Source organism: Kushneria marisflavi (assembly GCF_002157205.1).
In the GTDB taxonomy this organism is placed as follows: domain Bacteria; phylum Pseudomonadota; class Gammaproteobacteria; order Pseudomonadales; family Halomonadaceae; genus Kushneria; species Kushneria marisflavi.
The window spans coordinates 344,596-401,296 of record NZ_CP021358.1 but is presented as its reverse complement, the minus strand read 5'-3'; the positions used below and the strand labels follow the sequence as shown (position 1 = coordinate 401,296).

The 56,701-nt window shown below is 58.1% G+C and carries 55 protein-coding genes (2 of these 55 running past the window's edge); 34 read left to right on the top strand and 21 right to left on the bottom strand.

The features are described 5' to 3' along the window. Together B9H00_RS01935 and B9H00_RS01930 are read right to left on the bottom strand one after the other, a co-directional pair. Window positions 1–370: the 5' end (the start) of a glutathione peroxidase gene (locus B9H00_RS01935; RefSeq protein ID WP_086899239.1), read on the bottom strand. The gene continues 377 nt to the left of window position 1, outside the view; only the first 370 of its 747 coding nucleotides appear in the window; its start codon is at window positions 368–370; its stop codon lies beyond the left edge, outside the window. A gap of 176 nt (window positions 371–546) precedes the next feature. After that, window positions 547–879: a DUF6314 family protein gene (locus B9H00_RS01930; RefSeq protein ID WP_086899238.1), complete on the bottom strand. Its 333-nt coding sequence runs from the start codon at window positions 877–879 to the stop codon at window positions 547–549. Between the two features lie 147 nt (window positions 880–1,026). Here B9H00_RS01930 and B9H00_RS01925 point away from each other — a divergent pair, with 147 nt between their 5' ends. The 6 genes from B9H00_RS01925 to B9H00_RS01900 all read left to right on the top strand — a co-directional run bounded on the left by B9H00_RS01925 (window position 1,027) and on the right by B9H00_RS01900 (window position 6,085). Then, a complete protein-coding gene (locus B9H00_RS01925; protein WP_086899237.1) occupies window positions 1,027–1,914 on the top strand; it encodes an EamA family transporter in 888 nt (295 codons plus the stop codon). A gap of 68 nt (window positions 1,915–1,982) precedes the next feature. Next, window positions 1,983–2,864 carry an NAD(+) kinase gene (locus B9H00_RS01920; protein ID WP_086899236.1) on the top strand — a complete coding sequence of 294 codons (882 nt, stop codon included), beginning with the start codon at window positions 1,983–1,985 and terminating at the stop codon, window positions 2,862–2,864. After that, a complete protein-coding gene (locus B9H00_RS01915) occupies window positions 2,854–3,828 on the top strand; it encodes a metallophosphoesterase (RefSeq protein WP_236944334.1) in 975 nt (324 codons plus the stop codon). Before B9H00_RS01920 ends, B9H00_RS01915 begins: the two co-directional genes overlap by 11 nt. Before the next feature lie 212 nt (window positions 3,829–4,040). Continuing rightward, the gene (locus B9H00_RS01910; protein ID WP_086899235.1) at window positions 4,041–4,931 is read left to right on the top strand and encodes a rhomboid family intramembrane serine protease; all 891 of its coding nucleotides are present in this window, start codon (window positions 4,041–4,043) and stop codon (window positions 4,929–4,931) included. Between the two features lie 3 nt (window positions 4,932–4,934). After that, window positions 4,935–5,201: a YeaC family protein gene (locus tag B9H00_RS01905; protein ID WP_086899234.1), complete on the top strand. Its 267-nt coding sequence runs from the start codon at window positions 4,935–4,937 to the stop codon at window positions 5,199–5,201. Then, entirely contained in the window at window positions 5,189–6,085 is an 897-nt protein-coding gene (locus B9H00_RS01900) for a DUF2797 domain-containing protein (protein WP_236944333.1), read from the top strand. Before B9H00_RS01905 ends, B9H00_RS01900 begins: the two co-directional genes overlap by 13 nt. Here the strand turns inward: B9H00_RS01900 and B9H00_RS01895 are convergent. Continuing rightward, window positions 6,080–7,591 (bottom strand): RimK family protein, encoded by a 1,512-nt coding sequence (locus B9H00_RS01895; protein ID WP_086899232.1) that lies wholly within the window; start codon window positions 7,589–7,591, stop codon window positions 6,080–6,082. The genes B9H00_RS01900 and B9H00_RS01895 overlap by 6 nt on opposite strands. Window positions 7,592–7,906: 315 nt before the next feature. On the opposite strand from B9H00_RS01895, the gene B9H00_RS01890 reads away from it, so the two are divergent. The 4 genes from B9H00_RS01890 (at window position 7,907) to pepN (ending at window position 12,102) form a co-directional block, all read left to right on the top strand. Next, window positions 7,907–8,386: a GNAT family N-acetyltransferase gene (locus tag B9H00_RS01890; protein ID WP_086899231.1), complete on the top strand. Its 480-nt coding sequence runs from the start codon at window positions 7,907–7,909 to the stop codon at window positions 8,384–8,386. Window positions 8,387–8,477: 91 nt separating this feature from the next. Then, window positions 8,478–8,915 carry a YbaN family protein gene (locus B9H00_RS01885; RefSeq protein ID WP_086899230.1) on the top strand — a complete coding sequence of 146 codons (438 nt, stop codon included), beginning with the start codon at window positions 8,478–8,480 and terminating at the stop codon, window positions 8,913–8,915. 102 nt (window positions 8,916–9,017) lie between these two features. Continuing rightward, the gene (locus B9H00_RS01880; RefSeq protein WP_086899229.1) at window positions 9,018–9,377 is read left to right on the top strand and encodes a YbaN family protein; all 360 of its coding nucleotides are present in this window, start codon (window positions 9,018–9,020) and stop codon (window positions 9,375–9,377) included. A gap of 94 nt (window positions 9,378–9,471) precedes the next feature. Continuing rightward, complete coding sequence (gene pepN / locus B9H00_RS01875; protein WP_086899228.1) at window positions 9,472–12,102, top strand: aminopeptidase N; 2,631 nt, start codon at window positions 9,472–9,474, stop codon at window positions 12,100–12,102. 98 nt (window positions 12,103–12,200) lie between these two features. On the opposite strand, the gene B9H00_RS01870 is transcribed toward pepN, so the two are convergent. Beyond that, entirely contained in the window at window positions 12,201–12,731 is a 531-nt protein-coding gene (locus tag B9H00_RS01870; RefSeq protein WP_086899227.1) for an invasion associated locus B family protein, read from the bottom strand. Between the two features lie 166 nt (window positions 12,732–12,897). Next, complete coding sequence (locus B9H00_RS01865; protein ID WP_086899226.1) at window positions 12,898–13,398, bottom strand: Lrp/AsnC family transcriptional regulator; 501 nt, start codon at window positions 13,396–13,398, stop codon at window positions 12,898–12,900. Between the two features lie 226 nt (window positions 13,399–13,624). Between B9H00_RS01865 and B9H00_RS01860 the strand changes: the two genes are divergently transcribed. Then, entirely contained in the window at window positions 13,625–15,316 is a 1,692-nt protein-coding gene (locus B9H00_RS01860; RefSeq protein ID WP_086899225.1) for a 2-isopropylmalate synthase, read from the top strand. Between the two features lie 80 nt (window positions 15,317–15,396). Here B9H00_RS01860 and B9H00_RS01855 read toward each other — a convergent pair whose 3' ends face one another. The 6 genes from B9H00_RS01855 to B9H00_RS01830 all read right to left on the bottom strand — a co-directional run bounded on the left by B9H00_RS01855 (window position 15,397) and on the right by B9H00_RS01830 (window position 19,619). Further along, window positions 15,397–15,951, bottom strand: a complete 555-nt coding sequence (locus B9H00_RS01855; RefSeq protein ID WP_086899224.1) for a FlgO family outer membrane protein — start codon at window positions 15,949–15,951, stop codon at window positions 15,397–15,399. Then, on the bottom strand, window positions 15,945–16,601 hold the full coding sequence (locus tag B9H00_RS01850; protein WP_086899223.1) for a hypothetical protein: 657 nt from the start codon (window positions 16,599–16,601) through the stop codon (window positions 15,945–15,947). The genes B9H00_RS01855 and B9H00_RS01850 overlap by 7 nt, the downstream gene beginning before the upstream one ends. Window positions 16,602–16,770: 169 nt before the next feature. Continuing rightward, window positions 16,771–17,064, bottom strand: a complete 294-nt coding sequence (locus B9H00_RS01845) for a hypothetical protein (protein WP_086899222.1) — start codon at window positions 17,062–17,064, stop codon at window positions 16,771–16,773. Between the two features lie 30 nt (window positions 17,065–17,094). Continuing rightward, a complete protein-coding gene (gene nfo / locus B9H00_RS01840) occupies window positions 17,095–17,949 on the bottom strand; it encodes a deoxyribonuclease IV (RefSeq protein ID WP_086901644.1) in 855 nt (284 codons plus the stop codon). Between the two features lie 78 nt (window positions 17,950–18,027). Further along, on the bottom strand, window positions 18,028–18,597 hold the full coding sequence (locus B9H00_RS01835) for a hypothetical protein (RefSeq protein WP_147376529.1): 570 nt from the start codon (window positions 18,595–18,597) through the stop codon (window positions 18,028–18,030). Between the two features lie 20 nt (window positions 18,598–18,617). After that, on the bottom strand, window positions 18,618–19,619 hold the full coding sequence (locus tag B9H00_RS01830) for a formate/nitrite transporter family protein (RefSeq protein ID WP_086899220.1): 1,002 nt from the start codon (window positions 19,617–19,619) through the stop codon (window positions 18,618–18,620). 136 nt (window positions 19,620–19,755) lie between these two features. Here B9H00_RS01830 and B9H00_RS01825 point away from each other — a divergent pair, with 136 nt between their 5' ends. The 3 genes from B9H00_RS01825 (at window position 19,756) to mdoH (ending at window position 25,380) form a co-directional block, all read left to right on the top strand. Continuing rightward, window positions 19,756–20,949 carry a multidrug effflux MFS transporter gene (locus tag B9H00_RS01825; RefSeq protein WP_086899219.1) on the top strand — a complete coding sequence of 398 codons (1,194 nt, stop codon included), beginning with the start codon at window positions 19,756–19,758 and terminating at the stop codon, window positions 20,947–20,949. 362 nt (window positions 20,950–21,311) lie between these two features. Then, window positions 21,312–22,892, top strand: coding sequence for a glucan biosynthesis protein G (locus tag B9H00_RS01820; RefSeq protein WP_236944332.1), 1,581 nt, complete (start codon window positions 21,312–21,314; stop codon window positions 22,890–22,892). Beyond that, complete coding sequence (gene mdoH, locus B9H00_RS01815; protein ID WP_086899217.1) at window positions 22,885–25,380, top strand: glucans biosynthesis glucosyltransferase MdoH; 2,496 nt, start codon at window positions 22,885–22,887, stop codon at window positions 25,378–25,380. The genes B9H00_RS01820 and mdoH overlap by 8 nt, the downstream gene beginning before the upstream one ends. Window positions 25,381–25,554: 174 nt before the next feature. Here the strand turns inward: mdoH and B9H00_RS01810 are convergent, their stop codons facing one another. After that, window positions 25,555–27,297 carry an NADPH-dependent assimilatory sulfite reductase hemoprotein subunit gene (locus B9H00_RS01810; RefSeq protein ID WP_086899216.1) on the bottom strand — a complete coding sequence of 581 codons (1,743 nt, stop codon included), beginning with the start codon at window positions 27,295–27,297 and terminating at the stop codon, window positions 25,555–25,557. 2 nt (window positions 27,298–27,299) lie between these two features. Next, window positions 27,300–29,108 (bottom strand): assimilatory sulfite reductase (NADPH) flavoprotein subunit, encoded by a 1,809-nt coding sequence (locus B9H00_RS01805; protein WP_086899215.1) that lies wholly within the window; start codon window positions 29,106–29,108, stop codon window positions 27,300–27,302. A 597-nt stretch (window positions 29,109–29,705) separates the two neighbouring features. Between B9H00_RS01805 and yegS the strand changes: the two genes are divergently transcribed. Continuing rightward, window positions 29,706–30,608: a lipid kinase YegS gene (yegS, locus tag B9H00_RS01800; RefSeq protein WP_086899214.1), complete on the top strand. Its 903-nt coding sequence runs from the start codon at window positions 29,706–29,708 to the stop codon at window positions 30,606–30,608. 228 nt (window positions 30,609–30,836) lie between these two features. Continuing rightward, a complete protein-coding gene (locus tag B9H00_RS01795; protein WP_086899213.1) occupies window positions 30,837–31,214 on the top strand; it encodes a hypothetical protein in 378 nt (125 codons plus the stop codon). 91 nt (window positions 31,215–31,305) lie between these two features. On the opposite strand, the gene B9H00_RS01790 is transcribed toward B9H00_RS01795, so the two are convergent. Then, window positions 31,306–31,512 (bottom strand): cold-shock protein, encoded by a 207-nt coding sequence (locus B9H00_RS01790; protein WP_086622574.1) that lies wholly within the window; start codon window positions 31,510–31,512, stop codon window positions 31,306–31,308. 223 nt (window positions 31,513–31,735) lie between these two features. Here B9H00_RS01790 and B9H00_RS01785 point away from each other — a divergent pair, with 223 nt between their 5' ends. The 5 genes from B9H00_RS01785 (at window position 31,736) to B9H00_RS01765 (ending at window position 35,126) form a co-directional block, all read left to right on the top strand. Further along, entirely contained in the window at window positions 31,736–32,575 is an 840-nt protein-coding gene (locus B9H00_RS01785; RefSeq protein ID WP_086899212.1) for an isopenicillin N synthase family dioxygenase, read from the top strand. Further along, entirely contained in the window at window positions 32,572–33,039 is a 468-nt protein-coding gene (locus tag B9H00_RS01780; protein WP_086899211.1) for a GNAT family N-acetyltransferase, read from the top strand. The genes B9H00_RS01785 and B9H00_RS01780 overlap by 4 nt, the downstream gene beginning before the upstream one ends. Window positions 33,040–33,127: 88 nt before the next feature. Then, window positions 33,128–33,559 carry an NINE protein gene (locus B9H00_RS01775; RefSeq protein WP_086899210.1) on the top strand — a complete coding sequence of 144 codons (432 nt, stop codon included), beginning with the start codon at window positions 33,128–33,130 and terminating at the stop codon, window positions 33,557–33,559. 20 nt (window positions 33,560–33,579) lie between these two features. After that, window positions 33,580–34,518, top strand: a complete 939-nt coding sequence (locus B9H00_RS01770; RefSeq protein WP_086899209.1) for a cation diffusion facilitator family transporter — start codon at window positions 33,580–33,582, stop codon at window positions 34,516–34,518. A gap of 38 nt (window positions 34,519–34,556) precedes the next feature. Next, window positions 34,557–35,126 (top strand): exopolysaccharide biosynthesis protein, encoded by a 570-nt coding sequence (locus B9H00_RS01765; protein WP_086899208.1) that lies wholly within the window; start codon window positions 34,557–34,559, stop codon window positions 35,124–35,126. Between the two features lie 46 nt (window positions 35,127–35,172). Here the strand turns inward: B9H00_RS01765 and B9H00_RS01760 are convergent, their stop codons facing one another. Then, a complete protein-coding gene (locus B9H00_RS01760; RefSeq protein ID WP_236944331.1) occupies window positions 35,173–37,107 on the bottom strand; it encodes a transglycosylase SLT domain-containing protein in 1,935 nt (644 codons plus the stop codon). Window positions 37,108–37,299: 192 nt separating this feature from the next. Between B9H00_RS01760 and B9H00_RS01755 the strand changes: the two genes are divergently transcribed. The 3 genes from B9H00_RS01755 (at window position 37,300) to B9H00_RS01745 (ending at window position 40,639) form a co-directional block, all read left to right on the top strand. Beyond that, window positions 37,300–37,626: a YkvA family protein gene (locus B9H00_RS01755; RefSeq protein WP_086901642.1), complete on the top strand. Its 327-nt coding sequence runs from the start codon at window positions 37,300–37,302 to the stop codon at window positions 37,624–37,626. 174 nt (window positions 37,627–37,800) lie between these two features. Further along, window positions 37,801–39,684 (top strand): molecular chaperone HtpG, encoded by a 1,884-nt coding sequence (gene htpG, locus B9H00_RS01750; RefSeq protein WP_086899207.1) that lies wholly within the window; start codon window positions 37,801–37,803, stop codon window positions 39,682–39,684. Between the two features lie 187 nt (window positions 39,685–39,871). Beyond that, entirely contained in the window at window positions 39,872–40,639 is a 768-nt protein-coding gene (locus tag B9H00_RS01745; protein ID WP_086899206.1) for a protein bax, read from the top strand. 78 nt (window positions 40,640–40,717) lie between these two features. On the opposite strand, the gene B9H00_RS01740 is transcribed toward B9H00_RS01745, so the two are convergent. Both B9H00_RS01740 and B9H00_RS01735 read right to left on the bottom strand, forming a co-directional pair. Continuing rightward, the gene (locus B9H00_RS01740) at window positions 40,718–42,145 is read right to left on the bottom strand and encodes an ATP-binding protein (RefSeq protein ID WP_086899205.1); all 1,428 of its coding nucleotides are present in this window, start codon (window positions 42,143–42,145) and stop codon (window positions 40,718–40,720) included. Further along, on the bottom strand, window positions 42,142–42,804 hold the full coding sequence (locus B9H00_RS01735) for a response regulator transcription factor (RefSeq protein WP_086901641.1): 663 nt from the start codon (window positions 42,802–42,804) through the stop codon (window positions 42,142–42,144). Before B9H00_RS01735 ends, B9H00_RS01740 begins: the two co-directional genes overlap by 4 nt. 304 nt (window positions 42,805–43,108) lie before the next feature. On the opposite strand from B9H00_RS01735, the gene B9H00_RS01730 reads away from it, so the two are divergent. Next, window positions 43,109–44,215, top strand: coding sequence for an NAD(P)H-dependent glycerol-3-phosphate dehydrogenase (locus tag B9H00_RS01730; protein ID WP_086899204.1), 1,107 nt, complete (start codon window positions 43,109–43,111; stop codon window positions 44,213–44,215). Beyond that, window positions 44,212–44,709 (top strand): phosphohistidine phosphatase SixA, encoded by a 498-nt coding sequence (sixA, locus tag B9H00_RS01725; RefSeq protein ID WP_086899203.1) that lies wholly within the window; start codon window positions 44,212–44,214, stop codon window positions 44,707–44,709. The genes B9H00_RS01730 and sixA overlap by 4 nt, the downstream gene beginning before the upstream one ends. Window positions 44,710–44,752: 43 nt before the next feature. Here the strand turns inward: sixA and B9H00_RS01720 are convergent, their stop codons facing one another. After that, window positions 44,753–45,703, bottom strand: a complete 951-nt coding sequence (locus tag B9H00_RS01720; protein ID WP_086899202.1) for an AEC family transporter — start codon at window positions 45,701–45,703, stop codon at window positions 44,753–44,755. A gap of 411 nt (window positions 45,704–46,114) precedes the next feature. On the opposite strand from B9H00_RS01720, the gene B9H00_RS01715 reads away from it, so the two are divergent. Beyond that, window positions 46,115–46,993, top strand: a complete 879-nt coding sequence (locus B9H00_RS01715) for an alpha/beta hydrolase (protein ID WP_086899201.1) — start codon at window positions 46,115–46,117, stop codon at window positions 46,991–46,993. A gap of 2 nt (window positions 46,994–46,995) precedes the next feature. Here B9H00_RS01715 and B9H00_RS01710 read toward each other — a convergent pair whose 3' ends face one another. Continuing rightward, window positions 46,996–47,577: a Smr/MutS family protein gene (locus B9H00_RS01710; protein WP_086899200.1), complete on the bottom strand. Its 582-nt coding sequence runs from the start codon at window positions 47,575–47,577 to the stop codon at window positions 46,996–46,998. A gap of 186 nt (window positions 47,578–47,763) precedes the next feature. Between B9H00_RS01710 and prmB the strand changes: the two genes are divergently transcribed. The 3 genes from prmB to cysE all read left to right on the top strand — a co-directional run bounded on the left by prmB (window position 47,764) and on the right by cysE (window position 51,107). Next, on the top strand, window positions 47,764–48,732 hold the full coding sequence (gene prmB / locus B9H00_RS01705) for a 50S ribosomal protein L3 N(5)-glutamine methyltransferase (RefSeq protein WP_086899199.1): 969 nt from the start codon (window positions 47,764–47,766) through the stop codon (window positions 48,730–48,732). 88 nt (window positions 48,733–48,820) lie between these two features. After that, the gene (gene aroC / locus B9H00_RS01700; protein ID WP_086899198.1) at window positions 48,821–49,912 is read left to right on the top strand and encodes a chorismate synthase; all 1,092 of its coding nucleotides are present in this window, start codon (window positions 48,821–48,823) and stop codon (window positions 49,910–49,912) included. A gap of 352 nt (window positions 49,913–50,264) precedes the next feature. Then, entirely contained in the window at window positions 50,265–51,107 is an 843-nt protein-coding gene (gene cysE / locus B9H00_RS01695) for a serine O-acetyltransferase (protein WP_236944330.1), read from the top strand. A gap of 87 nt (window positions 51,108–51,194) precedes the next feature. Here the strand turns inward: cysE and B9H00_RS01690 are convergent, their stop codons facing one another. Together B9H00_RS01690 and B9H00_RS01685 are read right to left on the bottom strand one after the other, a co-directional pair. Further along, entirely contained in the window at window positions 51,195–52,172 is a 978-nt protein-coding gene (locus B9H00_RS01690; RefSeq protein WP_236944329.1) for a nucleoside-specific channel-forming protein Tsx, read from the bottom strand. 131 nt (window positions 52,173–52,303) lie between these two features. Further along, the gene (locus B9H00_RS01685; protein ID WP_086899195.1) at window positions 52,304–53,191 is read right to left on the bottom strand and encodes a LysR family transcriptional regulator; all 888 of its coding nucleotides are present in this window, start codon (window positions 53,189–53,191) and stop codon (window positions 52,304–52,306) included. A gap of 156 nt (window positions 53,192–53,347) precedes the next feature. On the opposite strand from B9H00_RS01685, the gene leuC reads away from it, so the two are divergent. The 4 genes in view from leuC to leuB are tightly spaced (at most 33 nt apart) and all read left to right on the top strand, a layout consistent with a single transcriptional unit that may run on beyond the window. Next, a complete protein-coding gene (gene leuC, locus B9H00_RS01680; RefSeq protein WP_086899194.1) occupies window positions 53,348–54,805 on the top strand; it encodes a 3-isopropylmalate dehydratase large subunit in 1,458 nt (485 codons plus the stop codon). A 33-nt stretch (window positions 54,806–54,838) separates the two neighbouring features. Continuing rightward, window positions 54,839–55,486, top strand: coding sequence for a 3-isopropylmalate dehydratase small subunit (gene leuD / locus B9H00_RS01675; protein ID WP_086899193.1), 648 nt, complete (start codon window positions 54,839–54,841; stop codon window positions 55,484–55,486). Then, window positions 55,479–56,261 (top strand): class I SAM-dependent methyltransferase, encoded by a 783-nt coding sequence (locus tag B9H00_RS01670; protein WP_086899192.1) that lies wholly within the window; start codon window positions 55,479–55,481, stop codon window positions 56,259–56,261. The genes leuD and B9H00_RS01670 overlap by 8 nt, the downstream gene beginning before the upstream one ends. A 9-nt stretch (window positions 56,262–56,270) precedes the next feature. Continuing rightward, window positions 56,271–56,701, top strand: the beginning of a protein-coding gene (leuB, locus tag B9H00_RS01665) for a 3-isopropylmalate dehydrogenase (RefSeq protein WP_086899191.1). 655 nt of this gene lie beyond the right edge of the window; 431 of the gene's 1,086 nt are visible here — the first part of the coding sequence; its start codon is at window positions 56,271–56,273; the stop codon falls past the right edge of the window.

The following is a 56,701-nucleotide window of genomic DNA, read 5'->3' as shown; positions in this document are numbered from 1 at the left end:
TGCCAAAGCCCAGGTCGGTCTTGTCCACCAGCATACCCATGCCTTCGGCGAAGTCGCCGTTACCATCGGCCAGCAGGGTCAGATGCTCGGCTTCCTGATGTTCGCCCCAGGCTTCCATCACGAAAGCGTCGTTGACGGAAAGGCACAGGATTTCATCGACACCGCTGGCGAAAAGCTGCTCTGCCAGCTCGTTGTAGCGCGGCAGATGCGTGGAGGAGCACGTCGGCGTGTAGGCACCCGGAAGAGAGAAGACAGCGACAGTGCGATTGGCAAAGATGTCCTTGGTCTGAACATCGATCAGCTCGCCGCCCTTGCGCTGCTTGAGAGTGACTTCCGGTACAAGCTGTCCTTCACGATTTTGCAATTCCATCGTTTGCTCCATGTGTTATTGAAATACTGCGGTGACAGACACCGCTGCCAGAAAACATCCTGAGTGTATGTGTCCGGGTCTCATCATGATATTTGAATAAGACAAAGGTCGTAATAGGGAGGGGTAATTGGAAAGCTTTGGCTAATGTTATGACCCCTCCATGGCCAGCCTTGCGCCTACCGATAGCAGTAGTGAATGCGCTCCTGTTTGCGCGGCCCTTCGACCGTCCAGGTCAGGTCGAACCCGTGGTCTGTCATGATCAGTTCGCCACTGTAGAGGTCTCGAACGCATAGATGGGGCGCAAGGCTCATCAATCGATTCTCCTCGACCACCACCAGTGGAAACAGAAAGACCGCATCCTCCTGCCCGCGGCGTTCGTGATAAAGCTCGACGCGATCCTCTACGACTTCAAAGCGATAGACGTTGCTAAAGGCCATTCGGCGGCCGTTGGCATGCGTAAAATGCCCCTTCTCATGAAAGCGAAGGATCGGGGGCTCTCCACTGACCATGACGTCCCCAGTACCCTGGCCGGCCCAGTCACTCGATGATTCGGGGCCGGGAGAGGCGGTAAAGGAGAGTGTGCGGGTTGCCTCGAGGCACTCGGTCAGGCGTATAATTGTTGTTAACCTTGAAACTCTATCTGGTTGACGAAGCATATGGGCTATCTACTCGGGGTCACACTGTTGTGGTCCTTCTCGTTCAGTCTGATCGGCGTGTATCTGGCCGGTCAGGTGGACAGCTATTTTGCCGTATTAACGCGTATCTCGCTTGCCTGTCTGGTATTTTTGCCCTGGCTTCGCCCGCGCCTGCTGGATCGGCGCCGAACGTTGGGGCTGATGGGCGTGGGCGCCGTGCAGCTGGGACTGATGTATGTGTGTTATTACCAGTCCTTTGTGCTGCTCAGCGTGCCGGAAATCCTGCTGTTTACCATCTTCACGCCGATCTATATCGCACTGCTGGACAACCTGATCTGTCGCCGGCTCGACATGTTCCAGCTGGCAATGGCCGGGCTTGCTGTACTGGGGGCGGCATTGATTCGTTACCAGGCGCCCGGTGACGCGTTCTGGACCGGTTTTTTCATGGTGCAGGGGACCAACCTGTGTTTTGCCATCGGTCAGGTCGGTTACCGGCATCTTATGCGTGGCGTCGAAGGGACTTTGCCCGCCATTAATGTCTTCGGCTGGTTCTACATCGGGGCGCTGCTGGTAGCGCTGCCGGCGTGGGCGTTGCTGGGCAGCAGCGAGCACCTGCCCACCACGCCGGTGCAGTGGGGTGTACTCGCCTGGCTGGGCATGGTGGCTTCCGGTGCGGGCTATTTCTTCTGGAATCAGGGCGCTCGACGTGTCGATGCCGCAACGCTTGCGGTCATGAACAATCTGCTGATTCCCGCAGGACTTCTGGTCAATCTGTTGATCTGGAATCGTGATGCGGATCTGTCGCGAATCGCTCAGGGAGGGGCTGTCATGCTGCTGGCACTGCTTGGCAGCGAATGGTGGCGTCGCCGTGCCACGCGTGCGCCTGTCGCCTCGGCTGAATTTTCATGAAGGTGTGGTTTACCCCCGCGCAGCGCTGAACGCATAATGCCGGCTCGATGAAACAGTCTGGACAGGGCATGACACAGTTCAACCGGGTAGGGTTGGTGGGGCGGCCTGACAGTGACAAGGTCGTTGAAACACTCGAGCGTCTCATGGTGTTTCTGGAATCGCGCGGGCTCGAGGTGCATCTTGAAACGGAGACCGCCAGAGCCTGCTCGATCCGAAAGAGTGGCAGCATTTCGCTTGAAGAGATCGGCCGTCAGTGTGATCTGGCCATCGTGGTCGGCGGTGACGGCAGCCTGCTCGGGGCCGGGCGCATGCTGTGTCGTTTCAATACGCCCATCCTGGGGGTCAATCGCGGTCGATTGGGATTTTTGACCGACATCAATCCCGATGAGGTCGAACATCGCATCGATGAGGTGCTCAACGGGCAGTTTGAGGTGGAACGGCGCTTCCTGCTGGATACCGAAGTCAGGCGTGATGACGCCGTCATCGGGTCGGCCTGCAGCCTCAACGATGTGGTGCTTCATCCAGCCGCTGCGGTGCGCATGATCGAATTCGAGCTCTACATCGATCGTCAGTTTGTCTATCGCCAGCGCTCCGATGGGCTGATTGTTGCGACGCCGACCGGTTCCACAGCCTATGCGCTTTCCGGTGGCGGGCCCATTCTGCATCCCCGGCTCGAGGCCATCGTGCTGGTGCCCATGTTTCCCCATACCCTGTCGAGTCGACCGATCGTGGTCGACGCTGCCAGCGATATTCTGCTCGAGGTTGTGGACAGTCACGATGCCGAGCTGCAGGTCAGCTGTGACGGACAGATGAAGGTGGTGGTGCAGCCCGGTGACCTGATCTCCATCAGGAGAAAGCCTGAATATCTGAAGCTGCTGCATCCGCCGGGATACAGCTATTTCGAGGCCTGTCGCAGCAAACTGGGCTGGAGCAGTGGCCTTGTTGGTTGATGCAGCGCCGGGTAATCCCGCTCTGGGCATCGGTGAAGGGTTTGACCTGATCGGCGATGTTCATGGCTGTGGAGACCTGCTTGAAAATCTGCTGGAGAAGATGGGGTATCAACGCCGGGATGGCGTGTATGCGCACGACTCCCGGCGCGCCATTTTCCTGGGGGATCTGATCGATCGCGGCCCTCATGTTCAAAAGGCGCTCGAGGTTGTGCGTTCCATGGTGGAGGCGGGCACGGCACTGGTGGTCATGGGCAATCATGAAGCTCATGCCCTGAAAGAGTGTCTGGGACAGGGAGGGCGTGGTTTTACCATGCCGCGCGTTGGCGGGCGCAGTGAGCGGGTCATGTCCGAGACTCTGAGGCAGTTCGAACGAGCGCCGGGGCTTTGGGCATCGTATCTCGAATGGTTTCTCGAGATGCCGTTGTGCCTTGAGTTCGAACATTTTCGAGTGGCGCATGCCTGCTGGGATGAAACGCTGCTGCGCCCCTTTCTGAACGATCATCCGGATGGTCGAATCGATCGACATTTTCTGGCCGCGGCCAGCATTCAGGGCAGTCCCGAGCACCGAGTACTTGATCGCACGACACGCGGTACGCAGCTGCGGCTGCCCAATGGTCAGGTCATTCGTTCGATGGACGGTGCCAGACGAAGCGTTTTTCGCACTCATTTCTGGGCGCGTTCACCGCAGTCCTATGGGGACGTGGTCTTTCAGCCCGACCCGCTACCGCCCGAGTTTGAGGACCATCCGCTTCGCGACGACGAGCGGCGTCGGCTGGTACATTATGGGGCATCACAACGCCCGCTTTTTGTCGGTCACTACTGGTGTGAGGGTATCCCGAGCCTGCCGACGGCCAATATTGCCTGTCTGGATTACTCTGCCGTGAGAGGCGGCCGGCTGGTGGCCTATCGATTTGATGGTGAGTCAGCACTCGATGCCGGGCGTTTTTGCTGGGTCAGCGCCTGAGCTGCAGGCTCGGCCATGAAATAAAATTCGGATTTTTTAAATGTGTCCGGAACTTTTGAGTCACACTGTCGTCAGAGTAAGTGTTCCCTTGAATGATCCCTTGCTCTTGTCCGGCGGACCCTCTCCGCCGGACTTCTTTTTGTGTTTGTTATTCAACGTCCGAACCCATGAGCATGACCGGCTGGCAGGTCCCAGCCTCAAATGGAGTGAGCATGCCTCAGGCGCTGCGTTTTCCTCTTGATGCCGATATCGAAGGGCTGCGTCACGCACTCTGGAAACATCGCATTGGACACCATTACTCGCGCGATCAAAACGGACAGGTGCTCTGGCTGATCGAGGATGTTCAGCTCGAGAAAGCCCGTGAGCTGATCGACAAGTGGCACAAGGGCGAGGCCATGACCCTGGATGGCCAGGATGCGCCGGTCGCGCGTGCCGGTTCGATCATGGGGGCGCTTCGTCTGGCACCGGTGACGACAGTGGTCATTGTCATGTGTCTGGCGGTGTTTGCCTGGCAGAGCATCGACAATATTCAGGCGCTCACCGCGCTGGCCATTGCGCCCATCGCCATCGAGGGCAAGCAGCTCTATGCCTCCACGCTTGGGTATGCCCTGTCACAGGCAGAAGTCTGGCGATTGTTCTCGCCGGCCTTTTTGCACTTCAGTCTGATGCATCTGATCTTCAATCTGCTCTGGCTCTGGTATTTTGGCCGTCAGGTGGAGGCCCTGCAGGGGCGCTGGCGCCTGCTGGCCCTTTTGATTTCGGGCATGCTGGTGTCCAATCTGGCCCAGTACGCCACCGGCACGGTCCTTTTTGGCGGCATGTCAGGGGTGGTCTATGCCCTGGTCGGCTTCGTCTGGCTCTATTCACGACTGGTGCCCGACAGCGGCTTTCAGTTTCCGCCAATGCTGATGGTGTTCATGGTGGGTTGGCTGGTGCTTTGCATGACGCCGGCGGCCAACTGGCTCGGTTTTGGCAATGTCGCCAATGAGGCCCATCTTGGCGGGCTGTTACTGGGGCTGGCGGCCGGGCTGCTGGGATCACGCTTTCATCCGCGCCGTGCGGTGCCCGTGCCCAAAGACAGACACAAGGATATTGACGGATAAACCATGAGCGACATGAATTTTGAGCGCATGATCGAACAGCTGACGCCGCAGATGTATGAAGGACTCAAGCGCGGCGTGGAACTTGGCAAATGGCCCGATGGCCATGCTCTGAGCGCCGAGCAGCGCGAGCTATGCCTTGAGGCCATTTTGCGATTTGAAGCAAAGCATGATGTCGCACCCGAGCAGCGTACAGGGCATATCGATCATCATGGCTGCGGTAGCGACAAGCACGGCGAGGCCAAGGGCGACACCATTAAATGGGTCAACTAGACCTCGAATCGCTATGGTGTCTTCAGACACCCCCCGTTGAGAAGCTTGAGCGTGCCGGTGGTCTCTCCCGAATGATGATTACGGCAGATGCCACGGGCCGCGCTCACTATCACTTGCGCCTGGGCGAGCATGTTGAACCGCTCAATGTTTGGCTTGGGCACGACATTACACTGTGTTTTGCCGGGCGTATTGTCTGCGTTAACTGCCAGCAGCCCACCCGCAAGAGTTTTGGTCAGGGCCATTGCTACGCTTGCTTTCGGCGCCTGGCACGCTGTGATACCTGCATGATGGCCCCCGAGCGCTGTCATTATTTTCAGGGCACCTGCCGCGAACCCGAATGGGGCGAGCGACACTGCTTTGCCCCTCATGTGGTGTATCTGGCCAGCAGCTCGGGCGCCAAGGTCGGCATTACCAAACCTTCCCAGATGCCCACGCGATGGCTTGATCAGGGAGCCGTTCAGGCCCTGCCAATCCTGTCGGTCGCGTCGCGCCGTCAGTCGGGCATGGTCGAGGCGCTGTTTCGCAACGAAATCAGCGATCGCACCCACTGGCAGCGCATGCTCAAGGGGGAAACCGCTGATGTCGATCTCATCAGCCTGCGTGATGATCTGATGATGCGGCTGGCGCCAGGGATTGCCTCACTCAGGGCGCAGTTCGGAGAGGACAACATTCGGGCATACGACGAGCAGACGGTTGCCCGCTTTGACTATCCGGTGCTGGCCTGGCCCGAGCGCGTCAGCGCCTTCAACCTGGAGCGCACGCCGCAGGTCGAAGGGCGGTTGATGGGCATGAAGGGCCAGTATCTTATGCTCGATACCGGCGTGATCAATCTGCGAAAATATACCGGCTATCAGGTCAGTATGACGCTCTCGGCGCGCTCATGAGCCGTGTTGCTGACGCACAGGCGTCGCTATGGGCTGGCGCTTGCGCTCCATCTGTTCCAGAAACCACGCCATGATGCGCCGATAAAGCTCCGGCCCCAGCACGACATCTTCCACGCCAACATCCAAGTTGGGATTATCGTTGACCTCGATGACCACCACTCGATCACCGCTCTGCTTGAGATCAACCCCGTAAAGACCATTGCCGATCAGCCGGGTGGCCTTGAGCGCGGTCTTGATGACCTTTTCGGGTGCCTTTGCCGGATCCATTGTCTCGAAGCCGCCACTTCGCACCCGACCTCCGCTGTGGTCGTAGATCTGCCAGTGTCCTCGGGCCATGTAGTAGCGGCTGGCAAACAGCACCTGTCCGTCGAGAATGCCGATGCGCCAGTCGTATTCGGTCGGCATCCATTCCTGCAGCAACAGAAGGGCGGAATCCTCGAAAAGCCGCCGCGCTTCCTCAATCAACTGCTCTTTGGAACTGATCTTGACCACGCCGCGTGAAAAGGCGCCGTCGGGTATTTTCAGCACCTGCGGAAAAGTGAGGGTGTCGGCCAGGGCATCCAGACGATCAAGGTCACTGCGATTGAGCAGATGCCCCTCGGGGGCCGGGATGCCGCGAGCACGCAGCAAGGCATGGAGATAAACCTTGTTGGTGCAGCGCAGTATCGACTGGGGGTCGTCGATCACGACCAGGCCTTCGTGTTCGGCTCGGCGTGCCATGCGCCAGGTATGATGATCAAGCTGGGTGGTTTCGCGGATGAACAGGGCATCGAATTCAGCCAGTCGACCTTCGTCACGTCGGGTAATCAGGCTGACGTCGATCCCCATCGAACGCCCGGCACGAATGAACTGCTTGATGGCACTCTTGTTGCTGGGCGGCATGGCTTCTGCCGGGTCGACCAGAATGGCCAGGTCGAACCGGTAGCGTCGACGGGCAGAGGGCGTTCGCCATACCTGGCGGGAGTGGGCATTCAGCGCGCGAGCAAAGCGATCCTCTTCTTCCGGGGCAACGTCCTTGAGCGAGAGCGCCTGCAGACGTGCCAGCCGCCAGTCGCCGTGACGCTTGACGAGTCGTGCTTCCATGATCGGGCAGGGCAGGTGCGAGAAAAGCCGTCGACCCAGCCGCGCCAGCGATGCCATGCCGGTATCACCAAAGAAAAGTCGCAGGTCCAGCCGTTCACCCTGCAGCGCGCCGCGGCGGTTCAGTTCGGCCATCATGTCATTGAGCCCGTCCAGCTGCAGATCGATCAGTGCCTTGCGCTTGAGCTGGTTGAGCGTCTCCACATCGGGCTGAACGCGTTGCCCGCGTGCCTGTGCCAGAAGCGAGACGTAATAGCCGGTCTCCAGGTAGTCGAGGCCGCTGCAAAGGTTAATGACGTGAGTCGAGCGGTCCTGATCCGTACTCTCTTCCAGTGCCAGAAATTCATCGGCGCTGACCAGGTCATCACTGGGATAGTAGGGACGCCAATCGCTGGGGTGATCCACAACAATACGCAAACGTGACATGACGCACTCCGCCGCCCAAGGGGAAATATGCGCATCATAGGACGTCCCCGGCCATCGTGAAACCGTGACGAGCAACCATGATGGATGAGCATGCTCACGGTGGAGGGTGGTAGTCGCACTCGAGGCAGGATCGATGCGGTCATGACCCCAGAAGGGATTGGCTGACCCATTGAAAGGAAGGGCATCTATCCCCGGAAGTATTTGTCGCTGAAGACGTCTACAAATTTTGGCGATGAATGCGCCACACGGCAGGGTCTTGCACGCCGTGAAGTGATAGGATTGCGGCCCTTTGGATTCTGGCCTGGAGAAGAACGCATGGCTTTCACGCTGCGCGCAGCGGAGGGTAGGGATGCGGCGGCACTCAATGCCCTCGAGCGCACCTGTTTTGGTGATAACGAAGACAGCTTCAGCCCCTCACAGCTGAAGTACTTGGTCACAAAGGCCAATGCCCAGACCCGTCTGATTATCGACGAGGATGACGCGCTGGTAGGATACGGGACGCTGTTGTTTCGTCGTAACGAAAAAAAGGCGCGCCTGTATTCCTTTTGTCTGCATCCGGACGCTCGTGGCCAGGGGCTGGGGCAACGGCTGCTGTTGGCGCTGGAGGCAGTGGCCCTGACGCGCGGGTGCGACAGTATCTATCTGGAAGTGCGTGCTGATAACCGTGCGGCCATTTCGCTATATCGCCGCATGGGGTACGAGGTTCTGCACTGGATGGAAGATTACTATCACGATGGCTGTGCCGCCTGGAAAATGATCCGCTCACTGGGTGAGGGTACCGGTACAGCGCCATAACCCTGGCTCAGCCTGCAGGAGAGACGCTCAGGGTTGGTGGCGACCGCCTCGGACGCTATGATCGGCGGTTCAAGTTTTGCGGGAGTGTGGCATGTCGAGTCTTCCTCCGGATCCTGCCGCGGACCATCGCGCGCGCGCTCCGATCAAGCGTGCCCTCTGGATCACGCTGGCGGCGCTATGTTTCGGCATCGGCGTGGTCGGTATCTTTTTGCCACTGTTGCCGGCGACCGACTTCATGCTGTTGTCCGTTATCTGCGCCTCTCGAGGGTCAAAACGCTTTGAGCGCTGGATTCGGCGCAACCGTTTTGCCGGGCCGCTGATTCGGGCCTGGGAAGAAGAGCGCGCCATTCCCTTGCCTGCCAAGGTCGTGTCGATTGGCATGATGTTTTTCAGTGCCTGGGTGATCTGGATTCACACCGGTTTCAACTGGGTCTTCTGGGTACTCTTGATGGTATTGATCCTGGTGGGGACATTCGTGGCCACTCGTCCGCTGCCTTCCGGCAATGCTCGAACATCCAATGACCGATGACCTCGGCGCACGTGTTTTTGTGCACGTCGATGCCCCTGCGTTGACTGACAGGCCGCTGAAAACTCCTCTTTTGCTGTGCAGTAAACTCGCCGGGGAGGTGCCATGCGCTATCTCTGGATAGGCCTTGCGGGGCTCTGTTTTGCGTTAGGCGTTGCCGGGGTCTTTTTACCGCTGCTGCCCACCACACCCTTTATGCTGGCGGCGGTCGCGTTGGCTACGAAAGGGTCGCCGCGCTTTGCCAGCTGGATTCGACAGCATCGGCTGGCGGGGCCGCCCCTGCAGCGCTGGGAGCGCGAACGCGCCATTTCAACATGTGCCAAGGGACTGGCGGTGATGACCCTGCTTTTCAGCGCTGTGGTGATCTGGCTCACCATTCCGTCTCTGGCTGTGCGTGTCGGCGTCACTGCGCTTTTGATCGGTATCGGCAGCTGGCTGGTGACGCGGGCTACCCCTTCCCGATAGAACCCTTATGACGTTAGTGGTTTTGAGTCAACGCTTTGAGCCAACACTGGCTTGCGGCGTACACTGGAACCACGATCGATTTCAGGAGCCTTCCATGGCCGAGCCGCAAGCCATTTATCTCAGTGATTACCGCCCACCAGCCTACCGCGTCGAGAAAACAGAGCTGACCTTTGATCTGGACCCGAATGCCACGAGGGTCAGGGCGCGTCTTCACATGCATCGTCATGACGATTATGACGCTCAAGCAGCATTGACACTTTCCGGTCATGCATTGAAGACCGAACGTGTGGCCATCGATGGCCACACGCTGCTGGAAAGTGAATATCGTATCGAGGGCGACCAGTTAATCATCGATCGCGTACCGACCTCGTTCGTGCTGGATACCGAAGTGGTCATCGATCCGGAAAACAATACGGCGCTGGAAGGTCTCTACGTGTCGGGGCCGATGTTTTGTACCCAGTGCGAGCCTGAAGGGTTTCGACGTATCACCTGGTATCCCGACCGTCCGGATGTGATGGCCGTGTTTACCACAACCGTCATCGGCGATAGACAGCGTCAGCCGGTACTGCTATCCAACGGCAATCCCATCGAGCGTGGCGAGCTGCCGGGCGGTCGTCACTTCGTGACCTGGGAAGACCCGCATCCCAAGCCTTCCTATCTGTTTGCGCTGGTGGCCGGCTCGCTGGAATGCGTGCGCGATAGCTTTACTACCATGAGCGGGCGTGAAGTGGCGCTCGAATTGTGGGTCGAGGCACAGAATCTGGAAAAGACCGACTGGGCCATGGCCTCGCTCAAGCGCGCCATGGCCTGGGACGAGCAGGCCTATGGGCGTGAATACGATCTGGATCTTTTCATGATCGTTGCCGTGGACGACTTCAACATGGGCGCCATGGAAAACAAGGGGCTCAACATCTTCAACAGCGCGGCAGTGCTGGCCAACCCGCAGACCACCACGGACGCCACCTTCCAGCGCATTGAAGGGATCGTGGCACACGAGTATTTCCATAACTGGTCGGGTAATCGTGTGACCTGCCGCGACTGGTTTCAGCTGGCGCTCAAGGAAGGCTTTACGGTCTTTCGTGACCAGAGCTTTTCCTCAAGCATCAACTCGGCGCCGGTCAAGCGCATCGAGGACGCCGCGCTGCTGCGCACCCTGCAGTTTGCAGAAGATGCCGGCCCGACGGCACATCCGGTGCGTCCCGATCACTTCATCGAAATTTCGAACTTCTACACCCTGACCATCTATGAAAAGGGTGCCGAAATCGTGCGCATGCTCAGCAATCTGCTGGGAGAAGAGGCGTTTCGTCGCGGCAGCGATCTCTACTTCGAGCGCTTTGATGGTCAGGCCGTGCGGGTCGAGGACTTTGTCGAGACCATGGCCGAGGTGTCGGGTGAAGATCTGACCCAGTTCATGCGCTGGTACGCTCAGGCGGGGACACCTCAGCTCACGGCACGCAGCGATTACGATGTCGAGCAGCGCCAGCTTACCCTGACCATTTCTCAGCAAACGCCGCCCACCCCCGGGCAGAGCGACAAGCAGGCCCTGCATGTGCCGGTGCGTATGGGGCTGATCGCCGCTGATGGGCAGCCGGTCGAACTGGTCCTCAACGGTGAGTCACACGGTACCGATACCGTGTTGCATCTTCGCCAGGCCGAGCAGCAGTGGGTCTTTGACAACGTTGCTGAGGGCGCCGTGCCGTCGCTGCTACGGGGGCTGTCAGCGCCGGTTCGCCTTGAATATCCCTGGTCGCGCGATGAGCTGTCGCATCTGATGCGCTTTGATGAGGATGGTTTCAATCGCTGGGACGCCACGCAGCGGCTGGCGCTGATGGCGATTGAGGAGATGATGGTCGCGCATCAGCGTGGCGAGCTGATGGCGCTTGATGCTCGATTGATCGAGGCCTTTCGACATCTGCTGCGTGAGCCGACCGACGACAAGGCGGTACTGGCCGAAATGCTGCGCCTGCCCAGCGAGGCATGGATTGCCGAGCAGCAGGAGCGCGTGGATATCGATGCCATCCATGGTGCGCGCCGTGCTGCCATCGAACAGCTGGCGGACAACCTGTTTCCCGAGTTCGAAAGCCTCTATCACGCCAATCAACGGGTGGAGGCATACGCGCCCACGCCAGAACAGATTGCCTCACGCAGCCTGAAGAATGTGGCGCTTTCATACCTGGTCGCCAATGGTGAACCCGAGGCGCTCAACATGGCCCGCGCCCAGTATGAGGCCGATCACAACATGACAGATGTGCGTGCGGCGCTGACCCTGCTGGCGCATTCCGATCGGGCTGACCTGGGGGATCCAGCCATTCGCGCCTTCGGTGAGCGCTGGGCACATGACTCGCTGGTTATGGATCAGTGGTTTGCCACTCAGGTGACGCGGCCGCAGTTTGATGCACTGGAGCGCGTCCGCTTTCTGATGGCGCATCCGGCCTTTTCGATCAAAAACCCCAACCGGGTTCGGGCATTGATTGGGGCCTTCACCCAGCAGAACCGGGTCAATTTTCACCGCCTCGACGGGGAGGGCTATCGACTGCTGGCGGATGTGGTCATCGAGCTTAATCGTCTCAATCCGGAAATCGCGGCGCGCATGATTGTGCCGCTGACGCGTTATCATCGCCTCGACGAAAAGCGTCAGGCACTGATGCGTGGCGAGCTTGAGCGTATTCGGCAGGAAAAGCTTTCGCGTAACGTGTTTGAGGTGGTGGAAAAGGCGCTGGCCTGATCTCTGTCTGAAATACCATGCAAAACGGCGCCCGAAGGGGCGCCGTTTTTTGATGGCGGCAGGGAGGCTGCCAGACATCATGAGTGGCTTGCAGCGACTCAGGGGGCGATGGCGCGGGTAGCGTCGGTAAAGCCCAGCAGGGAAATATCGGTGTCCAGACGCTGGCCGTTGGGATCAAACAGACTGACCGTCGCCTTCGTGCCGCCACGCAGCTGGCTGAGCAGCTGACCCTGAAGGGGCAGATCGGCGCGGCAGGCGTCATCCATGCACACCTGGTACGGGAAGGGGATTTCCTTGCCGTTGTCGACCTGAAGCTGCATGCCGGGTGCCAGGCGCACGCCCAGTGGCAGCAGAAAGACCATGACCGGATCACTGCTCTGCGGCGGATAGGCCACGACGACCCGCATGACAGGGCGTTTGCTGTTAGGGCTGTTGACGAGCTGCGTCATGGTGCAGTGTGCGTCATTACCGCCGCCCTTGGGGCAGCGTACTTCCCAGTCCCGGAATTGTTTGATATCGGCATCGGGTGCGTTTTGTGGCTGCGCCTGGGCAGCGGGCACCACATAGAGGGAAAATAGCGTCGCCATCAGGGCCAGAAGCCCTGAAGCCGAAATGCGGCGTAACAGCATGTGCAGTCTCTCCTGTAAATGACGGGCACGGGTAGGACCACGCACGCAGCGCTACCCGAAGCGCTACACACTAAGCCCTGACGCCTGTTTTATAAAGTCTCTCGGCAATGAGGGGGTGTGGGCGATGTTTCTGAAAGCGAATGATCCCTGAAGTTCCCGCAGGGGTTCAGTATGGGGTGATAAGGTCAGTGGAAATGGGGCGATTGCCAAATACCGGGCGCAGCACAAAGTTGGAGTGAACGCCGGTGACCCCTTCGATCGGAGTGATGTGTTCCAGCAGCAGGCGCTGATAGTCGTCCATATCCTCCACACGAATCTTGAGCTGATAATCGACTTCCTGACCAGTGATCATCAGGCATTCGATAACTTCAGGCAGGGCGGCGACGCGCTGTTCGAAATTGGCAAAGCGCTCGGGCGTATGGCGATCCATCGAAATGTGGACCAGGGCCATCAGCCGATAGCCCAGCCTTCGAGCATCGACCTGGGCCTGATAGCCGGTGATCAGGCCACTTTCTTCAAGTGCCCGCACCCGCCTCAGGCAGGGGGACGGCGACAACCCTACCCGGTCGGCCAGGGCCTGATTGCTGATACGACCTTCCGTCTGAAGTATTTCAAGAATATGTCGATCATAGCGATCGATGGCAATGACGGGTTGTCTTTCAGACATTTATTGGTACCTTTTGCCAAAATTTTTCATGATGTTGGCATTATATTGCTTCAAAGGGGTGCTTTGCCACGATAATCGCAAGGACCTGTCATGCTGGCAGCGTTATACTGACTCTACTGTCACGAGCAGTGCCGATGCGGCTCATGGGAGTGCTTCACAAGAGCAGATCCCGATGACGTCCCTGTTCAGGCATGAAACATCCCTTCAGCGCTTATCAGAGGTAAACATGACTGCTTTCAATCATCGCAAGTACAGCCCTGCACCGCGTGTGGCCGCCTTTAATCGTCAGTGGCCCGATCGCGATCTCGAATCCGCGCCAATCTGGGTCAGTGAAGACCTGCGCGATGGCAACCAGGCGCTACTGGAGCCGATGAGCGTGAAGCAGAAAAAGCGCTTTTGGAAGCAGATCATTCGTGTCGGCATCAAGGAAGTCATGGTTGGCTTTCCCTCGGCCAGCCAGCCTGATTATGACTTCGTCCGCTGGCTGATCGAGGAGGATCAGATTCCCGAGGATGTCACCATTGCCGTACTGGTGCAGTGTCGTGAACACCTGATCGAGAAAAGTTTCGAGGCTCTGGTGGGCGTCAAGCGCGCCATTATTCACCTCTATAATTCCACGTCGACCACCCAGCGTGAGCGCGTGTTCGAAATGGACCGCGACGGTATCGTCAATATTGCAGTCAGCGGCGCGCAGTGGGTCAAGGAGCATGCCGACCGGTATCCACAGGTCGACTGGCGTTTTCAGTATTCTCCGGAAAGCTTCTCCAGTACCGAACTCGATTTCTCGCTGGCCATTTGTGAAGCTGTCATGGATGTGTGGCAGCCCACGCCCGACAACAAGTGCATTCTGAACCTTCCCAATACGGTGGAAGTGGCCGGACCGCATCATCATGCCGACCAGATCGAATATTTCTGTCAGAACATCAGTCGTCGTGACAGCGTCATTATTTCGGTACACACCCACAATGATCGCGGCGGTGCAGTGGCCGCAGCAGAACTGGCCCTGCTGGCGGGCGCCGAGCGCGTCGAAGGCACGCTTTTGGGTAACGGCGAGCGCACCGGCAACATGGATATCGTTACGCTGGCGATGAATCTCTACAGTCAGGGTATCGACCCCGGGCTTGATCTGTCGCGTCCGGACGAAATCATTCAGGTCGTGACCGAGTGCACCGGCATTGCCATGCACCCCCGTCACCCCTGGGTGGGCGAGATGGTCTATACCGCCTTTTCCGGCAGTCACCAGGATGCCATTCGCAAGTCACTCAAGAAGCAGGGCGACGACGAACCCTGGCAGGTGGCCTATCTGCCGATCGACCCACGCGATATCGGTCGTGACTACCAGGCGGTGATTCGCGTCAACAGTCAGTCCGGCAAGGGGGGCATGGCCTTTTTGCTCGAGCGCGACTACGGCATCAGCCTGCCACGCTGGATGATGCTGGCGCTGGCCCCTCATGTGCAAAAGGAGAGCGAGCGGCTGAGCGGCGAGCTTTCCAGCGAGTCCATTCGCCGTCTGCTGTTTACGACCTTCATGCGGGAAGGGCCGTTGTCGCTTGTGGATTATCGTTTGTCACGCGCCAGCGATGAAGGCCTCTTCATCACGCTTGAGCAGGACGGTGAGCATCTGACACTGGAAGGCAGCGGTAACGGCGCGATGTCGGCCTTCATGAATGCTTGGCAGCGCCACAGCGGCCAGCAGATCGGTATCCTTGATTACAACGAGCATTCACTGGGTGAAGACAGTGAAGCCAATGCCATTGCCTTTGTGCAGCTCAACGTGGATGGTCAGCGAATCTGCGCCGTCGCCGAGGACAGCGACACCGTCAGCGCCTCGCTCAAAGCAATCATTTCAGGCATTAACCTGTGTAATGAAATGACCGGAGCGCGGGATAGCCTGACAGCGATGGCCGACAGCGTCTGATCGTCGTTCACCAGTACGAAGCCCAAAAGACCTGTTGCCGATAGGGCGACAGGTCTTTTTTTGGATCCCTTTTTTCGACATCAGTAGGGTGACATCAGCAGCGTCTGAACATCGGCGTCCATGGGCACCCGAAAACTGCTGGCACCCAGAACGAGCTGGTCGGCCAGGCGAACGAGCCGGGCATTGACGAACACTTCGCCCCGCGCGACGGCATAGGTGCCCAGCAGTACGGCGCTGGCATTGTAGTTGTTGGCCAGCCGCTGCACATTGCGAGACAGGATCAGCTCGCCGGTGTACTCCTCGATATACAGGCTGTCACGCAGCTTGACCTCGATAACGTTGAGGCCCTGTTCGACCAGCTTGGACGTCATGGTTTCGGTCAACGTGCGGCCGAGCGTGGAGGAGCGGCCAAGCTGGTCCACGTCGACAAAGGTGGTCGCAATGACCGTATCGTTGGGCGACAGACGGCCATGAGCATTCTTGACCAGCTGCTCGGCAGCCGTATCGACTCGGGAAAGCAGGGTGGGGGGCTCGGGCACAGTGTTATATCCCGGCAGGGAAGAGCAGCCCGTCACCAGCATGCAGATCAGTAGTGCCACCGTCAGCGGCAGACGAGAAAATCGTTGGCTTACCATTGCGATGAAACCCTCAGCCCGCTTCGGCTTTCGTAATGATTGCTGTCACCGGCATTGATGTAATAAATGTTGGAGGACGAGTACAGCAGCGTGTCGAATTCGGTGGCCCGGGTCGTAATGATGACTTCAGTATTGCCCACCTCGGTGATATTACCGCTGAAGGCATCAAACAGTGCGGCACCCGGGATCAGTGCCAGAGCCGGCTCGGACCAGTGGTTGAGCGGCTGGAAGGCCCAGGCCACGCCTGCAGCGAGGAAGGTAAGGGCGCCCGGTGGCGGACGGATGCTGCCGCGGTCACTGTGGGTGACAACCTGAACCGATGGATTGATGATCACGGAACCTTCGGGCTGGGTACTGACCAGAGCGCCCTGCTGAACCAGCTGGCTTTCAAGCAGCGAATGATAGCCGCGCTCAAAAGGCGTCGCCGGCTGTGGCGAGAAGACATAAAGCGGCCGGCTGCGAAGGCGCTGATTGGCCATGATGCCGCGGGCTTCGTTGCGGGCCAGTACGTCCCAGTGATGCGCTGCCTGCATGCGCTGCTGGTCGCTCATCTCCCAGGTTGTCGCCATCGGGACCTGGGACGTATTGACTTTAAAACAGCCACTCAGCGTGGCGGCCAGGCAGATGGCTCCCCAGATCCTTAACGACATCGATTTCCTTCCCTTGATAGTACAGCTCTTGTCAAGCTGTGCCATGGTTGATCAGGAAGGTCTTATCGGCCACGTCAGAGCCGGCTTGAGTCCGGCAATGACGAGTGCATTGATGTCCAGGCCTCGATGTCGGTTGAGAAGAAAGAGGGTCGTGTTGTTTCCGGTCGTATCACGGAATCAACCATGAAAGGACCAGAAGCCCCAGCACCAGCCAGATCAGGCCGCCAATAATGCCACCGCGCAGCATGGCGCGAACGCCGTTGATCAGCAGCAAAAGGCCGATGACCAGAATGACCAGGCTGAACACGGAAGGGCTGATGCCCAGCGAGCCGGTCAGTCCATCGATGAAGCCGCCCATGGCGCCAAAAAGGTTGGCGAAAATGGAAGCCAGAAATTCCACGATGGCACGAATAATGTTGCCCAGCGTTTCGCCGACCCAGCTGAAAAAACCGTCTGACTGCATGGTGAAGTTTCCGCTAAAGATGAGAGGGCGTCAGTCGCCGGCAGTGCCGGCCTGCGCGCGCAGCCATGCGATTTCCTGGTCCCAGATGGCAGGCTCGATGGTTTCTAGAATCATGGGAATGCCACCAATCCGTGGGTCCTGCATGATGGTCTTGAAAGCCGCACTGCCGATATTGCCCTGGCCCAGGCTGTGATGACGATCCACGCGGCTATCCAGTGTGCTTTTGGCATCGTTGAGATGCATGCCGCGCAAGTATTCAATGCCGACCACTGTGTCCAGTTCATCCAGCACAGCTTGAGTCGAGGCTTCAGTGCGCAGGTCGTAGCCACCGGCGAAAGCGTGACAGGTATCGATACAGACGCCGACGCGTGACTTGTCATCTACCTGCTCGATGATTTCTGCAAGCTGTTCGAAACGATAGCCCAGATTACTGCCCTGGCCGGCCGTATTTTCGATGACAGCGGTCACGCCTCGGGTTTGCGCCAGCGCCTCGTTGATGGACTCGGCAATGATCTTCAGGCATTCGCTTTCACTGATCTTGCGCAGATGGCTGCCCGGGTGGAAATTGAGCAGGGTCAGACCAAGCTGCTCGCAGCGCTGCATCTCATCGAGAAAAGCCGCGCGCGATTTGGCCAGCCCTTCGGCTTCCGGGTGGCCCAGATTGATCAGATAACTGTCATGGGGAAGAATCTGCTCAGGCGTAAAGCCATGATGGTGGCATGCCTTTTTAAATGCCTCGATAACGCTGTCATCGAGTGGTTTGGCCTTCCACTGACGTTGATTCTTGGTAAACAGCGCAAAGGCATTGGCACCAATGTCTACGGCGCGTTTGACCGCCTGGTCAACGCCACCAGCGGCGCTGACATGTGCTCCAATATAATGCATGTCGCCATCGTTCCCAGAGCCATAAACGCCCATTATGACAGCCGAGGCGGCAGAGCTCCATGTCAGGCGTACCAGCCCTTACGGCGTATTGTGAAACGTTAGTACATCATTGACGTCGTCAAGTCTTGCCATGGCGGCGTCAACCGTGAACGCAGGAGTGCGCGGGGGATCGAATACTTCACCACGTACGCCCTGGACAATATGTTCGATGGATAGGCAGCTATCACCTGCAATGCCGCGCCAGGCGCTGACCTGGCGGTAGTGGCTCATGCCGGCATCGCTGGTTTCAAAATGGGTAAAGGGATGGCCATCGATTGTGGTGGGTGTGCCGTTCAGTGTTTGGCCGGCATCGTCAGGGCGAGTGCAATGGGCCGCTATAAAGGGATCCCGGCTGCGCCCCAGCAGCCACCAGCCGCTTCTGATGTCATCGGAGCTTGGCAGCTTCAAAAGCACCAGCCTCTGACCGGCGCCGGGGGCAGTGCTCAGACTGCTCCAGCCAGGGTCGCCGAACCCGGGCGCGTCAAAATGATCCGTGCTGACCAGATCGCTGCTCGCTATCGTGAGCAGGTCATCCTGATAAAACGGTGTCGGTGAGCGGGATGCCGACGGGCAGCCCGTGAGGGCTGCCCCAACTATTCCCATAGTCATGACTTGTAGCAACAGTCTTCTCATGAAGACCTGTCACGCTTGTGCAGATTCTGAGCGTCCTTTGGCTTTTTCGACATGTGATGCCGTTGAATCAGGCCCTGTTTGCATTCCTTCTGGGCTTCCAGGTCGCCACGAATCTGCGCATGACTGATCAGGGAAAAGATAAACGTGCCGCCGACCACGTTGCCGGCAAGTGTTGGCAGGGCAAAGCGTAAAAGGAAATCGCTCCAGTCGGCATTGCCTGAAAACACCATGTAAAACATTTCACTGGCCCCGACCACAATGTGCGCAAATCCGCCGATGGCCATAACGTAGGTGATAATCAGAATGATCCAGACCTTGGCCTGATCGGCAGCCGGAATCAGCCATACCAGGGTGGCAATCATCCAGCCGGCCAGAATGGCGCTTGAAAACATCTCTAATGGCGATTTGTCCATGAGATGCTCGCCCAGCGTGATAAAGGCGTCGTGGGTGGCCGGGTCAAACATCGGCATGTACAGGAATGTGGCCGCTGAAAGTGCCGCACCGACCATGTTGCCGAACAGCACGACCCCCCAAAGGCGACCCAGAGCGCCAAAGTTGGCAAGCGTTGGATGGCTCATGACCGGTAAAACGGCCGTCACGGTGTTTTCCGTAAAGAGCTGCTGGCGGGCCAGAATGACGACGATAAAGCCAATCGTATAGCCCAGGCATTCGATCATGAAACCGGCGCCCGTGTCCGGCAGCTGTGCGTGCATAAGACCGCGCGCGACCATGGAAAAACTCATGGAAATGCCGGCGGCGATGGCGGACCACAACAGTGCCATCGAGTCTCGAGCCAGTTCCTTCTGGCCATCCTTGCGAAGTCGCTGGTGAACCGCAGCAGCCTGAGAGGGTAATTCCTGGCCTTTCTCCTCTTCATCGTTAGCATGCTTGTCGGAAACGCTGCCTGATGAGGCTTCCTGTGGTTCCTGTTCCACGGCTTCTGCATCCAGTCCGCCTTCAAAATCATCTTCTGCGTGCTGTTTTTCTTCCTGGCTCATAGAGGTGCGCGCCTGTTTGTTATCGCGATGGTCAATAAGCTTAGCGTAGCCGGGCCGCTTTCAAACCGACAGGAAGTGTTGGCCGGCCCTGATGTAGTCTGTACAGTGCCTTTTCTTCTTTTAAAAGAGTTTGATAATGGGCACTTTCCCCGGCAATCGCCGCCTGATTGCCATGATGATGGCGCTGATCGTGCTTACCCCTCTGGGCGTCGATATCTTTTTACCCTCGCTGCCCATGGTCGCGCAGGACTTTGCGCTGGATACCGCCGGTATCAAGTGGTCCATCACGTTGTATCTGATCAGCATGGGAGCAGGGCAGCTGGTGGCCGGCCCGTTGGTAGATGGTCTGGGGCGACGACCCATGGCGATTGCCGGGGCGCTCTTGTATGGACTGGCTGCGGCACTGTGCCTCATGGCCGACCAGATTACGCTGTTTTATATCGGACGCCTGCTTCAGGGTCTGGGCGCTTCACTGGCTACCGTCGTGGCGTTTTCCTGTGTGCGAGACCGTTTTGATGGGAACCGACGCGCCGGCATTTACAGCTTTTTGAATGCAGCGGTTTGTGTGGTACCAGCGCTGGCTCCCCTGCTGGGGAGCCTGTTGGCCGCCTTCTGGCACTGGCGTGCCAGTTTCATTTTCATGACGGTCTTTGCGCTCGGTGTTGCGCTCTTTTGTCTCTGGGGGCTGGAGGAAACTCGACCGGCCGGCGAGCATAAAAGCCGCCTTTCTCATTATGGGCGTGATGTGGTCACCATCCTGCGCGATGGCCAGTTTGTCTTTCATGTCCTGATTGCCATGACCGGCATGACCGTCATTCTTGTCTATGTCACGACATCGCCAATACTGCTGATGGATCAGGCGGGTTTGAGCGAGCTGGCCTTTGGCGGCTGGTTTGGTGCTATCGCGGCCATCAACGTAGTGGCTTACTTTCTCGCTCCGCGTCTGATTTCGTCTCTGGGGCAGCATCGCGCCATTCAGGCAGGACTTGCCGTCATGGTCATGGGTGGCTGTTGTCATGCCTTGTTTTACAGCGTTTCTGGCTCGGATGTGGCTTCCTTCATGCTCCCCAATGCCGTCATGGTGACCGGCTTTTCACTGACACTGGGAGCTGCGTTGAGCCTGGCGCTTGAACCCTATGCAGACAGGGCAGGGCTTGCCTCATCGCTGGCAGGGTGTTGCCAGATGGGGGGCGGTGCGCTGATGGCCTCATTGTTGACATGGTTGCCGCTATCACCTCAGTGGATACTGGCATTGACTGGCATTATTGGCGCAGGAGGGCTTTTATTAACGGCATTAATGACATGTCATCGACATCGGGTACTGGCATGACCGGTTAAATCTGTTATCGACGTGTCACCAGGTGGTAAAAAAAGACAGCGTTTCATTATGACTACTGAGAAAAAGCCTTGCCGGCGCTAGAATAGCGTCCGTATGCACATCCAATGCATGATATCTCCTGGGTCGCTGCGGCATCTTGGGACGTATCGTGCGTAGAAAAGTGACGTAGAATGCTGCACCCGAGCTTCTGGTATAAAGGTGCAGGGTCGTGGTAAACAGGCCTGCTGAATTCGACAAGGCATATGCTGCCATGTATGGCTGCCCTGAGCATTTTCCTGCATGGCGGTAATGGTATGAACCATACCTTTTTTAAATACCAGGGCACTTCAAGGATGCTTATGAGGAATGTTGCTGTGACGTCTTATCTGAAAACCTCCGGTAGTTTCGCGGCTTACGCTACCCTGAAAAAAAGTGCCTTGCTGGCTTTCGGAGTGGCTTCCCTGTTCTCCACTCAGGCCGTACTCGCATTTGACTTCAACGATGTCAGCCAGGAGGCTCAGGAGCTTGCACAGCGTGGATACACTGCGCCTCAAAGCAATCTCCCGGAATCCCTTGCCGGATTGAATTTTCAGCAATATCAGCAGATTCAATACAAGCCTGCCCAATCACACTGGCGCAGCGATAACCTGAGATTTGATCTGGGGTTTTTTCACGAAGGTATGCACTACAACACGCCGGTAACCATCAATGAGGTCAACGGCGATGATGTGCAGGAATTGAAATTTTCCCCGGAGAATTTCAATTACGGCAATCTGGATGTCGACAGATCAAAGTTCAAGGATCTTGGTTTCGCCGGCTTCAAGATCAACTACGGCGATAGCCCCGACAAGAAAAGTGAGTCGATGGTATTTCTGGGCGCCAGCTATTTTCGTGTGGCGGGCCAGAACCAGCGCTATGGACTCTCAAGCCGCGGTCTTGCCGTGGATACCGGGCTCAATTCGGGCGAAGAGTTTCCGCGGTTCAAGGAGTTCTGGGTGGTTAAACCCCAGGGAGATGACCGCTATCTGACCATCTATGCGCTGCTGGATTCACCCAGCGCCACCGGCGCCTATCGCTTTATTCTGCGCCCGGGACAGGACAGCGTTGTCGATGTGCAGTCTCGCCTCTTCCTGCGTCGTCAGGTCACCAAGCTGGGCATTGCACCGCTGACCAGCATGTACCTGTTTGGTCCCGAGCAGCCGTCCACCAGCAGTAATTATCGTCCTGCCATTCATGACTCCAATGGTCTGCTGCTGGCCACCAGTGACGGGCAGTGGCTGTGGCGTCCGCTGGCCAATCCCAAGCGTCTTTCCGTGGATACATTCCCGGCCAACAACCCGCGCGGTATGGGGCTTTTGCAGCGTGACCACGATTTCGGCGACTATCAGGACATCGAAAATCGTTACGACCTGCGCCCGAGTGCCTGGATCGAGCCGCAAAATACCTGGGGTGACGGACAGGTAGAACTTGTCCAGATTCCGACGCCGGATGAAACCAACGACAACATTGTCAGCTTCTGGCGCCCGACGCAGGAACTGCCAACCAACCAGCCGCTGGATTTCAATTACACCATCAACTGGACGCTCAATGAGGCGCGCTACCATACGCCTGATCTGGGTTGGGTTGCACAGACCCGTCGTGCTCGTGGTGAAACGGTTCAGAACAACCTGGTGCGCAAAAGCGATGACAGCACGATGTATGTGATCGATTTCGTGGGCCCGAACCTCAAGTCGCCGGGCAGCAATGACAATGTTCAGGCGGACGTCAATCTTGGCGATAACGGCCAGGTTGTACGTAGCGAAGTGGTTCGTAACCCTGCCATGGGTGGCTACCGCCTGAAGCTGAGCGTCAAGGCCAACGACACCTCGAAGCCGATCAACATGAAGGCTTTTTTGAAAAATGGTGATTCGCGTCTGACGGAAACCTGGAACTACGTGCTGCCTGCCAATGAGTGATGATGCCTATTCAAGCCCGGCCCGGGCCTATCTCGAGCGCCTGGCGCTCGGGACCCGGGATCTGGGTAATCGACGAGAGCTGCTGGAACTGGCGTCTCAGGATACGCCGCTGTTCAAGGTTCATGAAGACGTCGGCAAGCAGAGCCTCCTGCAGGACGACCCTGCCAGCGCTTCGGTGCTCCGGCGTCTGGAGCTGGCCTATGGGACAGCGCCTCTGGCGCCGCCCGAGGTGCTTGGAACCGACAAGGTGGGGCGTGTGTGTCTCAAGACCATGCCGCCCATCAATCGTACCTCGATTGCACCGCACCCCTGGACCACCAGCCCGATCAAGCGACTGAAAAAGGGCTATCACCTGCGCCGCGGCAATTTAAAGCCGCGGGTACGCAAGACTCAGGCCCCTGAAGCACCTACTGCGCCGCGCTGGAAGATGGTGGGTACCATGCGCCGCTGGACGCTGCTGCTGCTGGTCATGGTGCAAAGCGCAGTAGCGGTCTGGTACATGAGTACCGTTTTGCCTTATCAGGGCGCACAGCTGCTTGAAGTGCTGGAACTTGTGCTCTTTGCGCTGCTGTTTTGCTGGGTGTCGGCCGGTTTCTGGACGGCGCTGATGGGGTTCTTCCAGCTTTTGAAAGGGCGGGACAAATACAGCATCTCGGCGACCAGTGCGGGGGATGAGCCGATTGACCCTTCGGCCAGAACCGCTATCGTCATGCCGATCTGTAATGAAGACGTCAACCGCGTCTTTGCCGGTCTCAAGGCGACCTATGAGTCCGTTCAGCGCAGTGGCAACATCGAGCATTTCGATTTTCACGTTCTCAGTGACAGCTATGATCCCGATACCTGTGTGGCTGAAAATCATGCCTGGTTGAGGCTGTGCCGTGAAGTGGGTGGGTTTGGCCGGATCTTCTATCGTCGCCGCTCTCGTCGGGTCAAGAAAAAGAGTGGCAACATCGATGACTTCTGCCGTCGCTTTGGGGCCAACTATCGCTACATGCTGGTCATGGACGCCGACAGTGTCATGAGCGGTCGCTGTCTGACTCGACTGGTACAGCTGATGGAAGCCAATCCGGATGCCGGTATCATTCAGTCGGCGCCGATGGCAGCAGGCAGTAACAATCTCTATGCCCGTCTGCAGCAGTTTGCCACAAGGGTATATGGGCCACTTTTCACGGCGGGCCTGCACTTCTGGCAGCTGGGGGAATCTCATTACTGGGGGCATAACGCGATTATTCGCGTTGAGCCTTTCATGTATTACTGCTCCCTGGCCCCGCTGCCGGGCAAGGGCGCCCTGTCGGGTGAAATCCTCTCCCATGACTTTGTCGAAGCGGCGCTGATGCGTCGTGCCGGCTGGGGGGTATGGATTGCCTATGACATGCCGGGCAGCTATGAAGAAATGCCGCCCAACCTGCTTGACGAGCTGCAGCGCGATCGCCGCTGGTGTCAGGGCAATATCATGAACTTCCGACTTTTTCTGGTGCGCGGCATGCATCCGGTACACCGTGCGGTATTTCTGACCGGCATCATGTCTTATCTGTCGGCGCCGCTCTGGTTCCTGTTCTTGATGCTGTCCACGGCGCTGCTGGCCGTGCATACGTTGACTACGCCCGAGTATTTCACCGAGCCCATGCAGCTGTTTCCGCGTTGGCCCGAGTGGCATCCAGGCAGGGCGGTAGCACTCTTTTCCACCACGCTGACTCTGCTGTTTTTGCCCAAGATCCTGAGTGTGATCGTGATATGGGCAAAGGGGCCACGCTATTACGGTGGGGCCGTACGTCTGGGCGTGTCGATGGTAATCGAGTCCTTGATCTCGATGCTGCTGGCGCCGGTGCGTATGCTGTTTCATACCCGCTTCGTACTGGCGGCGCTGATGGGTATCGAGGTCAAGTGGAAGTCGCCGCAGCGTGATTTCAGCGAAACAACCTGGAAAGATGCCTTCATGCGTCACGGTGGGCAGACGATGTTCGGCATCATCTGGACGCTGTTCGTCCTGTGGCTGGATCCTTTGTTTCTACTCTGGCTCTGGCCGATCGTTGGGGCGCTGATGCTGTCGATTCCGGTCTCGGTCATTACCAGCAAGGTCGGGCTGGGCCGTGCTGCCTTCCGGGGGCGCATGTTCCTGATTCCCGAAGAGTCGAATCCGCCACGGGAACTGCGGGCCACCTGGCGGTTTGTGCGCAACTCGCGCCATCAGCCACCGGCACCGACCTTCGTGCAAACGGTAGTCGATCCCATCGATAACGCGCTGGGTTGTGCCATGGGTGTGGCACGTCACAACAAGTCCGAGGCGATCGAGTCTCAGCGTCAGGCAATGGTTCGCCAGGCGCTGGTGGGCGGGCCGGAAAAGATGCCCAACAAGGAAAAGCTGTTGGTGCTGGATGACCCGGTCATGCTCTCCAGGCTGCACTATCAGGTCTGGGATCGCAGTCATCAGTATCCTGCCTGGATCGATGAGGCCTATGCCGATGATCCGCCGCCGCGCTTTATCTAGCGTGATGCGGTTTGGCTGCGAGGCAGTCTGATCCTGAAAGGCCCTGCCATTGGCAGGGCCTTTTTTGTATCCGCCTGGTTGATGCGATGATGAGTTAACCGAGTGCCATAAAAAGAAAAACCAATAAAAAAGGCCCGGTAGATGCCAGGCCTTTTGGGTGCTTCGAGATACGTATCAAGCTGTATGGAAGTCCAGCCCGTTCTCGGTTGCCTTGATGATACCGACACGAACAACAAAATCACCGAAGTGCTCGCCGACCTCACGCTCTTTCGCATAGCGATGGATCATCGGCGTCAGCTCTTCAAGAATGGTGGTCTCGTCGATGTTCTCGCGATACATCTTGTTGAGCCGGGTGCCGGTGAAATCACCGCCCAGATAGAGGTTGTATCGACCGATGGCCTTGCCGACGAAGCCGATTTCAGCCATGAAGGGACGTCCGCAGCCGTTGGGGCAGCCGGTCATGCGTACGATAATCGGATCGTTTTCAAGCCCCGCGTCCTTCATGATGGCATCGAATTTGTCGAGCAGGGTGGGCAGATAACGCTCACTTTCCGCCATGGCCAGACCACAGGTAGGGAAGGCCACACAGGCGATCGAGTGCTGACGAAGAGGGGTGACATCCTTGAGCATTCGATAGCGATCAATGATGCCGTCGATCTGCTCGCGAAGTTCGGGTTTCACGCTGGTGATAATCAGATTCTGGTTGCAGCTCAGCACGATATCGCCATCGTGAATTCTGGCGATTTCGCGCATCCCGCTCATGATCTGCATGCCGGCGTGGATGGGGTTGTCATCGGCGTAGTCGCGGATACGACCGTTCTCGACGAAAAGCCCGTAGTGCCACTGGCCATCTTCACCCTGATACCAGCCGAGAATATCGCCGGTAGTGGTAAATTCGAACGCACGCTCTTCACCCAGCGCGTAACCGAGATATTTCTCGAGTTCGGCTCTGAAGCCTTCGGCACCCATGGTGTCCACGGTGTACTTGAGGCGTGCATGCTTGCGGTTTTTGCGGTCACCGTTGTCACGCTGTACCAGCATGACCTTTTCGGCCACATCGACCGTCTGGTCGACATCGCAGTAACCAATGATCGACCCGCGGCGCGGATAAGTATCCGGTTCGCCGTGAGTCGATCCCATGCCGCCGCCGACCGCGACATTGAAGCCCTTGAGCTCACCGTTTTCGACGATGGCGATAAAGGCCAGGTCATTGGTCAGCACATCGGTTTCGTTGTCCGGCGGAATTGCCAGGCCGATCTTGAACTTGCGCGGCAGGTAATGCTGGGTATAAAGCGGCTCGGTGACTTCTTCAGGACCACCGGCAACGCGTTCTTCACCCAGAAAGATCTCGTGATAGGCCCGCGTGCGCGGCAGCAGATGATTGCTGATCTCTGCGGCTAGATCATAGACTTGCCGATGAATCGCGGAGCGATGCGGGTTGGCCGTCGAGGTCACGTTCCGATTGACGTCGCCGCAGGCGGCGATGGTGTCGATCATGGCGTCGTTGACGGTTTTCAGGTGCGCGCGCAGGTTGCTCTTGAACACGCCATGGTACTGAAAGGTCTGGCGTGTGGTGATGCGCAACGTGCCATTGGCATAGTTGCGTGCCACATCATCCAGGGTCAGCCACTGCTGGCTGCTCATGCGACCACCGGCAATACGCAGGCGCACCATGAAAGAATAAAGCGGTTCCAGCTTTTTCTTGCGGCGCTGATCGCGAACGTCGCGATCGTCCTGCATGTAAAACCCGTGGAACTTGGTCAGCTGCGTATCGTCAGGGCTGACAGCACCGGTGGCATTGTCCGCCATGTCTTCCATCAACCGCCCACGCAGAAAGTCACTGTTGACCTTCAGGCTTTCATTGGCGGCATAGTCATCAAGCGACTCGTCACGGAGTTTGGCAATAATATCGGTCATGTTCAGTATACGTCCCGCTGGTAGCGTTTGGACTGCTGGAGATCGCGGACATACTGGGCTGCGGCATCCTCATCGAGGCCACCGTGCTCCCGGGCAATATCCAGCAGCGCCTGATGCACATCGGCTGCCATGCGCTCGCCATCACCACAGACATAAAAATGGGCGCCACGCTCAAGCCAAGCGTAGAGTTCTGCCCCTTTTTCCCGCATGCGATCCTGTACGTAGACCTTTTCGGCCTGATCACGTGAAAAGGCCACATCCAGACGGGTCAGCAGGCCTTTCTCTCGCCAGTTCAGCCATTCGGCCTGATAGAGAAAATCGGTGTGAAAGTGCTGATCGCCAAAGAAAAGCCAGTTATCGCCTTCAGCGCCCGCATCGTCACGCTCCTGCATGAAGGCGCGGAAGGGGGCCACACCCGTCCCCGGACCTACCATGATGACCGGCGTGCTGTTGTCGTCCGGCAGCTTGAAGTTCTTGTTGCGATCGACATAGATCGGGACCTTGTCACCGGGCTTGACGTGCTCGGAAAGATAGCCGGTGGTGACGCCATTGCGTGCCCGTCCATGCGCTTCATAACGTACAACACCGACCGTCAGATGCACTTCATCGGGCTCGGCGTTATAGCTTGAGGCGATGGAGTAAAGCCGCGGTGGCAGCTTGCGCAGCGCCTGGGTGAAAGTGGCAGCATCGAGGTTGTCGACCGGGAACTCTTCAATCACATCAATGATGTGACGGCCGTAGACCCAAGCCTTGAACTCGTCTCGGGCTTCATCGCTCAGGATGCGACGCAGCTCGGCATCATCGCTGAGTTCGGCCCATTTCTCGAGAAAGGGGCGTGTCAGCGTGGTGACTTCGAACTCGGCCAACAGGGCATCACGTACCTTGCTGCCGGTGTCCAGTTCGGTGTCGTGACTGATTCTGAGCTTCTCGAGCAGTTCATCGACATAGGCCGGATCGTTTTGTGGGACGACGCCCAGCGCATCCCCCGGCTCATAGACAAGACCGGAATCTTCCAGCGACAGCTCTATATGACGGGTTTCCTTGCTGGAGCCGTCGTCATTGAGGATCACCGTGTCGAGAATCTCGGCATAGAACGGGTTCTTCTTGGACCACTGGCTTTCACCGGACGAGGCAGCCGGTGCACCCTGAGCGGCGGCTGCGGCAGTCGCGCCCGAGAGTTCTGCGTAGCGGCCGAGTACGGTGTCGATCCAGGCTTCAGCAGGCTCTTCGTAGTCAACATCGCAATCGATGCGATCGCTGATTCGCTCGGCGCCAAGCTCGGCCAGTCGGGCATCAAATTCCTTGCCCATCTGGCAGAACTGATCATAGCTCGAGTCGCCCAGACCCAGCACCGCAAAGCGATGACCTTCCAGTTTGGGCGCCTTGCGGCCATTGATCAGTTCATAGAAACTGATGGCAGTATCCGGCGGATCACCTTCACCCTGGGTGCTGACCACGACCACCAGGTTGGCGGGATCCTTGAGATCCTTTTTGGTGACGTCTGCCATATCGAGCAGGCGAACCTTGAAGCCTTGCGCCACGGCGCGATCACGCGCCTGCTCGGCCACGCCTTCAGCGTTGCCGGTCTGGCTGCCATATAAAACAGTAATTTCGGGTAGTGCGGAGGCGGTCTGTGGTGCACCTGCAGGTGACGCAGCGCTCAGCTGGCCGCCGGACGCGTTGAGTCCGGCGAGATACCCACTCAGCCAGGTCATTTGATCGCGATCCATACCACCCAGAACGTCATTGAGACGCTGGGCCTGGTCGCCATTCAAAGGACTGTTGGTGTCGAGCAGGGGGCCTTGTGACATCGTGGATATCCTCATCTGTCCCCGTGGGAGGAAGGCGAATGCTAGCGACCTCCCCCATGAATTAAAAGGTATAAATTATAATGCTTTTATACTTTAAAGGAATTAAAAGGCAGGTCAGGGCTGCCAGTGTTCTGATCCGCTGCTTAATATCATGACCAGCGCGACGGTGCCGTCTAAAGCCGGCCTCTGCACGGCATGCTCCGCAGGCAATGCTCCCTTCTGCAGGCGAAAGCCATGGCGGGGGTGAATGTAGCATGCCTTTAGCCTTCGATATCAGGCCGTTGCGATCTAAACTTGGATCATGCGCGCAAATGATAAAAACGGCGGAGTATACCCTTATCGGCAGGACGGTTCGAACCTGTGTGCCCATGAGTGGTTAAAAACCGTCGAGTGCCAAGTGAGCTACGAGGTTGATATTCACGGCCATTGGACCGGTGTCGCCAGGTCAAGGTCTGCACGGGCCATGGCGCGTTTAGAAGGGTGATGCGCAAGGACCTTGATATGGCATATACGTCAGCATCGCGTGCGCCTGCTAGGATAGCCTTTATAGCGTCATGGTACTGGCGTCTCTCAATTCGATAAAACAGGAGTGCGAGATTGAATTTCTGGCTGATTGTGAATGGCAAGGGGGTCGGGAATCCTGAACTGCGTGAAGCAGTGGATCGCATTCGAAATGAGGGCGTGAACCTTTCGGTTCGGGTGACCTGGGAGCATGGCGATATTGCCCGCTTTCTCGAGGAAGCGGTAGATCAACAACTGGACCGCATTATTGTTGCTGGCGGTGATGGGACGATTCACGAGGCGACCAACGCGCTAATGGGGATTGAATCCTCAAAACGCCCGGCACTTGGCATTATCCCCATGGGAACAGCAAACGATTTTGCAACTGCCACCGGCATTCCCAATCCGCCGCTTGATGCGCTGTCTCTGGCCGTTCACGGTAAGAAGCGTGCTATTGATGTTGGTCGCATCAACGATCTTTATTTTTTGAACATGGCTTCGGGTGGCTTCGGCGCCAAGGTGACCAGTGATACACCGCCTGCCCTTAAAAAACTGCTGGGAGGCGGTGCCTACTCACTGGTAGGCGTGATGCAGGCCTGGCGTTTTGAGCCCTTCCGCTGTCACTTGCAGACCCGCGATGGCAATTATGACCGTGATCTGATCGTGCTGGCGATTGGCAACGGTCGCCAGGCCGGAGGCGGGCAGGAGCTGGCGCCACGCGCGCTGCTCAACGATGGTCTGCTGGATGTGCTCACTGTTGAATCCTTCTCGTTGAGCCGGGTGGGCAATGCCATCCGGGAGTTGCGGGAGTTGCCGACCGACGGAGAGCTGGTCCGTTATCATCAGCTTACGTCCATGGACTTCCAGAGCGAGACGCCTCTGCCAATCAATCTGGATGGCGAATTTCACGAGTTTACCCAGGCAACCATAGAAGTCTGTCCGGGTGCACTATCGGTCATTCTTCCTGATGAATGTCAGCTTATCTATGAAGGACGGTAGCAGGTTCATGTGAACGTGGCCGAGAACCTGACGACCACAGGCTCCCTCACTGTCTGGTATTAAGCTGAATGTTACAAAACAACGACGGCGTGGCCGTCATCCTGTGTCTATAGGTAGTAGATTCGCTGGTGTGACAGATCGAAATGGGCCGTCATGAGCTGATGAACCGGTTGGTCAGGTCTGCAGCATTGAAGAAACCGTTTATTTGAGGTGGTCAGGGAGAGAGTGATGAAAGGGAAAACGATTGCGGCCGCAGGTCTGGCCTTCGTCATGGTATTGGGTTTGAGTGCCTGTGGTCAGGATGAACCTTCCGAAGAAGCTGCGCAGCAGGCCGAGGAGGCCAGCCAGAACAGTCATTCGATGGATGGTGAAGGCGCCAATGCTACTTCTGAAGGCGCCGCCGAGCAGGCGGGTGATGATGGCAGCATGTCCGCAGACCAGGATTCAGGCACCATGCAGGGCATGAATGAAGCCTCGGAGAGCACGGATACTGACAGTGATGAGAGCATGAGTACTCGTGAGGGCGGTACGGCCCATACCGCGACCAATGTCGACTCATCGGGCGCCATGACCCAGGCAGAAGAGTCCAGAAATCTCGATAACTGATTGATCACCTTTCGAGGCCTTGTCGATCAACCATAAAAAAGCCCGCGCCATGGCGCGGGCTTTTTGCAAGGCAAACGTGCTGACGCAGTGATCAGTCCACGGCCTTGATATTGGCGGCCTGAAGGCCTTTCTTGCCCTGAGTCACTTCAAAGGAGACCTTCTGGCCATCCTGAAGTGACTTGAAGCCTTCAGCCTGAATCTCGGAGAAGTGCGCGAAGAGATCGTCGCCACCGTCATCGGGAGAGATAAAGCCGTATCCCTTTGTGTCGTTAAACCATTTGACAGTACCGGTTGCCATCTTTGATGTCCTTGCTTTGCTTTATTTGCAGTGATACCGAGCCGCAGCCCGTTTATGCGTTGGGCTTACAGACAAGCGATGATTGAAGTGTCAGTCAGCGATTTATCTGTAAAGCTGCCTTTTGCAGCATGATTCAGGTCCCGGAGAAACGTCAAGTGCAATTTGCCAATCTTCAGGCGCATGCCATCATGCAATGAAATGATCAGCATTGGAGACAGTATTGATGAACGTTCAGAACGTCGATTACCAGGATGCACAGGCCGCGCAAAAGTTCACGCAGTCGCTGCGCGAGACCGGATTTGGCGTCGTGCGTAACCATCCCGTACCACAGGCGCTTGTCGAACGGATCTACGCTGGATGGTCGGCCTTCTTTGAAAGCCAGGACAAGGAACAGTGGCGTTTTGACCCTGAAACTCACGCCGGCTTTTTTCCTGCCAGCATTTCCGAGACGGCAAAGGGGCAAACGCAAAAGGATCTCAAGGAATATTTTCATATCTATCCTGGGACCCGTGTGCCTGACAGCCTGCAGGCCGATATCGATGAGTACTATCGCATTGCGCAGGATGTTGCGACCACGCTGCTGAGCTGGATTGAAGCCAACACGCCTGAAGAGGTCTCAGGGCAGTTTAGTGAAGCGCTTTCCAGCATGATTCGCGATAGCCAGCAGACTCTTTTGCGCGTGCTTTACTATCCGCCTCTTGAAGGGAGCGAGAGCGAAGGTGCCGTGCGTGCCGGTGCCCATGAAGACATCAATCTGATTACGGTGCTGCCGGCTTCCAACGAAGCAGGGCTTGAGGTCAAGGGGCGTGACGGTCAGTGGCTACCGGTGCCCTGTGATCCGGGGCAACTGGTCATCAATGTGGGCGACATGCTTCAGGAAGCGTCCGATGGATACTTTCCCTCGACCACCCATCGGGTCGTCAATCCGGAAGGCGCCTCGCGTGGTCGAGCTCGTCTGTCCCTGCCGCTGTTTTTGCACCCGCGCCCGGAGGTGGTGCTTTCCAGTCGTTATAGCGCCGATGACTATCTCAAGGAAAGGCTGCGGGAGCTTGGCGTGTCATGAGTGCCGTCACTTCTCAGCCGCAATGGCCGCTGGACTGGCGACCCGGTAATCATGCTGACGATCTGCGTTTTGCTCAGCAGCTGGTAGAGGAGACCATGTCTCCCTACTGGCAGAAGCGGCGTATGGTGTTCAGTCGTCAGCTGTTCAGGGATCAATGGGTGCGGTTGGAGACGGCCATCATCATGCGTGATGATCGAAAGGCCGGGTTGATTGCCTGGGATGTGACCGATGGCATTCACCACCTTCGTGAGCTTCATCTGGCGGCCCCGTGGCGGGGGCAGGGCATCGGCTCACAGGTGCTTGCCAACTGGATCGCCCGTCAGGAAGCCCTGGGGGCTGGAAAGATGCGGCTCAAGGTGTTTGCCGAAAACCCGGCTCGCCGGCTTTATGAGCGTATGGGGTTTCAACCCATGAAAAATGCGAGCGATATCTCGGGGCTTTTGAACATGGAGCGGCGCACCTGACATGATGCTGTTACAGCATCCGGCATTGACTGTTTGATGACCCGCCACCATATCGTGTGCAGTCTTAAACTTCTCGAAAGGCAATGCCATGTCCGCATCCGAAAACGCAGCCCATACATTTCCTGCCACACAGGGCACCCACAATATGTTGATGGGTTACCTGCTGTGGCTTTTCGGATTCACCGGTGCCCACCGGTTTTATTACGGCAAACCGATTACGGGAACGATCTGGTTTTTTACCTTCGGTCTTTTCCTGATCGGCTGGATTGTCGATCTTTTTTTGATCCCCCTCATGGATCGTCAGGCAGATCTTCGCTTCCAGCGTGGCAGCAGAAGTTATACCGTTACCTGGATACTACTGACATTCCTTGGCGCGCTGGGTATCCATCGCATGTACATGGGCAAGTGGATCACGGGCGTCATTTATCTACTGACAGGCGGCCTTTTTCTACTGGGTGTGCTCTATGATTTCTGGACGCTTAATGACCAGCTGTCCATCAAGCATCAACGTGAGCGCTAGTCTCCAGTCAAGGAATATTCATGGCTTCTGAATCAAAGGCCGTTATTTATGCGGCAATGGCAGGCAATCTGGCCGTTGCCATTACCAAGTTTGTGGCCGCTGCCTTTACGGGCAGTTCGGCCATGCTGTCCGAAGGTATTCACTCGGTGGTAGATACCGGTAATCAGGTCCTGCTGCTGCTGGGCATGCATCGTGCCCGCAAGCCGCCGGATCGCGATTTTCCGTTTGGTTATGGCAAGGAGGTCTATTTCTGGAGCTTTGTGGTTGCCATTCTGGTGTTTGCCATCGGTGCGGGAGTTTCGTTCTACGAAGGTGTGGTGCATGTCATGTCTCCCGAGCCCATGTCATCGCCCTTGATCAACTACATTGTTCTGGGTCTGGCCATTCTCTTTGAAGGGGCTTCATGGCTTTTTGCCCTTCACGGCTTTCGCAAGGCCAAGGGCAAATGGGGGTATGTCGAGGCAGTACAGCGTGGCAAGGACCCGTCGCTGTTCATGGTGCTGTTCGAGGATTCAGCCGCCATGCTGGGGCTCGTGGTGGCGCTCGGTGGCGTCTGGTTGAGTCAGGTGACCGGCAATCCGATCTTTGATGGTGTGGCCTCCATGGTGATCGGGCTGATTCTGGCCGGCACCGCGGTATGGCTTGCCATCGAAACCAAGGGGCTATTGATCGGTGAAAGCGCCAACCGTCGAGTGGTTGACGATATTCGCGATATTGTCGGGCGCCACTCACAGGTGGAGGCGGTCAACGAAGTGCTGACCATGCACATGGGGCCGGATTTCATACTGGTCAATCTGAGCGTGCGCTTTAATCGCAGCATGCCGGCCGAACGGCTGGAGCGAGTGATCTCTGAGCTTGACAAGAGCCTCAAGCAGCAGCATGAGGAGATCAAGCGAATCTTTATCGAGGCCGAATCAAGCCTTGAAGGCAATGCCTCCTCCGAGCAGAAACAGGTCTGACACATGCAGGCTCATTCACCCAGACCATACGGATATTCATGACGCAAACCACCAGACTCAGCGAACTGATGACATCGCTGGACGACGAACATGAGGGTAACGATGTCAGCATTAATGACATTCTGAAGACCTTCGAGTCACGTGGCTTTGGACCACTGCTGGTGATTCCATCGCTTCTGGCACTGGTCTGCCCGGTACCGGGCATCCCGACTGCCTGTGGTCTGTTCATGGCATTGATTGCCATTCAGCAGGTGTTTGGCCGTGCTCACCCCTGGCTCCCCAAACGATTGCGCCAGGTGTCCATCGGCGGCGATCGGTTTCATCGTCTGGTGGTTCGTATCAAACCCTGGGCCGGGCGCTTTGAGTATCTCTTCAAGCCTCGTCTATTGTTTATGGACACCAATGCGGCTCGACGTGTGGTGGCCGTACTGGTTACGCTTCTGAGCCTGTCGATGGCGCCGCTGGAGCTTTTGCCCTTTGCCGCTGCACTGCCGTCTGGAATGCTTTTGTTGATTGCGCTGGGCATGATCGCACGTGACGGTCTGGTCATGCTGACAGGCCTGGTTCTGGCCGTCGCGGGAGTGGCGTCTTTTCTGTTTTTTCTCTAATCAAAAAGGGCCCTGTTTCAGGGCCCCGTTTTGAACGACATGTTCTTCAGCGCTGAAGATCGCCGTTGTATCGTGTCGTGCGTTCATGCTCGGTCATCATGTGAACGCCCTGAGTGGTCCCTCTGGCAAGACCTTCGAAAATGGCGCGATAGGTCAGCACGGCCTGAACGTACTCGCGTGTTTCGCGAAACGGAATTTCCTCGATAAAGAGATCAAAGGGCTCATCGCTATCGGCCAGCCAGCGGTCCACTCGGTCCGGCCCCGCGTTATAGGCCGCCGCCGCCGCCACACGATTGCCGCTATAGCGTGCGGCCATGTCGCGAATGTAGGCGCTACCCAGCATGACATTAGTTTCCGGCTCTTCAAGGCTTGTCACCCCCTGCCAGGGCACGCCCAGCTGCTGACTGACGTGCTGACCCGTGCCGGGCATCAGCTGCATCAGGCCTCGCGCGCCGACCGGTGACTGTGCCTGAGGATTGAAGGAACTCTCACGGCGCGCCAGCGCCATCAGCAGCCACGGGTCGACGTTACGTTGCTGCCCCCATTTCTGAAACAGGTCGACATAGCCCTGTGGGAAACGCCAGTCGAGGGCATCCCAGTGATCGCCGCGAATGGCAGCATAAATGGTCAGGTCGTACCATCCCTGGCCAAGCGCATACTGTGTGAGCGTCGGATGCTGCGCCTTTGGGAGATGGCGCATCAGGTAGTACCACTCGGCGCGAGCCAGTCCCGGCTCACCGATACGATACAGCGCGGCAATGCGGCGCATCGAAGGCAGGTTGGCAGCGTCCTTCATGTCCTTCTCGGCGATGGTGATCCGCTCGTTTTCAAGCGCATAGGGCTGATGAAGTCGATCAGCGGCGGCAAAGCCGAAAAAGCTGCGCTGACCGGCCGCGATCTGCCATGCCTGGCGGGCGCCATCGGCATCACCGAGCTGCTCACGTGCACGGCCCAGCCAGTATTGCCAGTGAGCGTCACGGCGCTCGTCTGGCTTCATGCGCTCGATCCACGCTGCCACCTCGTGCCACTGGCGATGCTCAAGCGCCTTGCGGGTTTTCAGTTCAAAAAGGTCCTGATCTCCCAGCTGCGCCGTGGCGGCATTGGCCCATTGGGCGTTGGCATCGATGTCGCGGACCAATGAATAGAAGGCCAGATCGTGCTCGATATCGTGACGCTGCTCATCGGTCAGCGGGGCGCGGGATTTGATCTCGCCCCAGGCCGTGAGTGCTTGTGCCGTATCCTGTCGGGTAAGTCGCGCCATAGCGGCACTGTACAGCGAGGAAGCGCCTGGCGTGTCCTGGCGAATCATCCCGGGTAATTCGGTGATGCGGCCGGGGTCACCTTGCAGGCGCTCGAACGCACTTCGCTGAGGCTGCCAGCTGTCAGGCAGTTCGTCAGGTAGATAGCGCGCCATGGCGTCTTCGCCGGCACGCCAGGAAAGCATCAGTCGCGACCAGATATCGGCGCCATCAATGGTGCCATTGGCGCGAAGGCGGTCAAAGAGAGGGTCGCAGGCGGTGGGCTGTGAATGACCCACCAGCCACAGTTGGCGTCCGCCGATCGCGGCGCGCTGTGGTTCCCGGTCCAGAAGCGCCCGATAGTACCAGCACTGACGAGTGGTGCCCTGTGGAACGCCATCACTGACGGCAAGAAAATCATCGAACTGCTGGCGGGCGCCCCATGTGTCCTGAGCCACACCGCGCATCCATTCGGACAGTACCGAATGTCGATAGCGCTTTAGATAGTCGTTGATGACGGTGGGTGATACCCCCGGCAGGCGCGACTTGAGTTCGTGATATTCAACATAGCCTTCCAGCACGTGTCCCTGGATGGCGTCATGATTGATCTGGTCCCACTGATGGGCCCGAGCAGCCTCGAAGGCCTGTTGAAAGCTCTCATCGCTGGCCATCGCCGGTGCGGCAATGCCCGCGGCCAGCATGATGCCCAGCCAGTGCCTGAATAGTTTGTGCTTAACCCTCACCCGAAAACTCCTGTCAGCCATCGATATGAACCTGCACGGGACAGGCATACTGCTTCCCGGGGGCCTAGACTAATGCAGGTGACTGAATTTAACGATCCCATCAAGGACTATCTTCAGTTGCTGCTGCGTTGAATGAACCCTGTCAGCCAACGGCCTTCTCGAAACAACATTTTTTATGCGGAGTATCCATCCATGGCAAAGGGTCGACTCAATCCCATCGGTCTGATTCGTGGTCGCGGTCGCGTTTACTGGCGCATCTTCAAGGCGCTGCGCACCTTCTTTCCCATGCTGAATGACTGGCGAAAGGGGCGTTATCGCCCGCTGCCCAAAAAGGCAGTGGGTCTGATGGCGCTGGCGATTGTCTATGTGGTCAGCCCCATCGATATCGTCCCTGACTTCATTCCCTTTTGGGGACTGCTGGATGATTTCGTTATCGGCGGCTGGCTTCTGGCCAAGCTTGATGAGGAGCTTGACGGTTATCGTCGCTGGCGTGAAAGCGCCGATACGCCCGCTGCGTAGCGCCCGTCACTCATGCGGGCGCGACCATGCGTTCATGAATGTGACATCGTTTCTCTTGAAAAATCGGCAACTTCCCCCATAACGGGTAACACACAGCACGGCATGGCCTGCTCGGGTAGCAGGTCGCACCGTGTGTTTCACCCTGTTGATTATTGTCAGAAGAGAAATGTTGCCATGACGAGTGCGCAAGAGCAGACGCTCGGTTTTCAGACCGAAGTCAAACAACTTCTTCACCTGATGATCAATTCCCTGTACTCCAACCGGGAAATTTTCCTGCGTGAGCTGATTTCCAACAGTGCCGATGCCTGCGACAAGCTGCGCTATCGTGCCCTGGAGAGCGACGCCCTGTATGAGGGTGATCCCGAGCTTCGCGTTGAGATCGAGTTTGATCATGACGCCAGAACCGTCACCATTCGTGACAACGGCATCGGCATGAACCGTGAAGACGTGATTGCCAATCTCGGTACGATCGCGCGTTCGGGAACGGCCGAGTTTCTCAAGCAGATGTCCGGCGAGCAGCAAAAGGACGCTCGATTGATCGGCCAGTTCGGTGTCGGCTTTTATTCAGGCTTTATTGTGGCCGACGAAGTGGTCGTTCGTACTCGCCTGGCCGGCACGGCGCAGGATCAGGGCGTGGAGTGGCGCTCGAAGGGCGAGGGTGAATTCACCATCGTCGATATCGAGCGCGCCGCCCACGGCACTGAAATCGTGTTGCATCTCAAGGAAGATGCGCTCGAGTTCGCCGACGAGCATCGCCTCAAGGGGCTGGTACGCAAGTATTCCGATCACATTGAAGTGCCGGTACGCATGCCGACCGTTCAGGAAAGTGAGGACGACACCGAGGTTACGGTGACCTGGGAGACGGTCAACGAGGCTCAGGCACTCTGGGTGCGCCCGCGCACCGAGGTCACTGATGACGAGTACAAGGCGTTTTACAAGCACGTGGCCCATGACTTCAGCGATCCGCTGACCTGGAGCCACAACAAGGTCGAAGGCAAGCTCGAATACACCAGTCTGCTCTACGTGCCGTCTCGGGCGCCGTTTGATCTGTATCAGCGTGAGGGCGCCCGTGGCCTCAAGCTGTATGTCCAGCGCGTTTTCATCATTGACGATGCCGAGCAGTTCCTGCCGCTGTATCTGCGCTTTGTGAAGGGCGTGGTCGACTCCAATGATCTGTCGCTCAACGTCTCGCGTGAAATTCTGCAGCAGGACCCGCAGGTCGAGAAAATGAAAGGCGCGCTGACCAAGCGTGCGCTCGATATGCTGAGCAAGCTTTCAAAGGACAGCGACGCCTATCAGAACTTCTGGAACCAGTTTGGCGGCGTGCTCAAGGAAGGCCCGGCAGAAGACCACAGCAATCGTGAAAAAATTGGTGGCCTGCTGCGCTTTGCCAGCACTCACACTGACACGTCGGCCCAGAATCAGTCGCTGGCGGACTATGTGTCTCGCATGAAAGAAGGTCAGCAGGGCATCTACTACATCATTGCCGACAGCTTTAATGCCGCGCGGCACAGCCCCCATCTCGAGATCTTCCGCAAGAAGGGCATCGAGGTGCTGCTGCTGTCCGATCGCATCGATGAGTGGCTGATGACCCATTTCACCGAGTTTGATGGCAAGTCGCTGATCGACATTACCCGTGGTGATCTGGATCTGGGTGACATCGACAGCGAGGAAGAAAAGCAGGCGCAGCAGGAAAGTGCGAAGGCCAAGGAAGGATTGGCCGAGCGTTTCCGCGAGGCGCTGGGGGATCAGGTTCAGGAAGTGCGGGTCACGCATCGTCTGACCGAATCGCCGGCCTGCGTGGTGCTGCCTGAAAACGAGATGGGGTATCAGATGCGTCGTTTGATGGAGGCTGCCGGCCAGCCGGTACCCGAAGTTAAACCGATTCTGGAGTTCAACCCTGACCATGCGCTGGTCGCGCGACTGGAAAGCAGCGAAGGAGAGGCCTTTACCGACCTGGCCCACGTGCTTTTCGATCAGGCGGTGATCGCCGAAGGCGGCCAGCTTGATGATCCTGCCGCCTATGTGCGTCGTCTGAACGCCATGCTGGCCCATTAATCCGGTCCAGGATAAAGGGATGACGGTCGCATGACCGTTATCCCTCTCTCAGATGATACCTTCTGAAAATATTCATTCTGCATAATGATGCAAGATGACGGATTTTAGACTCATGTCGCCGCTTATGGCGACATGGTGGGTAAACCATGCTAGTCTGCCGTCTTGTCCTGATACCGAGTCCTGTCAAATGACACGAACGCATCGCCCGTTGACGACGTTGACGCTCGTGCTTGCACTCTCAGTTTTCAGCGTGTTCACACCCTCTCACGCCGATACCAGCAAGCCCAGTTTCCAGATGCCGGACCTGCGAGAACACCCGGCCGGCAGTGATCGCAAGATTGCCTTTTTCAACCTGATGATTCCTCTCATCGAGAAAGCCAACGATGAGATTCAAAATGATCGCGTATGGCTGACCCATATGCGTGATCAAAAGCGCTGGACGACAGACTCACGTCAGCGCCTTTCCTCCATCTGCAGCGATTATGGCCTGAGCTGCAAAAGCGAGAAGGATGTTGACTGGTCCACATTGCTGGCTCGTGTCGATACCGTGCCCATCCAGCTGGTGCTGATTCAGGCCGTGGAAGAATCCGGCTGGGGGACATCAAGGTTTGCTCGTGAGGGCAACAACCTGTTCGGCATGCGCTGCTTTGGCGATAGCTGTGGCTTGGAGCAGATCGGTACCGGCAGTGGCTATCAAAGTTTTGCCACCGTTTATGATGGTATTGAAGCCTATATGCGCAACCTTAATACCCATCGTGCTTATGGGCACCTGCGTGAGCGCCGTGCTGCACTACGTGACAAGGGTAAAAACGTCAACGCGCTGGCACTGATTCCCTCGTTGCAAAACTACTCCATTCGCGGTGATGCCTATCTGGCGGCTCTCCAGTCGCTTTTGAATACCAACGCACCGTTGATTGAAGAGATGCGCGTACAGGAGAGTGACGACCCTGCGTAGTCATTTTTGCTGCCATCACACGCATGAAAAAGTCGCCCCTTGAGGCGACTTTTTCATTTATGGATGCTGGATATGGACTTATTTTTGTAGCGTCGGCCAGATCACGGTGACGATCAGCCCATGGGGCTGGCGGTTATTGATGACCAGAGAAGCCTTCTGGCGCTGCGTTAACTGCTTGACGATTGATAGCCCCAGACCGCTACCGGTCATGCGTTGATTGGCTCGATGAAAACGCTCTGTGATCTTTTCAAGCGATTCATCGGGCACGCCGGGGCCATCATCAATGACCTGGATCATCGGCTGACCGCCAGACCGATCCAGATGCAGCGTCACGGTTCCGCCATTGGGCGTATAGCGCAGTGCGTTATCCAGAAGATTGCGCAGCAGTACTCCCAGCTCGGTTGGATCAGCACGCACCTCGAGCGTGGATAGCCCGCTCATCTCCAGTTGCTGCTGTCGGCGTCCGGCAAGGGGCCACATTTCGCCGGCCAGCTCTGAAGCGATGGGGTAGAGATCTACCCGATCAAGCTGACGCTGCGGTGTCCGTTCGACGCGTGCCAGCGTCAACAATTGATCGACCACGCGTTGTAGACGCTCAATGCCTTGACGAGCCTTGTCCAGCGAACTCTGATGATCCTGTTGGCTGGTGCGGGCGTTATCAAGATGTATCTTGAGTGCCGCCAGTGGTGTACGAAGCTCATGCGCGGCATCGGCCGTAAAGCGTCTTTCCCGATCCAGTGCCATCCGCAGCCGCTCGATGAAAGCGTTGAGCGAATCGCGAAGCCCCTTCAATTCGCGGGGTGGGTCCTGTTCGATGGGGGTGAGGTCCTGATGGTAGCGTCTTGACACCTCGTCGGAGAGACTGTCGATGGGCCGCAGGCCTCGACGAATGACCCACCACAGGGCCGCGCCCAGAAGCGGCAGAATAAACAGGAAAGGGATGCTGTTACCCAGCAGGATCTTGTTGGCCAGTTCCTGCTGAAAGTCATCACGCAACCCGGTGGAGACCCAGACACCGTGCTCCTTGTCATAAATGCTGAAGACGCGCCAGTCCTCATCGTCGTAGCTGACCCATCGATAGCCGATTTCTTTCGGAGGTGGAAAGGGGCCCTTGTCATTCCATTCGGCACTGAGCATTCGCGGTGTAAGGTCGCTGTTCCAGAATCCCAGTGACAAAACCCGCTCTTCCTCCCGAAAGCGACGCGGCGCACTCGTGGAATGCGTGTCCATGACGATGCCTGAAGAGGTGTTATTGCCCTCTATGCTGTAAAAGCGTGCAGCATGACCAGGCTGTGTCAGGCGGTCCGCCAGTGCCTGATAATCCTGCGAGTCCATATTGATATCAATCATGCCTGTCACGATTCGCCCGAACTGGGAGAGCTGTGCATCAAACATCTCCTCAAGCTCGTGCCTTGTCACCAGCCAGGCCGCCAGACCTGAAAGAAGAGCGGCCAGCAGAACCAGTCCCATGACGGCACGTGTCAGATATCGGCGAATCGAGATCATTCGATGGTGTCGTCCAGACGGTAGCCAATGCCGCGCAGGGTCACGATCAGATTGCTGTCGAGCTTCTTGCGCAGGTGATGAATGTGCACTTCAAGCGCGTTGGATTCGATTTCGTCACTGCAGCCGTAAAGCAGCTTCTCCAGATGGGGACGAGTAAAGACCTGCCCGGGGTGCTGGGCCAGTTCATGAAGCAGGGTATATTCGCGCCGGCTGAGTTTGACCAGCCGTTCCTTCCAGCTGACCTCATGGCGGGCATGGTCAATATGCAGTGGGCCAATGCGGATATTCTGCTGTGTCCGCCCGCCTGCACGACGGCTGATGGCGCGTAGCCTGGCGTGAAGTTCATCAACATCGAAGGGTTTTAAAACGTAGTCATCGGCACCGGCATCCAGTCCCTGGATACGATCTTCCAGGCTGTCCCGCGCAGTCAGTATCAACACTGGAATATCATGGGCGGCACGAATGCGGCGCAGGACTTCCATGCCGTCGATGCCGGGCAGTCCCAGATCAAGGATGACCGCTTCAGCCTGACCCTGCTCGACGTGCTCAAGCACGCTCTCACCTTCGGTCAGCCATGTGACCTGATGACCCTCGCGGCGCAGCGCGGTCTCTACGCCATCGCCCAGCAATAGATCATCTTCGACAAATAATACCTTCATATCATCGGGTTCCTGTTCGTAGCGAGACATGAACAGCTCAGGCGCTCTGAACATGCAATGATGCGTGATGGTTCCATACTCTCATGATCACTGAGCGCTGTGTTGAAGCAGGTCATTGATTCGATTCCTGAATCCTGAAAGCCATCGTTGCTGCCTGTTCAGATGCCTCGTCATGCTGTCCTGCGAATGGCCCTGTGCTGCGGCATTCCGACATTCTACCCGGGCAGGCCGGGCATGCGTTACCTGCGCGGCTCGTCAAGCGTTACACTAACCTCTGTCCATCGTCGATCAACAAGGATTATCCATGGCAGTCGAGCATCAGCCTCAGGTCACTACAGACGATATTCGTGTGCCGCCGGTGGCCGTGCTGGGAGGAGGGAGCTTTGGCACGGCGCTGGCCAGTATTGCCTCCAGTGGCGGAGCCAGAGTACGACAATGGATGCGTGATTCGGCGCTGGTCGATCACGTCAACACGCACCGCATCAACCATCGCTATCTGCCCGAATTCAGGATTCACCCCGACGTTGTGGCCTCCACTGACCTGGCCTGGGTGCTCGAGGAGGCGCGTCTGGTATTGATTGCCATCCCCTCGGGCGGCTTTCGACAGGTGGTACGTCAGGCGGCCCCGTATTTTGCAGACGATGCCATTCTGGTCAGCACGACCAAGGGCATCGAGACCGATAGCTTCCTGCTCATGAGCCAGATTCTGGAGCAGGAAACCCACAGTGCCCATATCGGAGTGCTCTCCGGCCCCAACCTGGCCGCCGAGATTGCCCAGGGGCACTTGAGTGCCAGCGTGATTGCCAGCAATGACGAACAGACCCGGTCGCGGGTGCAGGCAGCACTGTCATGTGATCATTTTCGTGTCTATGCCAGCAACGACCGCTATGGTGTAGAGATGGGTGGCGCGCTCAAGAACATCTATGCCATTGCCGTGGGGATGGCGGCAGCGCTTGGCATGGGAGAAAACACGCGCAGCATGCTGATTACTCGGGCACTTGCCGAAATGAGTCGCTTTGCGGTGGCGCAGGGCGCCAGCCCCATGACCTTTCTGGGGCTGGCGGGCGTTGGCGATCTGATTGTCACCTGCTCCTCCAATCTGTCTCGCAACTACAGGGTCGGTTATGCGATGGGGGAAGGGCGCACGCTGGAAGAAGCCATCGAAGCCCTGGGGCAGGTGGCCGAAGGGGTCAATACGGTGTCTCTGGTGGTCAAACGAGCCAGCGAGGAAAACATTTACATGCCGCTGGCCACCGGGCTTTATCGGGTCATGTTTGAAGGCGTCGCGCCGCGTGACATGGCCACCGCGCTCATGCGCAGTGAGCAAAGCAGTGACGTTGAATTCACGCTGCCGCGAGAGGATACGCGGCGTGCACAGCAGCAAACCGCAGCCAGGGATATCCCAACATGAAAATCTATATCATGCGCCATGGCGAAGCCGCCTCCGGAACGCCTGACGCCCATCGTCCACTCGATTTGACCGGCCAGCAGGAGGTGGCCCGCATTGCCGACTGGTTCATCTCGACGCTTGGGGAAGACAGGCATCAGCTGAAGGTGGTGGCCAGTCCCTATGATCGTGCTCAGCAAAGTGCTCGAATTATCGGTCAGGCATTGCATGTGGATGACATCATGACCCTGCCCATCATGACGCCGGATGCGCCGCCGGAAACCCTGATCGATTGGCTCACTCACAATATCGATCCGCGTGAGGACGATGCCCCTTGGCTGTTTGTCAGCCACATGCCGCTGGTGGCCGAGCTGGTCGGTCAGCTGGTGGATGGCAGCCCCAACGCCCGGCTGCCCATGGGGACAGCGGATGTGGTCGAGCTCGAGGCTGAGGTCTGGGCAGCAGGGTCTGCCACGCTGGTACGCCATGTGACGCCTGCAACCGCGGCCATCGATTAGCGGCGTCTGTCATCGCATGACTTCTGACCGGTGTGGCGGGCACTCAGCCTGCCACACCGGTCATCTGCAAAATGAAAATACCCAGGGTCACCGTCACGCTGCTGGCAAGGGTCGTCATGGCAACCGTGTTGGCCGCAAGTCTTGCATTGCCGCCCATGGCTCTGGCCATGACGAAGCTGGCTGCCGCTGAAGGGCTGCCCATAAACAGAAAAAGCAGTACCAGTTCCTGCCCCTCAAATCCTGCCAGCCACGCCACGAATACGGCTGCGGCCGGCATCGAGACCATCTTGATCGTGCTGGCGCCCAATGCCACATGACTGGCTTCCCGTATGGCCGCCATCGACATGGTGCCGCCAATGCTGATCAGGGCCAGCGGCAGCGTCATATTGGCGAAATATTCCCCTGACGTGTGCAGCCAGCCCGGCAGGGCAAGACCACTGGCCGCAAAGGACAACCCAGCGACCACCGAAAGTATCAACGGATTTTTCACGATCTTGAGCGTGATGCTGCGCCAGCTGGTGGTGGCTTCGGGCTGATACCAGGCCAGTACGATCACGGACAACACGTTGTAGAGCGGAATAATGGTGGCCACCAGCACACTGCCGGCCGAGAGGCCAAAGGCGCCGTACATACTGCCGGCCAGTGCCAGCCCGATAATGCCGCCATTGCCGCGAAAGGCGGCCTGGACATAGACCCCACGATCCTCGAAAGGCACGCGTTGGGTCGCCCACCACCAGATGAGCAAAAAGCTGACCACGGTGGCCAGTGACAGATAGATCATCAGGCTCGGTATCAGCGCCTGCGACATGTCTGCATCGACCAGCGATAAAAAGAGTAGCGTGGGCATGGCGCCACGAAACACCAGTCCCGAGCTGGTGTTGATAAAGGCAGTGTCGATCCATTTAAGGCGCTTGAGCGCAATGCCCAGAAGTACCATGGCAAAGACAGGAAAGGTCACGCTGAGCGTTTCAGCGAAAAGGGCTGACGGATTCATGCAGGGATACCGTAGGGCGACAGGAGCCATGACCTCGTGGTGTCTGCCATGAGCCAGCCCATTCGGGCACGTTCATGGCGAGAACCAATGGGGGAATCTGATTCGAAGAAGTGATGGCTCGGGGACTAGAGCGTTATAAATCCGACGATCAGGCCGGCCAGTACGACAATGAAAAAGAGACGGTTTCGCAGACGACGCGAGGACAGGGACATTCATGGCTCCGGAGTAGGGGGAGTGAAGGCCGCGGCATTATACGCGTCAGGGCATTCGGCGGCGAGTCGATCAGCCTGTCTGCAAGAGCTGACATGCTAAAGCAGAGAGTGCTGGTGGGGCGATGGCATATCCAGAGGGAGTGCATCGCGACGATGGTCGTCGTATTGTCTCCGGTTTGATGACAATGGAGCGAGCAGGATGAGCGCAAGACCGCGAGAGTGCCATTTGGCCGATAATCGTCTGGCCGGGCTGGTATGGGAGCGGGAAGGGCTGCCGGTGGAGGCGCCGACCTGGGTGGCCCTGCATGGCTGGCTGGACAACGCCGCCACCTTTACCCGGCTGGTGCCACTGCTGGTGGAAAGGCTCGATATCCGTATTGTGGCCATCGATTTTGCCGGCCATGGCAAATCGCAGTGGCAGGGCAGAGGCACCGATTACGCCCTGTGGGATTATATTCACGACGTGCTGGATACGCTTGATGATCTCGGCATTGAGCGTGCCACACTGCTGGCCCATTCGCTGGGGGCCTGCGTCTCCTGTCTGTTGGCCGCAGCGCTGCCCGAGCGCATCGAGCGGCTTTGGCTGATTGATGGCATTGGCGCGCTGACAACCCCGGTCAATCAGTCGACCCGCCAGTTGCGCAATGGGGTACTGGGCGTGCGCCGGCCACTGTCGCCGCCGCCCTCCTATTCGAGTCTCGAAGCGGCGCTTGACGCACGCGTGGCCGGTGCCATTACACCGCTGGATCATGACACCGCCGAGCCGCTGATGGCGCGCAGTTTAGTGAAGGATGAGGCACGCATGCGTTATCGCACCGACCCGCGCCTGCTGCGGCCATCACAGGTCAAGCTGACGCCCGAGCAGTCGCGGGACATGCTGCTGGCCATTCGTGCTCCGGTTGATCTGATCAAGGCCGACAACGGCATCGTTGGGGATCACCTGGACCGGGAAGGCGTGCGCCATGAAATGACTACCCTGACCACCCATCAAGTGCCGGGCGGTCACCATCTTCACCTCGAACCGCAGAGTGTGGCCGGTGTGGCCGAAGTGATTCTCCGGGCCTATGGTGTGGCATAGCCTTATTTGACATAGTCTTCCCGGGTGCGGCGCAGCAATACATAGACGGCGCCGGTGCCGCCATCGCGGTCTTGTGCCGAGCAAAAGGCCAGCACCTCGGGAAGTTCGCGCAGCCAGGCGTTGACGTGGCTTTTGATGACCGGATAACGCGCTGCTCCCGACCACGCCTTGCCGTGAACGACCAGCACGCAGCGCGCGCGGTTGGCACGGGCTTCGTGAAGAAAGGCTTCAAGTTCGGCTCGAGCCTGCTCCAGATCGTAGCCGTGAAGGTCCACCCCTGCCTGCCAGGCGATCGCGCCGCGCTTGAGTTGAGACAGGGTGCGATGTGGTAAATCGCTCAGGGCGAACATCAGGGCTTCCGAAGGGCGAACCGGGTCGACGCGTCCATCGGAGGTGCGTGAAGAGGTGGCCGTGGTGTTATTGGCACTGCTGGCGGCCGCCTCACGGCGATGGCGCAGTTCGCTGCGCCGCGGCATGCGGCCCGTGTCGGCGCGGTCGTGATGGACCGGGCGGATATCGCTGCCCTGCATGGCCTCGCGAAAGGCAGTCCGGTCGTCATCGTCAGTCTGGCGGTTACCGGTCATGCCCTTGTCTCCGCTGGATGGTAGTGACCGTCACGCTGACGGTGGTTTTGAGGTAATGAATGGCGACCCTGATTATAGGGAATCGAGTGGCGATGTGCAGGCCTGCACCGATGCGCCGCTACCGGATAACGGGTACACTTTCGACCTTTCTTCATTTTACCAACCCTCGACAAGGCCGCCGCATTCATGAGCGACGTTTCTGCCCGCATGCCTGTACCCGCCGCCGCGCCCCTCTCTCTGGATGATGACACTCTGATCGATGAGCTGGTCACCTTGCGTGACTATCTACGCCTGGCCGTCAGTGTCTTCAATGCCTACGATCTCTATTACGGGCATGGTACGGACAGTGCCTGGGACGAAGCCGTGGCGCTGGTGCTGGGTGCGCTGCGCCTGCCACACGATGTCGACCCTGCCATCATCGATGCCCGGGTACTGCGCATCGAGCGCGCGCGTATCATCACGCTCTTGCGCGCGCGCGCCGTCGAGCGTCGTCCGCTGCCCTATCTGCTCGGGGAGTCCTTCTATGCCGGTTTTGCGTTCAATGTCGACGAGCGTGTTCTGATTCCGCGCTCGCCCATCGCCGAGCTGATCGAGTCGGGCTTTGAGCTGTGGTTTGAAACGCGTGACCCGGCGCATATGCTCGATCTGTGTACCGGTTCTGGCTGTATCGGTATTGCGGCGGCGCTGATGATGCCCACGACCCATGTCATGCTCGCTGACATCAGCGGTGATGCCATCGATGTAGCTCGAGCCAATATCACACGCCACGATGTGGGAGATCGCGTGAAAGCCGTGGCCGGGGATCTTTTCGAACCGGTGGTCGGCCAGCGCTTCGATCTGATCGTCAGCAACCCGCCCTATGTGGACGCCAGCGATCTGGGCGGCATGCCGGCCGAGTTCGGCCATGAGCCGACACTGGCGCTGGGCGCTGGTCATGACGGGCTCGACCTGGTGCGTCGCATGCTCCGCGAGGCGCGTGAGTATCTGACCGATGACGGCGTGCTGATCGTGGAGGTAGGGAACTCCGAGCGTCACGTGATCGAGACCTGGCCGGAAGTTCCCTTTTTATGGCTCGAGTTCGCCCGAGGCGGCCATGGCGTGTTTGCACTGACCGCCGCTCAACTCGATGAGTGGGCAACGGAACTGTCGCGCTGAGCGGCGTGGCTGGCAGGCGCTGATTTGAATTTTGATCTGTCGTACGCCCGGGTGACGGGCCGATACGTCGCACTATCAGGAACACAACATGTCCGGTAATACCTTCGGCAAGCTCTTTACGCTGACCACCTTCGGAGAAAGTCATGGCCAGGCACTGGGGGCCATCATCGATGGTTGCCCGCCGGGACTGCCGCTGTGCGAGTCGGATCTGCAGGCCGATCTGGACCGCCGCCGCCCCGGCAGTTCGCGTCATACCACACAGCGTCGCGAAGCCGATGAGGTGCGTATTCTCTCCGGTGTCTTTGAAGGCGTGACGACCGGTACCCCGATCGGTCTCATGATCGAAAATACCGATCAGCGCTCGAAGGATTACTCAAAGATCAAGGATCAGTTCCGTCCGGCACATGCCGATTACACCTACCACCACAAGTACGGTGTTCGCGACTATCGCGGCGGCGGCCGCTCCAGTGCGCGTGAAACCGCCATGCGCGTGGCGGCGGGCGCGATTGCCAAGAAGTATCTGGCAGGCCGTGGGATCAGCGTGCGTGGCTACATGAGCCAGCTCGGCCCGATCACCATCGACTTCAAGAGCTGGGACGGCGTCGACGACAACCCCTTTTTCAGCCCTGACCCTGATCGGGTACCGGAGCTTGAAGCCTACATGGATCAACTTCGACGTGATCAGGACAGCGTCGGTGCCCGAATCACCGTGGTGGCCGAAGGCGTGCCGGTCGGTCTGGGCGAGCCGGTGTTTGACCGCCTTGATGCCGAGCTGGCACATGGGCTGATGAGCATCAACGCGGTCAAGGGTGTCGAAATTGGCGCGGGCTTTGACAGCATTGCCCAGCGCGGCAGCGAGCATCGTGACGAGATGACGCCAGAAGGCTTTCTCTCCAATCATGCCGGCGGCGTGCTGGGCGGCATTTCGACCGGACAGCCCATTGTGGCGCATCTGGCGCTCAAGCCGACCTCCAGCATTACCACGCCCGGCCGTTCAATTGACGTGCATGGCAACCCGGTCGAGGTGATCACAAAGGGCCGTCATGACCCCTGTGTCGGCATTCGAGCCACGCCGATTGCAGAAGCCATGATGGCGCTGACGCTGATGGATCATCTGTTGCGTCAGCGCGGGCAAAACGGTGACGTTCGCGTCGAGACGCCGCAGATTAAACAGCTGTAGCTATAGGGGCTCAGCGGTCAGGACGGCCTGGCCGTGCAAGCCTTTGTCTATTTCGGGACCCGCTTCTGGCATGCCCCTTGTCTATGGTCATGGTTGGCTCTCAAGGGGGGCATCGCTTCCGGACGCCATGCGATGAGTCGCGACAGTCATGGCAGAAAAAGGCGGTTTCCTGAAGACATGTGATCCGACATGTGCTGTTGCAGGGCGTGGGGGTTATCACGTTATTGTGTTGAAACGCGCGTCGGCTAAAACGATCAAGGCACAAAAAGTTACGCTGCGTTACTCTGTTCGCCGTCGACAGGGCCCGGAAAGCTGAAATGGCAGAACGTCTCCGGCGGATACAATATCTTCGATGAGAAGCGATATGCTGCACGAGATCAACGCACAGGTCAGCGTCTTTGGCCTGCTGCATCAGGAAGCGCGCACGGCCGCCGGGGCTGAACCCCTGCTGGCGGATATGCTTGAGACGTACGTAATATCCCAGTCCCACCTTGAGGGGTGTCTGACGGCAGTCATGGCCTCGGCCATGGCAGATGCCACGCTTTCGTTTGAGGCTTTGACGGACTGCTTCCGGGGACTTTATCAGGCTGATGCGTCACTGGTGGACAGTGCCGCCTGTGACATGACGGCGGTCCTTGAGCGCGACGCTGCCAGCAGTGAATACCTGCCCATTTTGCTGTATCTAAAGGGATTCCAGGCGCTTCAGGCCCATCGTCTTGCTCATGCCCTGTGGCAGTGTGGTCGTCGTATGCTGGCTCGTGCGCTGCATCATCGCACCACTCAGGTTTTTGGCATCGATATTCATCCCGCCTGCCGAGTCGGCCGTGGTGTCATGCTGGATCACGGTACCGGCATCGTGATTGGTGAAACCGCCGAGATTGGCGATAACGTTTCGATCATGCAGGGTGTCACCCTTGGCGGCACCGGCAAGGAGAGTGGCGATCGCCATCCCAAGGTGCGCAGCGGTGTCCTGATCGGTGCCGGTGCCACCGTGCTGGGCAATATCGAAATCGGCTATGGTGCCCAGATCGGTGCTGGAAGCGTTGTGCTGGCGAAAGTTGAAGAGCACACCACCGTCGTTGGGATCCCTGCACGTCAGGCCGGTCGGCCACGATGCCCGAGTCCATCGGTCACCATGGAACACGGCAGCTTTCAGCCGGTGTCCAGGGCCCAGTGGTATCAGCAGGGCTCTTGATCGGGTCGCTGAAAAAGACAGACGCTGACATCAGGAGGGGCCGGTCAAATGATCGGCCCCTTTCTTTGGCAAGCGTTTCACGAAACGTTAAAACTGCCAGCCGACGCCGAAGTAGTAGCCCCAACCGGTGCTGCGTACGCGGAAGTCGCCATCCCCGAAATTCAGCTCACTGCCATCGTTCCACTGGCCGCCATTATGAAAATAACGGGCCACGGCCAGAAAACGCAGGTGCGTAAAGGAGTAGACAAAGGCGTTGGTGGCGACCACGGCTTCGTTGGTGCGCGCCGAATTATCATCGCCCAGATCCGAGCCGAAATCATAGTTGGTGAAACCGGCGTAAAAGAGGCTGGCGCCATTATCAAAGCTTGCCAGCGGGTAGCTGTACTCGAGCTGCGCGCGATAGCCATCCCAGCTGTTTTCGTTGTCCGCGCCGTAATTTTCCCACTGATACTTGCCGTAAAAATTAAACGACACATCCAGCGGCGTGCCGGTCTCGATGTCGGTACCCAGACCGCTATAGAGCGTGTTCTGACGATTGTCGCTGTTGTGACCCCAGTCATAGATCCAGTTGGCTGCCAGATACCATTCACTGATGGGCCCCAGGCTCAGGTCACGACCGCTGAGCTCATTGAGAGACAGCCGCGGCTTGATTTCGGCAAAGATCGGCGAGCCCTTGTCGAAGATACCGCTGTCGGCGGCGTTTCCGATGCCAAAGAACTTTGGCATGTCGATATAGCCGTAAAGATCCAGCGGCCCCTTGCGACCGAAGAACTCATATTCCAGATAGATGTCATCGATTTTTTGCGGACCAAAACGGATGTCCTTGCTGCCGATGACGGTGACGTTCTGATTGTACCAGTCCGACAGGTAGGCGCTGCGTGGTGCTTCGTCGGTGGCCTCATAGCTGGCGGTTTCACCCGAGGCAGCTGCCGACTCGCCACTCTGCGGCTCGGCATGGGCCGATAATGGCAGCAGCACGGTGGTGAGAAGCAGGGCATAAGTCGCGCCAAAAGATGGACGCAGACTCGTCCGGCATGTTGTGGGCATGCGTAGAGGGTAGGGCATGGTCATTCCTTGCAAGACGTTGTGTTGTTATTGGTCGGGTTATCGTTATATCAAACAGGGGAGCTTTCAGGCCGCGATGGCACCACGGCGGAGCCTTTGATGCAACTCTCGCGTGATCTGTCGGGCACGGTTCAGACGTTGTCGGAGGGCCGGCGTGAGGCTTCAAGCAAATCGATCATGGCGCGTGCGGCGTTTGAGAGCGTGCGATTTTCATGAAATAGATAGCCCAGTGGCCGCTCGATGGGCGGATGATCGACCCTGAGAACGTGAACGCTTTCATCGAGCAGGGTTTCTGGCAGCACGCTCCAGCCGAGCCCGATGCTGACCATCATCTTGAGCGTTTCCATGTGGTTGGTGGACATGGCGACGCTGACCTCACATCCGGCGCGATGAAAAACATTTGTGACCATGGCACGGGTAAAGGTCTGCTCGCCGGGCAGGACGGCGTCAACCCGGCTCAGGGCATCAAGGGTGAGCGCGGACTGGCGCACCAGCGGGTGATCCGGGGCACAGACGAAGTGAAGCCTGTCGAGCCATAGGGGGGTGGCCATCAAGGGCTTGGCGGTCTGCGGGGCAAGGGTTGCCAGTGCCAGTTCAAGTGAGCCGTCCAGAACCCCCTGATAGGCCTGCTCGGAGTCGAGAAAGCGCATGTCCAGTCGCACATCAGGCCAGCGCTGGGTATATCGCCGCAGAATTGAAGGCAGGCGATGCAGGCCGATGTGGTGACTGGTGGCAAGACTCAGTCTGCCGCGCACGTGCCCGCTCAGGCTGGTCAGTGCGCGCTGGGTATCCTCGAACAGCCCTAGAATTTCACGCGCACGGGGCAGCAGCAGGTGGCCTGCCTCGGTCAGGGCAATGCGTCGGCCAATGCGATCAAATAGACGCGCATCCGTTTGGGACTCGAGTGTGGCAATGCGTTTGCTCACTGCTGACTGGGTCAGGTAGATCTGCTCGGCGGCCAGCGAAAACGAGCCGCATTCGGCCACGGCCACAAAGGCACGCAGGCTTTCGGTTTCCATCGATTCCTCTCAGGAATGCATGCCATGAATAGGATGAATTGCTTTCATGGTATATCGCGGCGTAGTGTAGACGCCAGACAGGTGTCAATGGGCCACATCACAAGAGCCTCAAACATCACGGACCGTGAACGCGCCTCTGGCGCAAGGAGAGACGACATGGCAGGACAGACGCTTTATGACAAGCTCTGGGCATCGCATCTGGTATCCAGCCGCGATGACGGCACTTCACTGATCTATATCGATCGTCATCTGCTCCATGAGGTGACCTCGCCACAGGCCTTTGAAGGGCTGCGCTTGGCCAATCGTCGTCCCTGGCGCATCGATGCCAACATCGCCACGGCTGACCACAATGTGCCGACCTCTCTTAAAGAACGCAGTGCCGGGATCGAAGGCATCGAGGACAATGTCTCGCGCATTCAGGTCCAGACGCTGGATGACAACACCACAAGCTTTGGCATCGAGACCTTCGGCATCAACGATGTCCGTCAGGGGATCGTGCACATCATTGGCCCGGAGCAGGGTGCGACATTGCCGGGCATGACCGTGGTGTGCGGTGACTCCCATACCGCCACTCACGGCGCCTTCGGCGCACTGGCGCATGGCATCGGTACTTCCGAAGTCGAGCACGTGCTGGCCACGCAGTGTCTGATCCAGCGCAAGATGAAGAACATGCAGGTGCGTGTTGAAGGTCAGCTTGGGCCTCATGTCACCGCCAAGGACATCGTGCTGGCCATTATCGGCGAGATCGGCACGGCAGGAGGCACCGGCTGTGCCATCGAATTTGCCGGCAGCGCCATCCGTGATCTCTCCATGGAAGGCCGCATGACGATCTGCAACATGGCCATCGAGGCGGGGGCTCGCGTCGGGCTGGTGGCGGTCGATGACACCACCATCAATTACGTCAAGGGACGTCCCTTTGCGCCCACGCCCGAGCAGTGGGACGCCGCCGTCGAGAGCTGGCGTTCGCTGGTCTCCGACGATGACGCCGTTTTCGACAAGGTCGTTACGCTGGACGCTGCCGCCATCGAGCCGCAGGTCAGCTGGGGGACCAGCCCTGAAATGGTCGTGGGCATTCATGACTGCGTGCCTGACCCGGCGCAGGCCACGGATGAGACCACGCGTCGCGGCATTACTCGTGCGCTGGAATACATGGGGCTGCACGCCGGGCAGAAGATCACCGACATTCAGCTTGATCGCGTGTTCATCGGTTCGTGCACCAATGCCCGTATAGAGGATCTGCGCGCGGCCGCCGCCGTGGTCAAGGGGCGCCAAGTGGCCGGCACGCTCAAGCAGGCCATGGTGGTTCCGGGCTCCGGTCTGGTGAAGCGTCAGGCCGAGCAGGAGGGGCTGGATCAGGTATTCATTGACGCCGGATTTGAATGGCGGGAGGCGGGCTGTTCCATGTGTTTGGCCATGAACGCCGACAAGCTGGGAGCAGGCGAGCACTGCGCCTCGACCTCGAACCGTAATTTCGAAGGACGTCAGGGCTATGGCGGACGGACGCATCTGGTCAGCCCGGCGATGGCGGCCGCTGCGGCCGTGGCCGGTCACTTCGTCGATGTTCGCGAGTTTGTCGACACCCCTGCGCCTGCCAGGCGCGCTGCCGGGCTTTAAGCGCTCGTCCACGCCATTTTCAAGGAAAACACCATGAAAGCCTTTATCCGTCAAAAGGGTCTGGTTGCGCCGCTGGATCGTGCCAATGTCGATACCGACCTGATCATTCCCAAGCAGTTTCTCAAGTCGATCAAGCGCACCGGCTTTGGCCCCAATCTTTTTGATGAGCTGCGCTATCTCGACGAGGGCTACCCGGGACAGGACTGCTCGAACCGGCCAGTCAATCCGGATTTCGTGCTTAATCAGCCGCGTTATGAAGGTGCCAGCGTTTTGCTGGCACGAAAGAACTTTGGTTGCGGCAGCTCCCGTGAACACGCCCCCTGGGCGCTGGAAGACTTCGGCTTTCGCGTCATCATCGCGCCGAGCTTTGCCGATATCTTCTTCAACAATGCTTTCAAGAACGGCCTGTTGCTGATCCAGCTGGATGAAGCCACGGTGGATCGACTGTTCAAGGCCGTTGAGCAGAACCCGGGCTATCGTCTGGATGTCGATCTGATCGAGCAGAAGATCATGACGCCGGAGGGTGAGGCCATCGAGTTCGACGTCGATCCGTTTCGCAAGTACTGCCTCGAAAACGGCCTTGATGATATCGGCCTGACGCTGACCGATAACAGCGAGGCCATCCGCGCGTTTGAAACTCATCATCGCGCGGCTCAGCCGTGGCTGTTTCGTGATGCATGAGACGCGCTCGAAGGATCACAGCGCCGTCGTCGAGCGCCAGTTCGGCGAGCAGGCCGCTGCCTATCTGAGCAGTCACGTTCACGCCGAGGGGCAGGAGTTTGCCCAGCTGCGTGAGTATCTCAGAGACATGGGCCATGCGCGCGTGCTCGATCTTGGCTGTGGCGCCGGTCATGTGAGCTTCAGGGTGTCCGATCTGGTTGACGAGGTGGTCGCCTATGACCTGTCGCCACGGATGCTTGAAGTGGTGGCCGGTGCGGCTTCAGAGCGGGGGCTGAACAACATCCGTACGGTACAGGGCGTTGCCGAATCGCTGCCCTTTGCCGATGGCAGCTTTGATATGGTGTGCAGTCGCTTCTCTGCCCATCACTGGCGCGATGTCGGGCTGGCGCTGCGTGAAGCCAGGCGTGTCCTGAAGCCTGGTGGCGTGGCGGCGTTTATTGATGTGACCGCCTCGGAGCAGCCGCTTTTCGATAGTTTTCTGCAAACGATCGAAATGCTGCGCGACACCAGCCATGTTCGTGATTACACCCCGAGCGAATGGGCGCAAATGGTCGGCGAGGCCGGGCTTGTCGTGACATCCAGCACGCGTCAGCGTCTAAAACTGGATTTCGAGACATGGATTGCGCGCATGCGCACACCTGATGTGATGCGCGATGCAATTTTGCACCTTCAGGGACAGGTCGGTCAGGAAGTGCGTGATGCTTTCGAGATCACCGATGATGGATCGTTCACTACCGATATGCTGGTGCTTTGGGCGATCAGAGCGCCATTTTAAGGAAAACGCATGAGCAAGAAGATTCTGGTACTGCCGGGCGATGGTATCGGCCCCGAAATTACCCGTCAGGCGCGCCGCGTGCTCGAAGCCTGTCGTGAGGCCGGTCTTGATATCGACATCGAGGAGGCCCCGGTCGGTGGTGCCGAGATCGATCGTTCCGGCGTGCCGCTGGCGGCCGAGACGCTTGAGAAGGCAAAGGCGTCGGATGCCATTTTGCTGGGCGCCGTGGGCGGACCGAAGTGGGACACCATGCCCGATATTGCCAACCGTCCGGAAAAGGGACTGCTGGCCCTTCGCAAGGAGCTGAACCTTTTTGGCAATCTGCGTCCGGCGCTTTTGTATCCGCAGCTGGTCGAGGCCTCGAGTCTCAAGCCGGAAGTGGTCTCAGGCCTTGATATCATGATTGTGCGCGAGCTGACCGGTGGCATTTACTTCGGTCA

Coding starts and splice junctions, on each gene's coding strand:
- B9H00_RS01735 (WP_086901641.1), bottom strand. CDS start 42,804: ATGAAGGTATTATTTGTCGAAGATGATCTATTGCTGGGCGATGGCGTA.
- B9H00_RS01835 (WP_147376529.1), bottom strand. CDS start 18,597: ATGACTATGGGAATAGTTGGGGCAGCCCTCACGGGCTGCCCGTCGGCA.
- B9H00_RS01925 (WP_086899237.1), top strand. CDS start 1,027: ATGGGCTATCTACTCGGGGTCACACTGTTGTGGTCCTTCTCGTTCAGT.
- B9H00_RS01810 (WP_086899216.1), bottom strand. CDS start 27,297: ATGACCGATATTATTGCCAAACTCCGTGACGAGTCGCTTGATGACTAT.
- B9H00_RS01720 (WP_086899202.1), bottom strand. CDS start 45,703: ATGAATCCGTCAGCCCTTTTCGCTGAAACGCTCAGCGTGACCTTTCCT.
- cysE (WP_236944330.1), top strand. CDS start 50,265: ATGAGAAGCGATATGCTGCACGAGATCAACGCACAGGTCAGCGTCTTT.
- B9H00_RS01745 (WP_086899206.1), top strand. CDS start 39,872: ATGACACGAACGCATCGCCCGTTGACGACGTTGACGCTCGTGCTTGCA.
- sixA (WP_086899203.1), top strand. CDS start 44,212: ATGAAAATCTATATCATGCGCCATGGCGAAGCCGCCTCCGGAACGCCT.
- B9H00_RS01900 (WP_236944333.1), top strand. CDS start 5,189: ATGGGTCAACTAGACCTCGAATCGCTATGGTGTCTTCAGACACCCCCC.
- B9H00_RS01895 (WP_086899232.1), bottom strand. CDS start 7,591: ATGTCACGTTTGCGTATTGTTGTGGATCACCCCAGCGATTGGCGTCCC.
- B9H00_RS01805 (WP_086899215.1), bottom strand. CDS start 29,108: ATGTCACAAGGCCCCCTGCTCGACACCAACAGTCCTTTGAATGGCGAC.
- B9H00_RS01905 (WP_086899234.1), top strand. CDS start 4,935: ATGAGCGACATGAATTTTGAGCGCATGATCGAACAGCTGACGCCGCAG.
- B9H00_RS01785 (WP_086899212.1), top strand. CDS start 31,736: ATGAACGTTCAGAACGTCGATTACCAGGATGCACAGGCCGCGCAAAAG.
- B9H00_RS01765 (WP_086899208.1), top strand. CDS start 34,557: ATGACGCAAACCACCAGACTCAGCGAACTGATGACATCGCTGGACGAC.
- B9H00_RS01880 (WP_086899229.1), top strand. CDS start 9,018: ATGCGCTATCTCTGGATAGGCCTTGCGGGGCTCTGTTTTGCGTTAGGC.
- B9H00_RS01715 (WP_086899201.1), top strand. CDS start 46,115: ATGAGCGCAAGACCGCGAGAGTGCCATTTGGCCGATAATCGTCTGGCC.
- B9H00_RS01755 (WP_086901642.1), top strand. CDS start 37,300: ATGGCAAAGGGTCGACTCAATCCCATCGGTCTGATTCGTGGTCGCGGT.
- leuC (WP_086899194.1), top strand. CDS start 53,348: ATGGCAGGACAGACGCTTTATGACAAGCTCTGGGCATCGCATCTGGTA.
- B9H00_RS01770 (WP_086899209.1), top strand. CDS start 33,580: ATGGCTTCTGAATCAAAGGCCGTTATTTATGCGGCAATGGCAGGCAAT.
- B9H00_RS01930 (WP_086899238.1), bottom strand. CDS start 879: ATGGTCAGTGGAGAGCCCCCGATCCTTCGCTTTCATGAGAAGGGGCAT.
- B9H00_RS01780 (WP_086899211.1), top strand. CDS start 32,572: ATGAGTGCCGTCACTTCTCAGCCGCAATGGCCGCTGGACTGGCGACCC.
- B9H00_RS01865 (WP_086899226.1), bottom strand. CDS start 13,398: ATGTCTGAAAGACAACCCGTCATTGCCATCGATCGCTATGATCGACAT.
- B9H00_RS01845 (WP_086899222.1), bottom strand. CDS start 17,064: ATGCAGTCAGACGGTTTTTTCAGCTGGGTCGGCGAAACGCTGGGCAAC.
- B9H00_RS01890 (WP_086899231.1), top strand. CDS start 7,907: ATGGCTTTCACGCTGCGCGCAGCGGAGGGTAGGGATGCGGCGGCACTC.
- B9H00_RS01740 (WP_086899205.1), bottom strand. CDS start 42,145: ATGATCTCGATTCGCCGATATCTGACACGTGCCGTCATGGGACTGGTT.
- B9H00_RS01790 (WP_086622574.1), bottom strand. CDS start 31,512: ATGGCAACCGGTACTGTCAAATGGTTTAACGACACAAAGGGATACGGC.
- B9H00_RS01690 (WP_236944329.1), bottom strand. CDS start 52,172: ATGCCCTACCCTCTACGCATGCCCACAACATGCCGGACGAGTCTGCGT.
- prmB (WP_086899199.1), top strand. CDS start 47,764: ATGAGCGACGTTTCTGCCCGCATGCCTGTACCCGCCGCCGCGCCCCTC.
- B9H00_RS01920 (WP_086899236.1), top strand. CDS start 1,983: ATGACACAGTTCAACCGGGTAGGGTTGGTGGGGCGGCCTGACAGTGAC.
- B9H00_RS01685 (WP_086899195.1), bottom strand. CDS start 53,191: ATGGAAACCGAAAGCCTGCGTGCCTTTGTGGCCGTGGCCGAATGCGGC.
- B9H00_RS01860 (WP_086899225.1), top strand. CDS start 13,625: ATGACTGCTTTCAATCATCGCAAGTACAGCCCTGCACCGCGTGTGGCC.
- B9H00_RS01795 (WP_086899213.1), top strand. CDS start 30,837: ATGAAAGGGAAAACGATTGCGGCCGCAGGTCTGGCCTTCGTCATGGTA.
- leuD (WP_086899193.1), top strand. CDS start 54,839: ATGAAAGCCTTTATCCGTCAAAAGGGTCTGGTTGCGCCGCTGGATCGT.
- B9H00_RS01710 (WP_086899200.1), bottom strand. CDS start 47,577: ATGACCGGTAACCGCCAGACTGACGATGACGACCGGACTGCCTTTCGC.
- B9H00_RS01855 (WP_086899224.1), bottom strand. CDS start 15,951: ATGGTAAGCCAACGATTTTCTCGTCTGCCGCTGACGGTGGCACTACTG.
- aroC (WP_086899198.1), top strand. CDS start 48,821: ATGTCCGGTAATACCTTCGGCAAGCTCTTTACGCTGACCACCTTCGGA.
- B9H00_RS01825 (WP_086899219.1), top strand. CDS start 19,756: ATGGGCACTTTCCCCGGCAATCGCCGCCTGATTGCCATGATGATGGCG.
- B9H00_RS01830 (WP_086899220.1), bottom strand. CDS start 19,619: ATGAGCCAGGAAGAAAAACAGCACGCAGAAGATGATTTTGAAGGCGGA.
- pepN (WP_086899228.1), top strand. CDS start 9,472: ATGGCCGAGCCGCAAGCCATTTATCTCAGTGATTACCGCCCACCAGCC.
- B9H00_RS01885 (WP_086899230.1), top strand. CDS start 8,478: ATGTCGAGTCTTCCTCCGGATCCTGCCGCGGACCATCGCGCGCGCGCT.
- B9H00_RS01850 (WP_086899223.1), bottom strand. CDS start 16,601: ATGTCGTTAAGGATCTGGGGAGCCATCTGCCTGGCCGCCACGCTGAGT.
- B9H00_RS01910 (WP_086899235.1), top strand. CDS start 4,041: ATGCCTCAGGCGCTGCGTTTTCCTCTTGATGCCGATATCGAAGGGCTG.
- htpG (WP_086899207.1), top strand. CDS start 37,801: ATGACGAGTGCGCAAGAGCAGACGCTCGGTTTTCAGACCGAAGTCAAA.
- B9H00_RS01775 (WP_086899210.1), top strand. CDS start 33,128: ATGTCCGCATCCGAAAACGCAGCCCATACATTTCCTGCCACACAGGGC.
- mdoH (WP_086899217.1), top strand. CDS start 22,885: ATGAGTGATGATGCCTATTCAAGCCCGGCCCGGGCCTATCTCGAGCGC.
- B9H00_RS01670 (WP_086899192.1), top strand. CDS start 55,479: ATGCATGAGACGCGCTCGAAGGATCACAGCGCCGTCGTCGAGCGCCAG.
- nfo (WP_086901644.1), bottom strand. CDS start 17,949: ATGCATTATATTGGAGCACATGTCAGCGCCGCTGGTGGCGTTGACCAG.
- B9H00_RS01730 (WP_086899204.1), top strand. CDS start 43,109: ATGGCAGTCGAGCATCAGCCTCAGGTCACTACAGACGATATTCGTGTG.
- B9H00_RS01870 (WP_086899227.1), bottom strand. CDS start 12,731: ATGCTGTTACGCCGCATTTCGGCTTCAGGGCTTCTGGCCCTGATGGCG.